This window comes from Clostridium sp. C2-6-12 (assembly GCF_009928485.1).
In the GTDB taxonomy this organism is placed as follows: Bacteria; Bacillota; Clostridia; order Clostridiales; family Clostridiaceae; genus Clostridium.
This window is the reverse complement of record NZ_JAABNP010000007.1, coordinates 115,344-173,014: the sequence shown is the minus strand read 5'-3', so window position 1 is coordinate 173,014 and position 57,671 is coordinate 115,344. Positions and strand designations below refer to the sequence as shown.

At 30.5% G+C, this 57,671-nt stretch carries 49 protein-coding genes (2 of these 49 cut by a window edge); 42 read left to right on the top strand and 7 right to left on the bottom strand.

Annotated elements, in window-relative coordinates:
* Together GXK56_RS08190 and GXK56_RS08185 are read left to right on the top strand one after the other, a co-directional pair.
* On the top strand, nt 1-1,672 hold the 3' portion of the coding sequence (locus GXK56_RS08190; RefSeq protein ID WP_160686975.1) for a hypothetical protein. It extends 2,759 nt beyond the left edge of the window; only the last 1,672 of its 4,431 coding nucleotides appear in the window; the start codon falls outside the window, past its left edge; the stop codon is at nt 1,670-1,672.
* A gap of 174 nt (nt 1,673-1,846) precedes the next feature.
* The gene (locus GXK56_RS08185; protein ID WP_160686974.1) at nt 1,847-2,791 is read left to right on the top strand and encodes a DUF1848 domain-containing protein; all 945 of its coding nucleotides are present in this window, start codon (nt 1,847-1,849) and stop codon (nt 2,789-2,791) included.
* 289 nt (nt 2,792-3,080) lie between these two features.
* On the opposite strand, the gene GXK56_RS08180 is transcribed toward GXK56_RS08185, so the two are convergent.
* The gene (locus GXK56_RS08180) at nt 3,081-3,641 is read right to left on the bottom strand and encodes a nitroreductase (RefSeq protein WP_160686973.1); all 561 of its coding nucleotides are present in this window, start codon (nt 3,639-3,641) and stop codon (nt 3,081-3,083) included.
* A gap of 277 nt (nt 3,642-3,918) precedes the next feature.
* Here GXK56_RS08180 and GXK56_RS08175 point away from each other — a divergent pair, with 277 nt between their 5' ends.
* The gene (locus GXK56_RS08175) at nt 3,919-4,818 is read left to right on the top strand and encodes a LysR family transcriptional regulator (RefSeq protein WP_160686972.1); all 900 of its coding nucleotides are present in this window, start codon (nt 3,919-3,921) and stop codon (nt 4,816-4,818) included.
* A 76-nt stretch (nt 4,819-4,894) separates the two neighbouring features.
* Here the strand turns inward: GXK56_RS08175 and GXK56_RS08170 are convergent, their stop codons facing one another.
* On the bottom strand, nt 4,895-5,563 hold the full coding sequence (locus GXK56_RS08170) for a CAP domain-containing protein (protein WP_160686971.1): 669 nt from the start codon (nt 5,561-5,563) through the stop codon (nt 4,895-4,897).
* A gap of 422 nt (nt 5,564-5,985) precedes the next feature.
* Here GXK56_RS08170 and GXK56_RS28105 point away from each other — a divergent pair, with 422 nt between their 5' ends.
* Genes GXK56_RS28105 through GXK56_RS08160 form a run of 3 tightly spaced genes read left to right on the top strand, consistent with a single transcriptional unit; the run spans nt 5,986 to nt 8,505 of the window.
* Nucleotides 5,986-6,429: a hypothetical protein gene (locus tag GXK56_RS28105; RefSeq protein WP_243156054.1), complete on the top strand. Its 444-nt coding sequence runs from the start codon at nt 5,986-5,988 to the stop codon at nt 6,427-6,429.
* Entirely contained in the window at nt 6,417-7,082 is a 666-nt protein-coding gene (locus tag GXK56_RS28100) for an N-acetylmuramoyl-L-alanine amidase (RefSeq protein WP_347707947.1), read from the top strand. The genes GXK56_RS28105 and GXK56_RS28100 overlap by 13 nt, the downstream gene beginning before the upstream one ends.
* 13 nt (nt 7,083-7,095) lie before the next feature.
* Complete coding sequence (locus GXK56_RS08160) at nt 7,096-8,505, top strand: DUF5050 domain-containing protein (protein ID WP_160686970.1); 1,410 nt, start codon at nt 7,096-7,098, stop codon at nt 8,503-8,505.
* A 182-nt stretch (nt 8,506-8,687) separates the two neighbouring features.
* Here the strand turns inward: GXK56_RS08160 and GXK56_RS08155 are convergent, their stop codons facing one another.
* Entirely contained in the window at nt 8,688-10,427 is a 1,740-nt protein-coding gene (locus GXK56_RS08155) for an ATP-binding cassette domain-containing protein (protein ID WP_160686969.1), read from the bottom strand.
* Between the two features lie 594 nt (nt 10,428-11,021).
* Between GXK56_RS08155 and GXK56_RS08150 the strand changes: the two genes are divergently transcribed.
* Entirely contained in the window at nt 11,022-12,497 is a 1,476-nt protein-coding gene (locus tag GXK56_RS08150) for a leucyl aminopeptidase (RefSeq protein ID WP_160686968.1), read from the top strand.
* 484 nt (nt 12,498-12,981) lie between these two features.
* A complete protein-coding gene (locus GXK56_RS08145; protein ID WP_160686967.1) occupies nt 12,982-13,731 on the top strand; it encodes a TerC family protein in 750 nt (249 codons plus the stop codon).
* 96 nt (nt 13,732-13,827) lie between these two features.
* Here GXK56_RS08145 and GXK56_RS08140 read toward each other — a convergent pair whose 3' ends face one another.
* On the bottom strand, nt 13,828-15,075 hold the full coding sequence (locus GXK56_RS08140) for a helix-turn-helix domain-containing protein (RefSeq protein ID WP_160686966.1): 1,248 nt from the start codon (nt 15,073-15,075) through the stop codon (nt 13,828-13,830).
* 259 nt (nt 15,076-15,334) lie between these two features.
* Between GXK56_RS08140 and GXK56_RS08135 the strand changes: the two genes are divergently transcribed.
* From GXK56_RS08135 to GXK56_RS08120, 4 genes are all read left to right on the top strand, one after another.
* Complete coding sequence (locus GXK56_RS08135) at nt 15,335-16,240, top strand: ROK family protein (protein WP_160686965.1); 906 nt, start codon at nt 15,335-15,337, stop codon at nt 16,238-16,240.
* A 159-nt stretch (nt 16,241-16,399) separates the two neighbouring features.
* Nucleotides 16,400-17,818, top strand: coding sequence for a glycoside hydrolase family 1 protein (locus tag GXK56_RS08130; protein WP_160686964.1), 1,419 nt, complete (start codon nt 16,400-16,402; stop codon nt 17,816-17,818).
* 239 nt (nt 17,819-18,057) lie between these two features.
* Complete coding sequence (locus GXK56_RS08125) at nt 18,058-19,218, top strand: MalY/PatB family protein (protein WP_160686963.1); 1,161 nt, start codon at nt 18,058-18,060, stop codon at nt 19,216-19,218.
* A gap of 47 nt (nt 19,219-19,265) precedes the next feature.
* Nucleotides 19,266-20,120: a DUF3737 family protein gene (locus GXK56_RS08120; RefSeq protein WP_160686962.1), complete on the top strand. Its 855-nt coding sequence runs from the start codon at nt 19,266-19,268 to the stop codon at nt 20,118-20,120.
* A 196-nt stretch (nt 20,121-20,316) separates the two neighbouring features.
* Here the strand turns inward: GXK56_RS08120 and GXK56_RS08115 are convergent, their stop codons facing one another.
* A complete protein-coding gene (locus GXK56_RS08115) occupies nt 20,317-21,255 on the bottom strand; it encodes an FAD:protein FMN transferase (protein ID WP_160686961.1) in 939 nt (312 codons plus the stop codon).
* Entirely contained in the window at nt 21,248-22,195 is a 948-nt protein-coding gene (locus GXK56_RS08110) for a LysR family transcriptional regulator (RefSeq protein ID WP_160686960.1), read from the bottom strand. Before GXK56_RS08110 ends, GXK56_RS08115 begins: the two co-directional genes overlap by 8 nt.
* Nucleotides 22,196-22,367: 172 nt before the next feature.
* On the opposite strand from GXK56_RS08110, the gene GXK56_RS08105 reads away from it, so the two are divergent.
* The 25 genes from GXK56_RS08105 to GXK56_RS07985 all read left to right on the top strand — a co-directional run bounded on the left by GXK56_RS08105 (nt 22,368) and on the right by GXK56_RS07985 (nt 52,919).
* Nucleotides 22,368-22,964: an NADPH-dependent FMN reductase gene (locus GXK56_RS08105; protein WP_160686959.1), complete on the top strand. Its 597-nt coding sequence runs from the start codon at nt 22,368-22,370 to the stop codon at nt 22,962-22,964.
* A gap of 14 nt (nt 22,965-22,978) precedes the next feature.
* Nucleotides 22,979-25,402 carry a flavocytochrome c gene (locus GXK56_RS08100; RefSeq protein WP_160686958.1) on the top strand — a complete coding sequence of 808 codons (2,424 nt, stop codon included), beginning with the start codon at nt 22,979-22,981 and terminating at the stop codon, nt 25,400-25,402.
* A gap of 387 nt (nt 25,403-25,789) precedes the next feature.
* Nucleotides 25,790-26,533 (top strand): MurR/RpiR family transcriptional regulator, encoded by a 744-nt coding sequence (locus GXK56_RS08095; RefSeq protein ID WP_160686957.1) that lies wholly within the window; start codon nt 25,790-25,792, stop codon nt 26,531-26,533.
* Between the two features lie 269 nt (nt 26,534-26,802).
* Complete coding sequence (gene ascF, locus GXK56_RS08090) at nt 26,803-28,230, top strand: PTS cellobiose/arbutin/salicin transporter subunit IIBC (protein ID WP_160686956.1); 1,428 nt, start codon at nt 26,803-26,805, stop codon at nt 28,228-28,230.
* On the top strand, nt 28,223-29,647 hold the full coding sequence (gene ascB / locus GXK56_RS08085; RefSeq protein ID WP_160686955.1) for a 6-phospho-beta-glucosidase: 1,425 nt from the start codon (nt 28,223-28,225) through the stop codon (nt 29,645-29,647). The genes ascF and ascB overlap by 8 nt, the downstream gene beginning before the upstream one ends.
* Nucleotides 29,648-29,667: 20 nt before the next feature.
* A complete protein-coding gene (gene ilvD / locus GXK56_RS08080; protein WP_160686954.1) occupies nt 29,668-31,383 on the top strand; it encodes a dihydroxy-acid dehydratase in 1,716 nt (571 codons plus the stop codon).
* 106 nt (nt 31,384-31,489) lie between these two features.
* On the top strand, nt 31,490-32,002 hold the full coding sequence (locus tag GXK56_RS08075; RefSeq protein WP_160686953.1) for a PTS glucose transporter subunit IIA: 513 nt from the start codon (nt 31,490-31,492) through the stop codon (nt 32,000-32,002).
* Between the two features lie 336 nt (nt 32,003-32,338).
* Nucleotides 32,339-33,169, top strand: a complete 831-nt coding sequence (locus tag GXK56_RS08070; protein WP_160686952.1) for a PRD domain-containing protein — start codon at nt 32,339-32,341, stop codon at nt 33,167-33,169.
* Between the two features lie 160 nt (nt 33,170-33,329).
* Complete coding sequence (locus GXK56_RS08065) at nt 33,330-35,180, top strand: beta-glucoside-specific PTS transporter subunit IIABC (RefSeq protein WP_160686951.1); 1,851 nt, start codon at nt 33,330-33,332, stop codon at nt 35,178-35,180.
* A 13-nt stretch (nt 35,181-35,193) separates the two neighbouring features.
* Nucleotides 35,194-36,645 (top strand): 6-phospho-beta-glucosidase, encoded by a 1,452-nt coding sequence (locus GXK56_RS08060; protein ID WP_160686950.1) that lies wholly within the window; start codon nt 35,194-35,196, stop codon nt 36,643-36,645.
* Nucleotides 36,646-36,849: 204 nt separating this feature from the next.
* Nucleotides 36,850-37,542, top strand: a complete 693-nt coding sequence (locus tag GXK56_RS08055; protein WP_160686949.1) for a FadR/GntR family transcriptional regulator — start codon at nt 36,850-36,852, stop codon at nt 37,540-37,542.
* Between the two features lie 470 nt (nt 37,543-38,012).
* Nucleotides 38,013-39,524 (top strand): L-lactate permease, encoded by a 1,512-nt coding sequence (locus GXK56_RS08050; RefSeq protein WP_160686948.1) that lies wholly within the window; start codon nt 38,013-38,015, stop codon nt 39,522-39,524.
* A gap of 32 nt (nt 39,525-39,556) precedes the next feature.
* A complete protein-coding gene (larA, locus tag GXK56_RS08045; protein ID WP_160686947.1) occupies nt 39,557-40,831 on the top strand; it encodes a nickel-dependent lactate racemase in 1,275 nt (424 codons plus the stop codon).
* A 35-nt stretch (nt 40,832-40,866) separates the two neighbouring features.
* Entirely contained in the window at nt 40,867-41,655 is a 789-nt protein-coding gene (locus GXK56_RS08040; protein ID WP_160686946.1) for an electron transfer flavoprotein subunit beta/FixA family protein, read from the top strand.
* 14 nt (nt 41,656-41,669) lie between these two features.
* Nucleotides 41,670-42,860 carry an FAD-binding protein gene (locus GXK56_RS08035; RefSeq protein ID WP_160686945.1) on the top strand — a complete coding sequence of 397 codons (1,191 nt, stop codon included), beginning with the start codon at nt 41,670-41,672 and terminating at the stop codon, nt 42,858-42,860.
* Between the two features lie 3 nt (nt 42,861-42,863).
* Nucleotides 42,864-44,264, top strand: coding sequence for an FAD-linked oxidase C-terminal domain-containing protein (locus GXK56_RS08030; RefSeq protein ID WP_160686944.1), 1,401 nt, complete (start codon nt 42,864-42,866; stop codon nt 44,262-44,264).
* A 310-nt stretch (nt 44,265-44,574) separates the two neighbouring features.
* A complete protein-coding gene (locus GXK56_RS08025) occupies nt 44,575-45,516 on the top strand; it encodes a MoxR family ATPase (protein ID WP_160686943.1) in 942 nt (313 codons plus the stop codon).
* Complete coding sequence (locus GXK56_RS08020) at nt 45,517-46,725, top strand: DUF58 domain-containing protein (protein ID WP_160686942.1); 1,209 nt, start codon at nt 45,517-45,519, stop codon at nt 46,723-46,725.
* 5 nt (nt 46,726-46,730) lie between these two features.
* Nucleotides 46,731-49,124 (top strand): transglutaminase domain-containing protein, encoded by a 2,394-nt coding sequence (locus tag GXK56_RS08015; protein WP_160686941.1) that lies wholly within the window; start codon nt 46,731-46,733, stop codon nt 49,122-49,124.
* A gap of 185 nt (nt 49,125-49,309) precedes the next feature.
* Entirely contained in the window at nt 49,310-49,585 is a 276-nt protein-coding gene (locus GXK56_RS08010) for a GNAT family N-acetyltransferase (RefSeq protein ID WP_160686940.1), read from the top strand.
* Between the two features lie 173 nt (nt 49,586-49,758).
* Nucleotides 49,759-50,052 (top strand): SoxR reducing system RseC family protein, encoded by a 294-nt coding sequence (locus tag GXK56_RS08005; RefSeq protein ID WP_160686939.1) that lies wholly within the window; start codon nt 49,759-49,761, stop codon nt 50,050-50,052.
* 77 nt (nt 50,053-50,129) lie between these two features.
* Complete coding sequence (locus GXK56_RS08000) at nt 50,130-50,531, top strand: hypothetical protein (RefSeq protein WP_160686938.1); 402 nt, start codon at nt 50,130-50,132, stop codon at nt 50,529-50,531.
* Between the two features lie 165 nt (nt 50,532-50,696).
* A complete protein-coding gene (locus GXK56_RS07995) occupies nt 50,697-51,065 on the top strand; it encodes an HsmA family protein (RefSeq protein WP_160686937.1) in 369 nt (122 codons plus the stop codon).
* 39 nt (nt 51,066-51,104) lie between these two features.
* Nucleotides 51,105-51,773 carry a response regulator transcription factor gene (locus GXK56_RS07990; RefSeq protein WP_160686936.1) on the top strand — a complete coding sequence of 223 codons (669 nt, stop codon included), beginning with the start codon at nt 51,105-51,107 and terminating at the stop codon, nt 51,771-51,773.
* Between the two features lie 69 nt (nt 51,774-51,842).
* Nucleotides 51,843-52,919, top strand: a complete 1,077-nt coding sequence (locus GXK56_RS07985) for a HAMP domain-containing sensor histidine kinase (protein ID WP_160686935.1) — start codon at nt 51,843-51,845, stop codon at nt 52,917-52,919.
* 131 nt (nt 52,920-53,050) lie between these two features.
* Here the strand turns inward: GXK56_RS07985 and GXK56_RS07980 are convergent, their stop codons facing one another.
* Nucleotides 53,051-53,458: a hypothetical protein gene (locus tag GXK56_RS07980; RefSeq protein WP_160686994.1), complete on the bottom strand. Its 408-nt coding sequence runs from the start codon at nt 53,456-53,458 to the stop codon at nt 53,051-53,053.
* A gap of 298 nt (nt 53,459-53,756) precedes the next feature.
* Here GXK56_RS07980 and GXK56_RS07975 point away from each other — a divergent pair, with 298 nt between their 5' ends.
* From GXK56_RS07975 to GXK56_RS07955, 5 genes are all read left to right on the top strand, one after another.
* Nucleotides 53,757-54,413 (top strand): cell wall-binding protein, encoded by a 657-nt coding sequence (locus tag GXK56_RS07975; protein ID WP_160686934.1) that lies wholly within the window; start codon nt 53,757-53,759, stop codon nt 54,411-54,413.
* Between the two features lie 279 nt (nt 54,414-54,692).
* The gene (locus GXK56_RS07970; protein ID WP_160686933.1) at nt 54,693-55,610 is read left to right on the top strand and encodes a DUF523 domain-containing protein; all 918 of its coding nucleotides are present in this window, start codon (nt 54,693-54,695) and stop codon (nt 55,608-55,610) included.
* Nucleotides 55,611-55,761: 151 nt separating this feature from the next.
* On the top strand, nt 55,762-56,334 hold the full coding sequence (locus tag GXK56_RS07965) for a methyltransferase domain-containing protein (RefSeq protein WP_160686932.1): 573 nt from the start codon (nt 55,762-55,764) through the stop codon (nt 56,332-56,334).
* Between the two features lie 126 nt (nt 56,335-56,460).
* Nucleotides 56,461-57,363: an NAD-dependent epimerase/dehydratase family protein gene (locus tag GXK56_RS07960; RefSeq protein WP_160686931.1), complete on the top strand. Its 903-nt coding sequence runs from the start codon at nt 56,461-56,463 to the stop codon at nt 57,361-57,363.
* Between the two features lie 68 nt (nt 57,364-57,431).
* On the top strand, nt 57,432-57,671 hold the beginning of the coding sequence (locus GXK56_RS07955; protein WP_160686930.1) for a GNAT family N-acetyltransferase. 285 nt of this gene lie beyond the right edge of the window; the window shows 240 of its 525 coding nt (coding positions 1-240); the start codon lies at nt 57,432-57,434; its stop codon lies beyond the right edge, outside the window.

The following is a 57,671-nucleotide window of genomic DNA, read 5'->3' as shown; positions in this document are numbered from 1 at the left end:
GCCTCAAAGTTCAAGTAAGACCATAGGAGCTTTAATTGATATTAGAAAAACTTTAAAGGATAAATTAGAAAATAAGCAGAAAAGCAGAAAGAGTTTAGAAGATGAGTTTAACGAAAGACAAAAAAGAGTAACATCATTATATAAGGATTTGGAAAACTTTAAAAAAGGTCTTGAAATTGAAATAGATGAAGAATTTATAGGCATAGTGAATAATGATGAAATAAGTAAGCTCTTGGACGAAATTAATGACTTAAAGAAACTCATAAGTTTAGAAAAACAAGAATATGAGCAGCTAAGTAAGAACTATGAAAAGAGTAGAACTATATATGAAACTAAAAAAGAGGATTATGAAAAAAATTATGAAAATCTAATAATATTTAATGAAGCCTTAGAAGAGGTGGAAGAACTTTTAAATAATGAAAAAAAAGTTTTGGAAGAAAAGAGTCAAAAGCTTCAGGTAGAAGAAAAAAGAGTAAATGAAGAAAAAATGGAATTAGATGAGGTTACAAAAAAATTAGAACTATGTAATGCAGGATATCCTTTTTTAAATGAAGCTATTAAAGAAATTGAATTAAAGGAAGAAGTAAAAAATAATTTCTCATATAAGAAAAAAGAGATAGTAGATAAAATTTCTAAGCACATAGCAAAAGTACAAAAACAGTTAGAGGTAAAATTTGAAGAAACTAAGGAGCAAAGGGAAAAGTTTTTAAATTTCTGTGAAAATAAAATATTAGATGTCAAATTAAAGAAAATGGCAGTTGATGGTGTGAATTATAGAAAAAGCTATAAAGATATTATTGAATGGCAGAATATAATGAGTGAACGTATAAATAGAACAATAGAATTGCTAGAAAATGATATGCGTGAACACGATGAAGAAATGAAGCAGTTTATAAATCACCTGCACTCATATTTAGTAATTATGGCTCAAGAACTAAAAACAATTCCTAAGAAAACTAAGATTAAAATTGAAGATAATTGGAAAGAAATTTATTTGTTTAATGTGCCCGATTGGAATGAGAAAGATGGAAAATTAGAGCTTTATAATCATATAAACTGGATTCTAAAAAAACTTGAAGGTGAAGAATACCGAGATGAGAATGGAGTTGAAAATCAAGAAAAAGTTAAGAAGTCTATTGAAAAATGGCTTCAATCAAAGCAGTTGCTTCCTATTGTAATGAATCATAAGAAGATTACTGTAAAGTGCAGAAAAGTAACTAATGATGGTAAAATGAGCAGTATGCCATTTTCATGGGAAGAATCTAATTCATGGTCTGGAGGAGAGAAATGGAGTAAAAACATGGCTTTATTCTTAGGAATACTTAACTATGTTGCTGAAAAAAGAAAACAAATAATTCCATTAAAGAGTCATTATAGAACAGTTATTGTTGATAATCCATTTGGTAAAGCCTCAAGTGATCATGTACTTGATCCAGTATTTTTCATTGCAGAGCAGTTGGGATTTCAAATTATAGCTTTAACAGCGCATGCAGAAGGAAAGTTTATAAGGACATATTTTCCTATTGTATATAGCTGTAAGCTTAGAAGTAGTGAAAATGGAAACAGTCAAATTCTAACAAATGAAAGAGAAATTAAAAAAGCTTTCCTAAAGGATGCAGATTCAGAAAAATTAGAAAGGCTTGGCCAAGTTAATCAAATGACCATGTTTTAATTAACAGGGGTCAGACCCCTGTTTAAATTTACCATGTACAAGTTAGGATAAATTGTTGTTATATGAAATATAGACTATAGTTTATGCGAAACTCACGTATTTAAATTTAAGGAGTATTTAAAAAGATACTCCTTAACCTTTAAATATAAATCATGTTTTAGAGGAGGTGAGCTTGTGATTTTAAGTGTAAGCAGAAGAACAGATATACCTGCATTCTATAGCAAATGGTTTTTTAATAGACTTGAAGAAGGTTTTTTCTTAGTGAAAAATCCTATGAATCCACATCAAATAAGCAGGGTAGATATAAATCCAAGTGTCATTGATTGCATTGTGTTTTGGACTAAAAATCCAAAACCTATGTTAAACCAATTAGAACTCTTAAAAGGCTATAATTATTACTTCCAATTTACCCTTACCCCTTATGATAAATCCTTAGAACCCAATGTTCCAAGGAAAAAACACATTATTGACACCTTCATTGAATTATCTGAAAGGATAGGTAAGGAAAAAGTAGTATGGAGGTATGATCCTATAATATTAACTGATATTTATACTAAAGAATATCATTATAAGTGGTTTGAATATCTTGCACAAAAATTATGTAATTGCACAGATAAATGTGTTATTAGTTTCCTGGATTTATATAAAAAGACTGAGCTGAATATGAAAGAAATAAAAGTAACATCATTACTTAAAAGTGATATGGAAGAAATGGCAGATAGACTTTCTAAAATAGCATTTAAATACAATTTGATTTTAGAGTCTTGTTCAGAGGAAATACCATTAGATAAATTCGGAATTAATCATGGTAAATGCATAGATGATAAATTAATCTCTAAGCTTTTAGGCTGTAATATTAATGCTCAGAAAGATCCAAATCAGAGAGAGGTTTGTGGTTGCGTAAAAAGCATAGATATGGGTGCATATAATAGCTGCAAGCACAACTGCTTATATTGCTATGCCAATTTTAGCAAAGAAACTGTTGAAAAACAAATTCTAGAACATGATGTTAACTCGTCTTTGCTTATTGGCAATTTAACTGGGAATGAAAAAATTACGGATAGAGAAATAAACTCCTTTATAGTAAAAGAAGAGCAAATCAAACTGGAAATGCCTTAGTTAAGGCAGATAAGCTACTAGAAGTAGCAAAGGAACAGTCAGATTTTGCAGAAAAGGTTATTAAAGTTAATGTAGAACTTTCAGATGCTTACGACTTGAAATTTGGAGATACACGTTGTAGTTGTGGTCTCTGCTATAACCATAATAACTTAATTCACAATTACACAGAAATAATATCTAGCTAAGAAATATCTTTATTACTTGAATGAGTTTTCATAGTCGCCATTGTGGTGGTATTCCACTTTTATGAGCTGAGGTTCTCTAAATTTAGAAAGCCTCAGCTTTAATTTTATTTTACAATATTAACAGTTCCTTCTTTTCTTGGAGCAGCCTTTGGAGCTTCTTTACTATTAAAGCCTAAAGTTGCTGTGCCAGATACTTCATAATCTTCAGGAATGCCTAATTCTGTAAGTATGCTTCTAACCTTAGGATCATCTCCTGTGATTGCTAGTATATGAATCCAGCATGAGCCAATATCAAGCGAATGGGCAGCTAAGAAAATATTTTCAAGTGCAGCTGCGCAATCTGATACTTTTGTAAGTGAGTTTTTGTCATAAGCTGTGATTATTATAGTTGGTGCATTATAGAAGGGATTGAAATTAATATTGCTTCCCATCTTTTTTAATTGCTCAACTGGAGAATTTTGTAGAGCTTCTTTTATAGCAGAAATCAGCTTTTCAATTTTTTCTTTATTTTGCACTGCTGTAAAATGCCAGTCTTGTTTTCCCATTCCACTTGGAGCAAATTTTGCAGCTTCAAGGATTGTGTTTAAATCTTCATCAGAAATTTGATCTTCCTTATAAGTTCTTACACTTCTTCTTGTTAAAATATTTTGGATTATTTCGTTCATAATTTTTCTCCCTTCAATTTAAAGAAATTTAATGTTGGCTAAGTATTTAACTGAAGCTATAGACAATATCTTTATTTTGACAAACATATAAATAAATTTTATAATTTGCTTATGAAATATTAAATATAATTCATAAATCAATATAATAATATCAATAAAATTCAATTGAGTCCAATTAAATTTTTTCATTTAATCCATAACTTTTAGTTATGAGTTTGTATATTGACTTATTGATTTTTATTAAATATTTACTGACAAAATATTAAGGGGGCATATAATGAACTGGCAGCAGTTGGAGTATTTTAAAACAATAGCGGAAACTGAGAATTTTACTGAGGCAGCTAAATTACTTTCGGTAACACAGCCAGCCCTAAGCAAGGCCATTTCTAGATTAGAAGAAGAGCTTGATGTGCCTTTATTTGAAAAAAATGGACGTAGTATAAGATTGACTAGATATGGCAGTATATTTCTCAAACGCGCAGAAACGGCTATAAAGGAAATTAATGAAGGGATTCAGGAACTGAAGGATATGGTAAATCCATCTACAGGGACAATTTCAATTTCATCACTTTATACTATAGGAACAAATTTTATACCAACGATTATAAGTGACTTTTTAAATAAATGTCCAAATGTAAAATTTGAATATTGCATGGAATCAACCATAAATATTTTAAATGGCTTAGTGAATGGAACGTTTGATTTAGGATTCTATGATGAATTGCAAGAAAGTGAAAAGTACAAAGAAATAGAATCAATTCCAATAAAAAAAGAGGAACTAGTTATAATTGTTCCTAAAAATCATCATCTTGCCCACAAATCAGAAATATTATTAATGGACTTAAAGAACGAAAATTTTGTGTTCTTTTCAGAAAGGATAAAAAGTAAAGTATGTTCTGTCTTTCAAAGTTTTGGTTTTACTCCAAAGGTGATAATGAAACCTAGTGAAAGTACAATGGTAGTTACAGGGTTTGTAAGTGCAGGGTTAGGTATTTCAGTTGTTCCCAATACTCCTAATTTAAAAACAGATGAAGTATCCATACTAAAAATAAAAGAACAGCAATGTTACAGGACGATCCATATGGGATGGAGAAAAAATGGAAATATGCCTTCTTCTACCCAAATGTTTAAAGACTTTGTGATTGAAGCCACCTCCAACTCTAGCTTAGAGCTTTAATTAAATTTCAAAAGTAAAGAGACTAGTTACAAAATTATAATTAAGTAACTAGTCGCTTCAAATTCATCAATAATTATTAATTAGAAAATGTTTGTGTTCCCATATACTTACCGTTTCCGTGGATTACTCCAATACCAACTTTAGTATAGGAAGTATTCATCATATTGGCTCTATGACCTGGTGAATTCCACCATTGATTGAATAATTCAACTGGGTCATAAGTATTATAAGCAATATTTTCTCCTGATGTAGTATATTTATATCCTATTGTTTGTAACCGGTTTGTCCACTTAGTTCCATCTGGATTTGTGTGACTAAAAAAGTTATTTTGTATCATATTATCACTCTTATATCTTGCTACTTGTACTAATGTATTATCCATAGTAAGTGGCTTAAGACCAGCTTCTGTTCTTTTTGCATTCATTAATTCAAGGATCTTTTGCTCGTCAGAGTCTTGTACATTTATTGAATAATTTGTTGGAAGTGTAGCTAACCCCTGTACATAAACTGAATTTTCACTTGTAGAAGTATTATTAGTAGCAGTGTTACTTTTTAAATTATCTGTGCTTGTAATATTATTTGGAATAACCAAACCTGTATTTAAGAAATTATTTGCAATTGTATTGTAATAATTATTTATATTTGAATCAAAAGTTGCTGCAGATACTCCTATTGATGAGAAACTACCAATTGTTGTAGCTACAATAGCTGCTGTTACCATTCTTCTTAAAGATTTCTTCATCATAAGTTTTTCTCCTTTTATATGTTTTATTTGCCTACTTGAATTTTATATGAATAATAAATATTTTTTTAAATGTTTGCTTTATTCAAGTGAGGTCATGTCTCTATATTAACATCTTTTCGACAACATTCAACACATAATTTTCTTGATTAAGTCTTTTAAATGAAATAGGCGCTAAATCTCTTGAGTATGTTCTTGTATAGTACTTTATGCACCATGATATTAGAAAACACCTTGCAGAGCAAGGGATAGTCCCCAATAATATTTTGAAATGATTAATAATAGTTAATGTTATTTATCAAACTTAGAGAACTTGAAATCATGAGCCTGTTTAAAGTTAAATGAATAGTTAAGAGCAATCTATGAAAAAATAGAATCAAAATCTATTTGCAATATAGAGAAAAATTTAGTGAGGATAAATATTTATGAAAAAATTTATATGTATGGTCCTTGGAATGTTATTAGTCTGTATTTTCATATTACCTATTTCTTGTTATAATGCAGAAACTATTAATACAAGAAAAGATAATAATTGTAAAGTGTATGATTTACAGCAGAATGCTTTTAAATATTATCAAGTTGAGCATAAAGGAGCTCTAGGAATTCCAATTTCATGTTCATGTTCAGAATCTGAGGCAGGAGATATTAGAAAATATATAGTAGAGCCTAAATACTTTGAATCAATTAATGGCAATAAGGTCGAAATAACTATTTCACAAGTTGATGTTACTGGTACAGCTGATAACTTTAATTCAATTTTGAAAGACAATAAGTATATAAAGGATATAAAGCTAGATAAACTTGATAATAATACAGTAAAAGTTCATATTGAGACAGCTAGAAAAATAGATATTAGATCGATCCAGTAAAAAGAAGATATTCTCAATTAGGAGATAATAAATATGAATTTACAACCTTTATAGATGTTATTTTTGAAGAAAAAGTTAAAGATAATTCTAAAATAATAATTATTGATCCCGGTCATGGAGGTTCAGAGCTTGGAACGACAGCTAATTTTACTTATGAGAAGCAGTTAAATTTAGATATATCTAAAAGAGTAAAAGAAAATCTTGAAAAAGCAGGATATCGTGTATATATAACCAGAGATGATGATGTTAATGTAGGATTATTGGAGAGAACAGATCCAGCAAATCTTTTAAATGCAGATTTATTTTTTTCAATACACAATAATTCACTTCCACTAGATGTTAGTATGCAATGTGTTCATATGTTTAGAGGAACTACGGTGCTATATAATTCAACTGCACCAAAACCAGGAAGAGAATTTGCTACTATACTTATGAGGGAAGTATCCAGCACTATAAAAACTAATACCTATCCACTTCAGGATAGACCAAATCTTGCAGTTTTATCGTCAGCATGGTGCCCAGCAGTGCTTATGGAAAGTACTGTTCAGAGTGATGATGGTGATACAAAGATGATGATGCACAGAATTAATAGTCAGAAAGTTGCAGATGCATCACTTAGAGCTGTAGATAAATATTTTAATAAAGAAACTTAAGGAGGGTGGATAAATGAGATCAACAAAGGTTATTAATAAAATTTTTTTAGTTACTACTATTGTAGCAGTAATTTTTATATCATGTGTCATTAGTACAAAAGCTGATACATCGGGAACAGATTTAGCACATACAGATTTTGGCACTGTTTCAGGATTATCAGTTGAAAAGCAAAACCCCTATGTTGAATATGCAGGAGTTGACCATTATCCAGTTATAAGTGGTGATACAGTTAAAATTAATACGATCTCAAGGTATGACGGAGCTTATTCAGATTATGGTAACTATGATCCAGTGCAATATAGAGTTTTTATAGCTAAGGAAGATGATAAAAGATACACAGAATTAACTAATGGATATTCAAATCCAATGCCTGCATACAAGGAGTTTATTATAGAAGATAGTCATCCACTAACAGAAGGTAATTACAAAGTTATGATTTTTGTAAAGAAAGCTTCATCTAATGGAATAGATCAAAACTCATATGGAGCTTATGACAAAATATATAATTTTAACTTTACCTGCTATAACAATTCAAATGTTCCTAAAAATAATGATACAAAGGTTTCTAATTCATCAGGTAATATTGTAAATAATGGAATTGCTGTTGAAGATGATGATTATATATATTATATAAACAGAGTTGGAGATGTTTACGGAGCAGCTCCTGATTATTTATATAAAATGAAGAAAAATGACTCTCCTAGGAAGGATTGGTGCGACTTAAGTTATAATACAAAAGTAATTCCCAATAGAGTATGGAATCTTAATCTTGTAGATGGCTGGATTTATTATAGCAATTGGAAAGATCCTTTTCACCATAGTATAAATAAAATTAAAAAAGATGGAACAGAAGACACATGTATAGCCAATGAGCCAACAGGTAATATGTTTGTAGAGGGAAATTGGATATATTATGTTAAAAGAACTAACTCATATTCAATTGATTTAAATAATATATATAAGCTATCATTAGATGGTTCTTGCAGAATAAAGCTTAATTCTACTGCTACAGAAGATATGACTGTAAGTAATGAATGGATTTATTACACCAATATATCTGATGGATATAAAATCTACAGAATGAAATTAGATGGTAGTGAGAATACGAAAATTTGTGAGGATGAAACTTTATTCATGACTGTACTGGAAGATACTGTATTCTATAGTAATAAGTCAGATAACCTTAAGTTATATAAAATAAATGGAGATGGGACTGGGAAAGCAAAATTATCTAATAACAAAGCTACATTTATAAATGCAAGTCATGATTATGTTTATTATGTAAATTATTCTGACAATGAAAAGCTTTATAAAATTCCAGTTAGTGGAGGCAAATCTAAAAAAATTACTAATGAGTATGGAACTAATATAACGATTCTAAAGGATAAAATATTTTTTAATGGCATGTTTTACAAAAGATGATATTATATTAGAAAATTTCTTACCATATAAAGATGTAATAGGAAGATAAAAGATTGAGTTCAAGGGATTTTCACTAACTATATGGTGGTTAATGATATCCTTGGGGGTTAAAGGACAAAAAGAAGAGTAGTTTTGATAATGTAAATAAAATTATCAAAGCTACTCATTTTTTATATATCAATTTAAAGTTGTTTAATAATCACTTCAAGCTCTTCAGATAATTCTCTTGCTCGTTCAAAATCAGTATTTCGAAGTGCAACTGCTATGTTCATTTCTACAGCTTTTTTCTTTTGTTCAATTTCTAAATAGTTTTTATCAAAGTATTTTGCATAAATCATCTTTTTGAATTTTTTAATATTCATTTTTCTAATTGTTTTATCTTCAATAAGTAAAACATAATCAACACAATTTATTATAGAATAGTAATCATGGGACACCATTAAAATTGCACCATTATATCTTTCTATAGCTTTTTCAAGAGCCATTTGTGAATAGGTGTCTAAATGGCTTGTTGGTTCATCTAAAAGCAGCATGTTTGCTCTGCTTGCAGAAATTTTAGCTAATTGAAGTATATTTTTTTCGCCACCAGATAAAGATCCAATCTTTTGGTCAACTAATTCTTCATCAAAATCATAGTTTGAAAGATATGATTTTGCATCATCATAAGTTTCAAAGCCTGCTTCTAAAAATTCTTCTAATATTGTATTAGAATCATTTAATATTTCTCCTTGAAGCTGAGATAAATAAGCTACTTCAATGTCAGGAGCTATTTCTATAGCTGGATGATTATTTTTGAAGATGTCTTTAAGTAAAGTTGTTTTACCAGTACCATTTAACCCTATGATAGCTACTTTGTCGTTAGAATTAATCTCAAAGTTAACATTTTCTAAAAGTACATCATCAAAACTAGCACTGTAATTACTCACTTTTAAAGCTATTTTTTCTTCCACCTTATTAGCAGTAGCTAAACGGATATAAGGTTGCTTAATTTCTACAAATGGCATTTTTATTCTACGAGCTTCTAATCTTTCTTGAAATTTCATTCTAGCTTTCAGATATCTTCCAGCAGCAGTTTCACCAGTAACTTCTGCTCTATCTCTTAGTCTTTTGATAATGCGTTCGTTTCTTTCAATTTCTTCATCATCAGCAATAGAAAGTTCTTGCAATTCAATTTTACTTTGAAGTAATGAGAAGTTATAATCGATATAACTTCCATCGAATTCTTGAAGCTCATAATTTTCCAAGTGTATAATTTTATTAAAACAATGATTTAATAAAAATCTGTTGTGAGTTATAACAAGCATTATTCCTTTGTAAGAATTAATTAGATTTCTAAGAGCATTAAGATTTTCAAAATCTAAAAATACATCAGGTTCATCCATAATCATTACGTTCGGTCTACTTAGCATTTCTTTAATCACTTGAATAAGCTTAAATTCTCCACCGCTAAGTTCAGATATTAGAGAATCTTTAAGGTTATTTAGATTTGCCAGATTTAATTTCTTATTAAGGTCACTTTCGAAATCATCTCCAAAGGTTGCATCAAGTGTATCTAAGGCTTCTTGATACTTTTCAAGTAAAGTTTCAATGTCAGAAGATGTTTCCATTTCAGCACAAAGACAAGTTATTTCATCTTGAAGCTTAGTATAATCTCCACATAGATACTCAAAAACTGTAGTTTCTTCTGCATTGTCTAGTTTAGAAAATTGACTTACATATCCAATCTTACAATTTGGTGCTATCTCTAGGTCGCCATCAAACATATAGTTATCAGGATTCATAATTATATCTATCAGTGTACTTTTTCCACTACCACTTGAACCTATAAAAGCACAATGTTGGTCTTCTTCTAAGGTAAAAGAAATATTATTATAGAGATTTTTTTGTGGAAAGGAGTAGGATAAGTTATTAATTTTTATCATATTATTAGTACCTCGCTTTATAATTCTTAGGTATTTCTTAAGTAACAATGACTGAACTTAATATTAATAAGTTCAGTCATTGTTATCCACTTACATGTGAAATTTTTATTGAGTTGATCTTCCACATTGCAATAACATTCTGCCTATAACTTTTTTGGGTTTAGCATTATTTCGTTTTTATTTCTTTTCATCTATTAACTTTTTGATCATCTCTATATTTTTATTATTCATATATTTCTCCAAATTTAAACTAACTACCTAAAAGTATTAAGTTATTACCTTAATGTGTTTATAGGATTAAGCTAAATATTATAATCATTTATATTGTATTTTTGCAATTTTACACTTGATTGTATCACAAATTCAGAAGTTAATAAACTTATTTTATAATAGAATAAGAAACATATTATTGTGTATCATAGATAATCCAAATTAAACTTACTTAAGCTAAATTTATTTTTTATTATGAGAATAATTCTCAAAAAATTGCAAATAATAAAGAAAAATATGGTATAATCTTGTTACAATGACAAAAGAAATAAATCAGGCTGGAATTATGCAGCTGGTTTTATTTTTAGAAGTGGAGGAAACTATATGGAATTTAAAATCAATAGTATAAAATATGATGAAGCTGATTTGGTTATGCTACCAATCTATAGTGAAGATGAATCTTTACAGGATGAGAAGCTTAATACAATATATAAGCACTTTAAAGGTAGTAATAAATTTAAAGGTAAAGCTGGAGAAATATGTTCAACCATAAACACAACTGAAAGCGGAGTTCAAGATATATTATTTATTGGACTTGGTGGAAAAGATGAATTAACTACAGAAATTATAAGAACTTCTTTTGGAAAGGCAATAAAAAAAGCTATTTCATTAAAGGATAAGAAGATAGCTTTAAAGATCATAGGTAGTGAAAAGCTATCAATTGAAGAAATTATAAAAGCTATAACAGAAGGAATTGGCTTTGGAGAATATAAATTTGATAAATATAAATCAGAAAATAATGAGAATTTGGAAATTGAGGTCAGCCTTTCCACAGAAGATAATGAAGATATAAATTTAATAAAAGAATTTATGGATGAAGCTGTTCTACTTGTTGAAACAACTAAATTAGCAAGGGATTTAGTAAATGAGCCTGCTAATGTATTATATCCAGAGACTCTTGCAGAGGCTGTTATAAATTCTGGCAGTAAATATGGCTTTGAAGTTGAAGTATTTGATGAAGCTAAAATTAATGAACTTGGAATGGAAGCTTTTTTATCAGTAGCTAAAGGTTCAGAACTTCCACCTAAATTTATTGTAATGAGATATTTTGGAGATAAATCTGGAAAAGACAGTATTTTAGGTCTTGTTGGAAAAGGACTTACTTATGATTCAGGCGGATATTCAATAAAGCCAACAAGTGGAATGGATACAATGAAATCTGATATGGGAGGAGCAGCAACAATTATTGGAGCAATAAGTGCTATTGCAAAGAAAAAGTTAAAGATAAATGTTATAGGTGTAATTGCTGCCTGTGAAAATTTAATATCTGGAAGAGCTTATAAACCTGGAGATATAATTGGTTCTATGGCTGGTAAATATATTGAAGTTTTAAATACAGATGCAGAAGGAAGACTTACTCTTATAGATGCAGTACATTATATAATTGAAAAGGAAAAAGTTAATAAGGTTATTGATGTAGCTACTTTAACAGGTGCTGCTTTAGTTGCACTTGGACTTACTACTACAGCAGTAGTAGGCAATGATGATGAGCTTTATGCTAAATTAGAAGATGCATCTTTCAAAGCAGATGAAAAAGTGTGGAGATTACCAACTTTTGATGAGTATAAAAAGCTTATTAAATCTGATATAGCAGATTTGAAAAATACTGGAGGAAGGTATGCTGGTACGATTACTGCTGGATTATTTATAGGTGAATTTGTTCAAAATAAACCTTGGCTGCATTTAGATATTGCAGGAACATCATGGACTGAAAAGGATGAAGGTTATTATTCTAAAGGTGGAACAGGAGTTGGTGTAAGGACTCTTTACTATTTGGCCAAAGCAGAGACTATAAAATAATAATAGGATTAATATAATATAAGTTTCAAATTAGAGACCTGAAAATAAGTAAAATCAAAAGTTATTTTCAGATCTCTAATTTTTATTTCACAATGTTAACAGTTCCTTCTTTATTTCATAGTTTTGGTTTTACTCCAAAGGCGATGATGAAACCTAGTGAAAATTCTATGGTAGTTTAAGGCTTTGTAATAGAAACAATCAATAATTCTAATATATAATTATGCTTAGAGCTTTATGGGAAGTTGAAAAATTCATATTCTATGATAAAGAATAAGAAGGTATTATTTATATTTATTTATATTATGGTAAAATAGATTAAGAAGAATATAAGATAAGTAAAGCTTTTTGACAATCTATTAAATTTTATATAATAATGAAGGTAATTAGGTTACAAAGGATTAACTAATAAAAACAACCTATGTAGAAGATTTTTTATCAACAAGTTTATATAAGAATTCAATAAGCTAAAGGAGTAAAAAGAAATATGTTACAAAGTATAATAGATAATTATAGCCAATTTTTTTCATTATCAAATTTTGAAGGGGCATTCACAGTATCTGGTATATCAACTATATTATTATTGCTATTATTAGAGGGGCTACTTTCAGCGGATAATGCTTTAGTTCTGGCAATGATGGTCAAGCATTTGCCTCCCAAAGAACAAAAGAAAGCACTTACCTATGGAATTTGGGGTGCATATATTTTTAGATTTTTAGTTATAGGAATTGGTACCTATTTAATTAAATTTGCATGGATAAAAGCTCTAGGAGCTATTTACTTAATATATATGGCTTATAAAGGTTTATTTAACAGCGGTGAAGAAAGTAATGGTAGTGTGTCTAAGGCAGCAAGTAAGGGATTATGGGCTACAGTTATAAGCGTAGAAGCAATGGATATAGTATTTAGCATAGATTCAGTTGCAGCAGCACTTGCATTAAGTGACAAAGTTTGGGTATTATTTTTAGGAGCAGTTTTTGGAATCCTAATGATGAGAGGTGTAGCACAAGTATTTGTTTCTTTAATACAAAGAGTACCAGAACTTGAGAAGACGGCTTATATATTAATAGCCTTAATAGGATTAAATTTAGGTGGTACTATATTTGGTATTGAAATACCAGAAGCATTGTTTTTTGGAGTATTAATTGTGGTATTTTTAGGAACATTTGTAGTTAGTAACTTTAATAAAAAGAAAGAAAAAACAGCTACATATATTGAAAGTGAGATAAATGAATAGACAACTATGTAAATATAAGTAAAAAAATCTATAACAATATTCTTAAAATATTGTTATAGATTTTTTTCTTAATTTTAAGATTAAAAATTGTGGTAATTAAAAATTACCATCTTTAAATTTTTTAGGAGTTACTCCAGTAAATTTCTTGAAAATTTTTGTGAAATGACTTTGATCATGAAAGCCAAGCCATTCAGAAATATCTAGTATAGAGTGATTTGTTGATAGAAATAAATGTTTTGCTTCTTCAATTTTTTTTGAATTAATATACTGCGTTAAAGTTAAACCAACTTCTTTATGAAATAGAGAAGAAAGATATTTACTATTTAAACCTACAAATTCAGCCAGTTCAGAGAGGGAAATATCTTGATATAAATGATTTGAAATATAATTTTGGCAGCTAACTATAGGTTTTGCGTATTTATTTTTTTTAGCTTTTAATACATTATCAGCAAAATCACAAAACATTTGGTTTTCTAAATTATTCAATGAATTCAATTCAGATAAATGTTCAACATTTTGTATATAGGAATCACTTAAGGAATAAGCAAATTCAGAATCTAAACCACCATCAATAGCAGCACGTGTAGCTATAGTAACTAAACAAATTAATAAATTTTTTTTATTTCTTAGTGGATTATCTGAAAGAACTCCGAATTCTCCATCTGGTGGCAAAGAAAGCTGTTCTAGTAACTTTTGTTTATTACCTTGACGTATAGAATCCACAATATTTTTCTCTCGTTTTTGACTGTGATGGAAAAAGAAATTCTGACGATTTTGAGAAAGAATGTTTCTACTATCATTTTCAATTTTAGAAATTACATTTTCTAAGGAGGTATTTTTTTCTTTTACTATTGATGGATCTAATTCTTTATTGTAAATTGAATAATAAAGAAGCAAACTAGCGCTTATTAAACGTGAATAATCTATTGATTGAATGGAGTTATAGTAATTTATTAAGTCTTTTTTTAAGTTAAGAGGAATGTTGTTTTCTAATATTATTTTATTAATAGTCTCAGCTGTAATAGGTGAACAAGTTGATGGCCCTATTACAAAACTTCCCAGAAAAACATCATCTTTTATTAAATTTACAGCAAAATAAATTTCATCATATTTAGTAGATTTTATTATAGGAAAATCATATGCACTACAGTCTTTAAATAAAGCAATAAAAAATTCTTTTTTATCTGGAAGTATAGGATTAATAGCATTTTCGTAAGATAAAGAATATATAATTTCATTGTTGTTATCTAAAAAGTATGTAGGAATTTTTAAGACTTCAAAAATAAGTTTACATATATATTTAATTTTATCGTTTATAGAATTAGTATCATTTTCAAATAACATAAAAACCTCGTTTTTCATTTTTTATATATTACAGTTAATAATATGTAGGAGTAGAGTATGCTAGTTAGTAAATCTTTGACCAGGTAATTATGGAATAACTACTTAAGAATTTTAAGGCTCCATATAAATATTAATTATTATATTTTATATGAAATTTGTCATAAAAAAAAGGATTATATACAAAAAACATATCGAAATATATGTTAAATTAAAATGAAAAAGTTATCAAAGGATTTATAGTAGAACGAGGAGTGTTTTTATGGAATTTTTAGTTTTTGATGTAGGTGGAACTGCTATAAAATATTCAATTATGAATGAAAGAGCAGAGATTATTGAAAAAAGTTCAACACCGACACCTATGGATAGTATAGAAAATTTTATAAAGGTTATAGGTGAAATTTTCGATAATTATAAGGATAGAATAACAGGAATGGCTATGAGTATGCCAGGGCGTATAGATAGTGACCGAGGATATTTATTTACTGGTGGAAGTTTAGAATATAATACTGATAAAGATATTGTTTCGATTCTTCAAAAACGTTGTCCAGTGCCAATAACAATAGAAAATGACGGGAAATGCGCTGCCTTAGCAGAGGCTTGGCTTGGTAGTCTTAAGGAATGTGATGATGGAATAGTTGTTATATTAGGTACTGGAGTCGGGGGAGGAATAATAAAAGATAAAAAACTGCATAAAGGTAAGAATTTTATTGCAGGTGAATTCAGCTTTATTTTCACTAACAACGCAGCTTTTGAAAGTGAATATTCTCATATATGGGCAGGCCAGGCTGGAGTAGCTGGATTATGCCTACCTGTTGCTAAAGCAAAGAACTTAGGAATAGAAGAGGTGAATGGATTAAAAGTTTTTGAATACGCAAACAATGGTGATGAAGAAGTGCTTAATATACTAGATGATTATTGCCATAGATTAGTATTGCAGCTTTTTAATTTACAATACATTTATGACCCAGAGAAGATAGCAATTGGTGGAGGTATTAGTAAACAAGAGCTTTTACTTAAATGTATTAGAGATAATGTTGAAAAACACTACAATAGTCTTAAACCACCATTTATGCCTATAAAACCAGAAGTAGTAACTTGCAAGTTTTATAATGATTCAAATTTAATTGGAGCATTATATAATTATTTAACAAAATATAAAATATAAGAATTAAAGAAAAAATATAGAGAATAATTTTTATGATAGGTGTATAAGTTTGCGAACTGGTCTAAGGAAAACCGATTCGCATTCGCTCACTGGGTACTCACAGAGTAAGCGACCATCATCAAATCATAGATTTGGGTTCTCTACTTAGGAGGTATGATTATGTCAATTAAGTTTCCAGAAGGATTTTTATGGGGAGGAGCAACAGCTGCTAACCAATTTGAAGGTGCATATAACGAAGATGGTAAAGGGTTATCTACACAAGATATAATGCCAAAAGGTATAATGGGGCCAATAACTGATGAACCAACAGAAGATAATATGAAGCTTATAGGTATTGATTTTTATCACAGATATAAAGAAGATATAAAATTATTTGCTGAAATGGGATTTAAGACTTTTAGATTATCTATTGCATGGTCAAGAATATTCCCAAATGGTGATGATAAAGAACCAAATGAAAAGGGCTTACAATTCTATGACAATGTTTTTGATGAATTAGCTAAGTATGGAATTGAACCTTTAGTTACAATTTCACACTATGAAACTCCACTTGCTCTTGCTAAAAATTATGATGGATGGGCTAATAGAAAGCTAGTTGGATTTTTTGAAAACTATGTGAGAACAATTTTTACAAGATATAAAGATAAGGTAAAATATTGGCTTACATTTAATGAAATTAACTCAGCACTTCATGCTCCTTATATGAGTGCTGGTATATGGACACCAAAAGAAAAATTAAGTAAACAGGATTTATATCAAGCAATGCATCATGAATTAGTTGCAAGTGCTTTAGCAGTTAAAATTGGACATGAAATAAATCCAGAATTTAAAATTGGATGTATGATTCTTGGAGTACCAAATTATCCATTAACTCCAATGCCAAGGGATGTGCTTAAGACAATGGAGAAGGATAGAGAAAATCTTTTCTTTGCTGACATTCATGCAAGAGGAGAATATCCTAGATACATGAACAGATTCTTTAAAGAAAATAACATAGAAATAAAAATGGAACCTGGTGATAAGGAAATATTAAAACATACAGTAGATTTTATTTCATTTAGTTATTATGTAAGTGCATGTGCAACAGCAGATCCAGAGAAGAATAAAACAGGAGCTGGAAATCTTATCTTTGGAGTACCAAATCCATATTTAAAAGCTTCAGAATGGGGATGGCAAATAGATCCAGAAGGTTTAAGATATATCCTTAACTTCTTATATGATAGATATCAAAAACCATTATTCATAGTTGAAAATGGACTAGGTGCAGTAGATGAGTTAATTACTGATGAAAATGGCAATAAAACTGTAAATGATGATTATAGAATTAGTTATTTAAATGATCATTTAGTTCAAGTTGCAGAAGCTATTGAAGATGGTGTTGAACTTATGGGTTACACTACATGGGGCTGCATAGATTTAGTAAGTGCATCAACTGCTGAACTTAAAAAGAGATATGGTTTCATATATGTAGATAGACATGATGATGGATCAGGAACTTTAGATAGATATAAGAAAAAGAGCTTTAACTGGTATAAAGAAGTCATTGCTACTAATGGAGCAAGTTTAAAAAATAATTAAATTAAAAAATTATAAAAAGTGCTACAGTTTTGTGGCACTTTTTTAATTTTGCATTTAGTATCAAGATATTAAAAAAATTAAAAAAAGTATTGACTTGAAGTTAACTCCAAGGTGTATAGTTGTGTTATTAAATGAGCTTAAGTTAAAAGTATTTAATCTTAAGAAATTAATAGAAAAAGAAATAGTTATATTTATAAAAATTAATTTAGATAGAATTGCTTATTAAGGAGGAAAATAATTTGAAGTATGATTTTGATACTGTTATTAATAGAAGAAATACAAATAGTGTTAAGTGGGACACTACGCAAGAAAATATTATTCCAATGTGGATAGCTGATATGGATTTTAAAACAGCTGAGCCAATAATTAAAGCTTTGGAAAAGAGAGTACAGCATGGAATTTTTGGGTATGCGTCAATTCCCAATGAGTATTATGAAGCAGAAGCTAAATGGTGGGAGAAAAGGTATGGTTTTAAAATAAAAAAAGAGTGGATTGAGGTTACTACAGGAGTTATACCATCACTTTCAGCTGTTGTCCAAGCTTTTACGGAAATTGGAGATAAAGTTTTAATTCAATCACCAGTATATAACTACTTTAATACATCTATAAAAAATAATAAATGTGAGGTAGTGTTAAATGAATTAAAGTACAACGAAAGTTATTATGAAATTGATTTTGAAGATTTCGAGAAAAAAGCCTCAGATGAAAAGGTGAAAATTTTTATTTTATGTAATCCTCACAATCCTGTTGGAAGAGTTTGGAGTAAAAATGAACTTGAAAGATTAGGTGAAATATGTTTAAAGCATAATGTATTAGTGTTAATTGATGAAATTCACAGAGATTTAGTATATAAGGGAAATAAGCATATTCCTTTTGCATCAATAAGTGAAAGTTTTTTAATGAACTCTATAACATGTACTGCGCCTAGTAAAACTTTTAATATTGCAGGTCTTAAAGCTTCAAATATAATTGTAGCAAATGAAGAGTATAGAAAAAAGGTAAATCGATCATTAAATATCAATGAAACAATTGAGCCTAATGTTTTTGGAATAGAAGCTTTGATTGCCGCTTACAATGAAGGCGAAGAATGGCTAGATCAATTGGTAGATTATCTAGAAGGAAACAGGGATTATTTAATTTCCTTTATAAATGAAAGAATTCCAAAATTAAATGTAATTAAACCTGAGGCTACATATTTAATTTGGATTGATTGCAAAAGTTTTGAAATAAGTTCAAGTGAGCTTTGTGAAAAAATTCTTGATAAAGGAAATCTAAGATTAAATGATGGAAGAAACTATGGTGAAGCTGGAGAAGGGTTCATCAGAATAAATATAGCATGTCCTAGAGAAGTATTAGTTGAGGGATTAGAAAGATTAGAGAAAGTTTTAATGGAAATTTAATTCCTCGTTTGACAGTGTAGATAATATAAAGAAGGAAGGAAAAATTAATGAAACTAATCAAACAACAATTATTAAAAGGTGAAAGAGCTTTATTTAATAGCAAAGATCTAGAAATCTCTTATTCTACATTTGCTGATGGAGAATCTCCTTTAAAGGAAAGTCAAAATATAAATATAGATCACACAATGTTTAAATGGAAATATCCATTATGGTACTGTAAAAACATTGTAGTAGAGGATAGCATACTTTTTGAAATGGCTCGCTCAGGAATTTGGTATACTAATAATATTTCCATAAGAAACACTATCATTGAAGCACCAAAAACATTTAGGCGTGCAAAGGGGATTACTTTAGAGAAGGTTAATATGCCAAATGCCGATGAAACTTTGTGGAATTGTAGTGATATTTCTATGAAAAATGTAACAGCTAAGGGCGATTATTTTGGTATGAACAGTAATGATATTAATATTGATGGATTTGAATTAGTAGGAAATTATTCTTTCGATGGAGGAAAAAATATTGAAATTCATAATGCAAAAATGCTTTCAAAAGATGCATTTTGGAATTGCGAAAATGTAACGGTATATGATTCGTTTATTTCTGGAGAATACCTAGGATGGAACTCAAAAAATTTAACTTTTGTAAATTGTACTATTGAGAGTTTACAAGGACTGTGCTATATAGATAATCTTGTAATGAAAAATTGTCAACTACTAAACACTACCCTTGCATTTGAATATTCAACAGTGGATGTACATATTAATGGTACTATTGATAGCGTCATGAATCCAGCTGGTGGGATAATTAGAGTAGATGGAATTGATGAATTAATCATGGATAAAACTAAAATTGATACTGAGAAAACAAAAATCATACTTGAAGAAGAGAAATGTGCTATATAACTTTTATTATTAGGGAACTCGAAAGGGTGAATTTAAAGATTATATTTTAGGAAATTCCATTAGTGATGTAAGAGGAGAGGATATTGGTTAGGTATGTTTCGCATCCTTCATATATATCCACGACAGCCTGTAGGTGGCTTAAATAGCTATTTACAGGCTGTCGTGTTGTTTAAAGGGTAAGTGTAGCTTTGGAATATTACATTGTTAATGGAGATATTCTTCCTATAAGATTATTTGTATAGGCTAGTCTTCCATCAACAGTTATGACAACAGCACCCATACCCTCAATTCTATTAACTCTATGAATAATTGAAGCAGCATCTAATCCAAACAATTTTGTAGTATATATATCGCAGTCTAGGGATTTATCAGCAATAATAGTTAAAGAAGCTATATTACTTTCTATTGGATACCCTGTTTTGCTGTCAAATATATGGTGGTATTTAGTACCATCCTTTTCAAAAGCTCTCTCATATATTCCTGAGGTTACAACGGATTGATCTTTTATTTTGACGAGTGCTACCGCATTTCCTCTTGGTAGAAAAGGATTTTGTATTCCCACATTCCAGTCACCGCCTTCAGATGGTGATTCTCCAAAAACCAGAACATTACCTCCCAGATCTACCATAGCTGAAACAGCACCATTTTCCTTAAAGAATTCCATAACTTTATCAGCAAAATAACCCTTAGCTATGGCGCCAAGGTCTATCTCAATACCTCTTTTCAAGAAGTATACAGTCTTTTTTTCATCATCTAGTTGTATATTCTCAGGATTTAAAAGTTCAAGTACCGGTGCTATAGCTTCTTTTTCTGGTACACGAGCCTCCTTAAAACCTATTCTCCATAATTTTATTAATGGCCCTATTGCAATATTTAAATATGTATTTTCACATAGACTATGTTTTTTTCCTATTTTTATGAGTTCATACAGCTCTTCATCCACTTCTTGCGGAGCTAATGAAGCTGTTTTTTTTAGCATCCCAAGCTGTGAGCTATCACTATTGGCACTAAAGACTTCTTCATAATGAATCAGCATAGCCTCAGCCTTTTCTGCAAGCTTTTCAACAGCTTCTCCCTTTATATAGAGAGAGATTTTTGTTCCCATAAGATATATTATTTTTCTATACTCACTCATTTTGCTCTCCTATATTGAAATTATTTTGCCCATGAATTAAAAATGCATCTATAAGGTCTTTATCAATACTAGTTAGTTTTCTTTCATTATGATATGCTATAAAATAATCTAAATTCAGCTCATCAATTGGAATTTGATATATATTGTATTCAGATGGACACTCCTTTACATCGATGCTTTCTGGTATAAAGGTTAGTCCTATATTATTCATTGCAAGTTTATGTACAGTATTGATTTCGTTGCTTTCAATTATGATTTTTGGCTCCACCTTATAAAGGCTTAATAATTGATCTATCTGTTTTCTTATAGCAGAACCCTTTGAAGTCAATACAAGCTTTTGACACAATAGTTTATTTATGTCGATAGTTCCTTCTGGAATAATGGAAACGTCCTTCTGATATAGATCAGAGCAGCGAGGAATTATAGCAAGGTATCTGTGCCTTCCCCAATTAATCGCGTTTAAGTTTGGAGAAATATTTCTTGAATTTTGTCCAATCCAAAAATCCAATTCACCATTTTGAGTGAGCTTCTCATTTTTTTCTGGTAAAGTCTCTGAAAGCTCTATTCTACAGCTTGGATGCATATCCAAAAACTTTGGTAAAAAAAGAGGTAAAAGATAGGTTCCAAGGCTAGGAAGCACTCCTATCTTTATAACCTTGTTATCTATATCTGATACAGCTGATATTTCTCTAAGGAGCCTCGCATAATTATTTTCTATTGAAGTTAAATATTGATAATATATCTTTCCTTGCTCGGTTAATCGATATGGTAGCTTGCTTCGACTTATAAGCTCGCAGTTTAACTGACTTTCTATCCTTTTAATAACCTGTGTCAAGTAAGGTTGAGAAATATAAAGTGATTTAGCAGCCTTGCCATAATTACTGTACTTTAAAATGGCATCAATATAATACAAGATATCTTGAGAGTTGTATTTTGACATTTGATTCATCCTTTTGTTAAATATTTAACCTTATTTATTCTTGTGTCGATTATAACAAATATGTTATTAAACTTCAATAAATAACTATTAGATATAATATATCGAATATGTTAAAATTATATCATATAATTACTAAAATTATGAAATTTTCAAATACAGAAAGGGGATTACTATGAAATATTTAGCAATTGTAGGCACTAACTCAGACGTGTCAACTAATCGTATGCTGCTTCAATTTATGCAAAAGCATTTTGCGAGTGAAGCAGAGATAGAACTTTATGAAATTAAGGATTTACCTGCCTTTAATGAACCAGAGGATTCTGATATTCCTGAAAAGGTAGCAGAATTATCTGACAAAATTCTTAAAGCAGATGGAGTAATAATAGCAACTCCAGAGTATGATCATGCTATACCTGCAGTTTTGAAGAGTGCTCTTGAATGGATTAGTTACACTAGCCAGGCACTTACTGACAAGCCTGTTTTAATAGTTGGGGCTTCTCTTGGTATACTTGGTTCTTCTCGTGCGCAGGCACATCTTAGACAAATACTTGATTCGCCTGAGCTTGCTGCTAGAATCATGCCAAGTAGTGAATTCCTTTTAGGAAAATCACAAGGTGCGTTTGATAATGCAGGAAATCTTATCTATTCAGATAAGCTATCAGAGCTTGAGGAAATTTTTAGAGAGTTTCTTTTATTTACAGATATTACACTAAAACTTTTAGCAGAAAAAGTTTTAAAAAAAGATAAAAAATTCACTTGGCAAGAATAGGAGGATTAATAACAATGAAATTTATAGCAATTACTGGAACTAATGCAAAGAGTTCATATAATCGTAAACTACTTCAGTTTATGAAAAAATACTTTGAGTCAAAGGCAGAAATAGAAATACTTGAGATTAAAGATGTTCCTATGTTTAATCAATCTGATAATCAGTCTTCAAGTGAAGTAATACAAATGTTCAATGATAAGATTACAGAAAGTGATGGTGTTATTATAGCTACTCCAGAGTATAATCACTCAATTCCATCGAGTCTTAAAAGCTTAATTGAATGGCTAAGCTTTGATCTTCATCCACTTGCTGGTAAACCAGTGATGATCCTTGGAGCTTCTCTTGATGTTCAAGGTTCCTCTCGTGCACAGCTACATCTTCGTCAAATCTTAGATGCGCCAGGTGTTGATGCAAATGTAATGCCAGGATATGAGTTTTTACTTGGAAGCGCAAATAAAGCATTTGATGAGGAAGGTAATCTAAAAGATGAAAGAACTATAGACTTCCTAGAAATATGCTTCCTACGCTTTATGCGTTTTGCAAAGATTTCAAATCAGCTAAACGAAGAAGAAGAGTTTAGCTTTACACCAGGAGAATATGAAGTAAGTGCAATAGGTCATAGCGGAAGTCTTCCGATGAAAGTATCCTTTAGTGAAAAGAGAATAGAAAGTATAGATATCACTACAGATGGCGAGACAGAAGGACTTGCAGATGTTGCTTTTATAAGAATACCAGATAAAATAATTGAAGGACAAACATTAAATGTTGATGCTCTTTCTGGTGCTTCTGAAACTAGTAATGCTGTATTAGATGGTGTGGCTAAAGCAATTAAGCTTGCAGGAGTTAATCCTGACATACTTAAGAGACGTCCAAAGCCTGCTAGCAGCCTAATCAAAGTAGATGAAGAATATACTTGTGATGTAGTAGTTGTAGGCGGAGGCGGCGCAGGATTAAGTGCAGCTGCAACAGCGCTACAAAATGGTAAAAGTGCTATTGTTCTTGAGAAATACCCAGCAGTAGGTGGAAATACAATACGTTCAGGTGGTCCTGTCAATGCTGCGGATCCGGAGTGGCAAAGCCAGTTTGATGAAAATCCAGGAGAAAGACATACTATTGAAGAACTACTAGCTACAGATGAGAGTTTAATTCATTCAGAATATATAGATGATTTCCGTGCACTTAGAGAAGAGTTTTCTGCTTATAAGGAAAAGTTTGGTACACAAAAGGGACATCTATTTGACTCTCCATTACTTCACAGAATGCAAACATATTTTGGTGGTAAAAGAACTGACCTTAATGGAAACTCTATATACGGACAATATGACCTAGTAAAGATACTTACAGATAGAGCCTTAGAAAGTGTTAAATGGCTAGAGGAAATAGGTGTTGAGTATGATAAGAGTATAGTATTTGCTCCTGTTGGTGCACTATGGCGTCGTGGTCATAAGCCTACTAAAAGCTATGGCTCAGCATTTATACTTGCACTATCAAAATATGTGCAAGATAACTCAGGAAAAATCATTACTGATAGCCCTGTAAAAGAATTTATCATAGAAGATGGTGAAATAAAGGGAGTTATAGCAACTGGTGTAAATGGACAAAAAATAACTGTTCATGCAAAAGCAGTGGTGCTTGCAAGTGGTGGTTTTGGTGCAAACACAAAGATGCTAAAAGAATATAACACTTACTGGGCTGAAATTGATGATAATATAAGAACTACCAATTCATACGCTATGACTGGTGATGGAATATTGCTTGGTAAATCTGTAGGAGCAGCACTTACAGGAATGGGCTTTACTCAAATGATGCCTGTAGCTGATCCAGAAACTGGTGAATTATTCAGTGGAGTTCAAGTACCTCCTGAAAACTTTGTAATGGTAAATAAAGAAGGAAAAAGATTTATTAATGAATTCTCTGGTAGAGATGTATTAACAAAAGCTGCTATTGACCAAGGTGGTTTATTCTACCTTATAGCTGATGATGAAATTAAGAAAACTGCAGCTAATACAAGTCAAGAAAAGCTAGACCGTCAGGTAGAAGCTGGTACTTTATTTAGAGCAGATACCCTAGAAGAACTAGCAGTAAAAATTGGTATGGATCCTGCAGTTCTTATAGACACTATTAATAAATATAATTCATATGTTGATGCAGGCTTTGATCCTGAATTCCACAAGGATACATTCAGCTTAAAAGTGGAGAAAGCACCGTTTTATGCTACTCCTAGAAAGCCAGCAGTTCATCATACAATGGGTGGACTTAAGATAGATACTAAAACCCACGTATTAGATGAAAATGATAAACCAATTAAAAATCTTTATGCAGCTGGAGAAGTTGCTGGAGGTATCCATGCAGGTAACCGTCTTGGCGGTAATGCATTAACTGATATATTTACATTCGGAAGAATTGCTGGTAAAACTGCAGTTGATGAAATGAAATAAGTATAATGTTTAGATAATTAAAGTAATAATTTAACTTCCTAATTCTGGCCTAAGCAACTGAATATATAAACTGTCAAGTAGCCAGATACAAGGATGAAGAGCCGATAACACGCATAAGTAAAATGCAGTTATAGGCTCTTTCTCTTATACTTCAATAGATATTGTACATTTGATGTGATACGGTTCGCATCCACCAGGAAACCTAGGAAATCTGGATTTTGTATGTTTCTTTATTTCATAAAGATTTAGAATTAGTAATAATAAAAAGCTGAAGTATAGTAAAACAAGTAAAATTATTGCCAACTTTTACTTGAATACATTGATTGAAAAAAACGTTATCAATTGATATAATCTTATAATGAATAGTCCAATGGAAGGAAGTATTATATGTTCAGTTATAGTCAGATTAAAAGCCTTAATGATTTAGAACTTTCAGTTTACAATTATATCATGGATAATAAAGATAAAGTACGATATATGAAAATAAGGGAATTGGCGGCTGAATCTCATGTATCAACTACAACTATATTAAATTTCTGCAAAAAAATAGATTGTAGCGGTTATTCAGAGTTTAAACTAAAATTTAAATTATTTATAGAAGAAAAAGAAATCAAAAAAGTAAGTGAAGATAATACAGAGATAATTGATTTTTTTAAGAAAACAAATACTGAAGAATATGATCAAAAGATAGAGGAAATAGTAAAAGCTATATTAAAAGCAAAGAGAACAATTTTTATAGGAAGCAGTATGTCAGGAATTGTAGCAAGATATGGAGCACGATATTTATCAAGTGTGGGACAATTTAGTTTATGCATTGATGATCCATATTACCCAACTACAGGTAAATTTTATGAAAATTCAGTTGTGATAGTATGTTCTGTGTCTGGAGAATCAAAAGATATTATTGGCCATATAAATAGATTTAAAAAAGAAAGTTGCTGTATTGTTAGTATTACTAACACTGAAAAATGCACTATAGCGAAAATGTCTGATTATAATATTCCATATTATGTACCATATGTTAAGGTAGGAATATATGATATTACCACTCAAATTCCAATAATCAGTATAATAGAGAGAATTGGAAGAAAGCTACAGAATCGTCAAGAGGAATCTATCAAACCTGAGTAAATAGTTATAAATGAAAAAAGTATTGTACATAAAGCTTTATCAATTTGAAGTTTTTAACTCAAATTGATAAAGCTTATTTTAATATATGAAATGTCAGGAATACATTGGGTTTGCAAAAAAACAAAATGTTTTTTGGCAATAACAAATTATAAAAAAACAGACATGTTTTTTATAATTGTATATATAGTGACAAAATTCGTTTTTTCAATTAACATTAATTTAAATTCAAATAGCTATTCGAAAATAATAAATACAAGAGAGGTAACAAAATGGCTAAAGATTATGCATTAATTGCGAAAACGATTACGGAAAATTTAGGAACAATATCGAATATTGAAAGTGTAACTCATTGTATGACTCGTTTAAGAGTTTCTTTAAAGGATGACTCAAAAGTAAACGTAGATGAGATTAAAAAAATTAATGGAGTAATCGGATATGTAAACCAAGGCGGACAACATCAAGTTATTATTGGGAATAATGTATCTTATGTTTATAAGGAAGTTTTAAAATTAGGTAACTTTGGAGATCAAAGTGACATCGCAAAAGGTATAAAAAAAGAAAAACTAACTATCAAAAAAGTTGGAAGTAATATATTGGATGCATTAGTAAGTACAATGTCACCATTAATACCAGCAATTATTGGTGGTTCAATGGTAAAGTTAGTAGTAATGATTTTATCTATGTTAAAAATACTACCATCAGATAGTACTACATATATCTTACTAAATGCTATTGGAGATGCAGCGTTTTATTTCCTTCCAATTATGGTGGCAGTATCAGCATCTAAGAAATTTAACACTAATACTTATTTAGCTGTTGCAATAGCAGGACTTATGGTGCATCCAGATTTCATGAAACTAATGGTAAGCGCATCAGAAGGAAAGAGTGTAACTTTAGCATTTATACCTATTGCATCCGTTAAATATACATATACAGTAATACCAGCACTTTGTATGACTTGGATATTATCATATATTGAAAGATTTGTTGATAAGATAACACCAGAAGTAACTAAAAATTTCTTAAAACCAATGATTATAGTATTGATTGCAGCGCCAATAGCAATTGGACTTATAGGACCTTTAGGTATATGGATTGGTACAGCAATATCAGGTTTAGTTTATTTTGTTCACAGCAAATTAGGATGGGTATCAGTAGCAATAATGGGAGCTTTATGGCCACTACTAGTTATGACTGGTATGCATAGAGTATTTACTCCAACCATATTAACAACTATAGCAGAAACAGGAATGGAAGGAATGGTAATGCCTTCAGAAATAGGTGCAAACCTTTCATTAGGAGGAGCAGCCTTAGCTGTTGCTTACAAAACTAAAAATAAAGAGTTAAGACAAACTGCAATTGCAGCTGCTTCTTCTGCAATCATTGCGGGAATTACAGAACCATCTCTATATGGGGTGGCATTAAGATTTAAAAGACCTATGATAGCATCATTAATTTCAGGTGGTGTATGTGGTTCTGTAGCTGGTATAGGAGGATTAGCAAGTAGATCTATGGCTGCACCAGGCTTGTTCACAAGTGTTCAGTTTTTTGATCCACAAAATCCATCGAGTATTATTTGGATAATTGGAATAATGATACTAGCAGTGGTATTATCTTTTGTATTAACTCTAATATTTGGATTTGAAGATGTTCCAGCAGAAGATAACACTGAAATAATGAGGGCAGATAATGAGTAAATACAGTTTTCCAGAAGAATTTCTATGGGGAGGAGCTATTGCAGCAAATCAGACGGAAGGTGCTTATAGAGAAGATGGAAAAGGTTTAAGCACTGTAGATGTTATCCCTTATGGAAAAAACAGAATGAAAGTAAAATTAGGGTTAGAAGAAGATTTGACTTTGAAAGATAATGAATTTTATCCAAGTCATGAGGCAATTGATTTCTATCATCATTATAAAGAAGATATTGCTCTCATGGCTGAAATGGGATTTAAAGTTTTTAGAATGTCAATTGCATGGACAAGAATTTTCCCTAATGGAGATGATAGTACACCTAATGAAGCAGGAATTAAATTTTACAGAGATTTATTTTTAGAGTGTAAAAAATATAATATAGAACCATTAGTAACCTTATGCCACTTCGATGTTCCAATGGAACTGGTTAATAAATATGGATCATGGAAGAGCAGAGAAATGATAGCGCTTTTTGAAAGGTATGCAAGATGTTGTTTTAAAGAATTTGATGGTTTAGTTAAATACTGGCTGACATTTAATGAAATAAATATATTGATACACAGTCCTTTTTCGGGAGCAGGTATATATTTCAAGGAAGGTGAAAATAAAGAGCAGGTTAAGTATCAGGCAGCACATCATATGTTAGTAGCAAGTGCCTTAGTAACTAAAATAGCTCATGAACAAAATCCAGAAAATAAAGTTGGATGTATGTTGGCAGGTGGAGATTTTTATCCTTATTCATGCGATCCAAGAGATGTATGGATGGCTCATACAAAGGATAGAGAAAATTTATTTTTCATAGACGTACAGGCTAGAGGGAAGTATCCAGCATATTCAAAAAGGGTATTTGCGGAAAAAGAAGTAAGTATTATAATGGAAGAAGAGGATTTGGATATATTAAAAAATACAGTAGATTTTATATCTTTTAGTTATTATTCATCTAGATGTGCATCTAAGAATATGGAAAATCAAACTGAAGCTAATGTTGTTAAATCCATAAAAAATCCTTATTTAGAAGTTAGTGAATGGGGATGGGCCATTGACCCGTTAGGACTTAGAATAACTATGAATACCCTATATGATAGATATGAAAAGCCTTTATTTATAGTAGAAAATGGACTAGGTGCCAAAGACACAATTGAAGAGGATGGCTCAATAAATGATGATTATAGAATTGAGTATCTTAGGCAGCATATCATGGAAATGAAAGAAGCAATGGAAGATGGAGTTGAACTATTAGGATATACATCTTGGGGATGTATAGATTTAGTTTCAGCATCAACTGGAGAGATGAGTAAAAGATATGGATTTATATATGTAGATAAACAAGATGATGGAACTGGAACTTTAGAGAGAAAAAGAAAAAAATCATTTTATTGGTATAAAAAAGTAATAGAATCAAACGGTGAACGTTTAATATAAAAAAGTAAGGATTGTTGAGTATGATTAGTCAAGAAATTAGAAAAATAGCACCTGAAATGGATCCATTAAGAAGAGGTATGGGATGGAGCACAGATGATTTATCTAAAACACAGATAATAATTGAAAGTACTTTTGGAGACAGCCATCCAGGCAGTGCACATCTGGATAAGTTTGTAAACAAGGCTATGGATGGGATCAGTGAAGCAGGGGGGAAAGGCTCTCGATTTTATGCAACTGATATATGTGATGGACAGGCACAAGGTCATGATGGTATAAATTATTCCTTAGTATCAAGGGATATATTAGCATCGTTGATTGAAATTCATGCAAAGGCAACACCTTTTGATGGAGGAGTATTTATATCCAGCTGTGATAAGGGAGTTCCGTCTCATTTAATGGCAATAGGTAGAGTAAATATTCCAGCTGTAATTGTAACCGGAGGAGTTATGGAAGCAGGTTCTGATCTGCTTACACTAGAGCAAATCGGAATGTACAGTGCCATGTATCAAAGAGGAGAAATAACAAAAGATAAGCTTACGTATTATAAGAATAATGCATGTCCATCTTGCGGTGCATGTTCATTCATGGGAACGGCATCAACAATGCAGGTTATGGCAGAAGCATTAGGGTTAATGCTTCCAGGGACAGCTTTAATGCCTGCAACATGCAGTGATTTAGAAGAGGCAGCTAAGGAAGCAGGACATTATGCTGTTAAGCTGGCTGAATTAGAGTTAAAACCTAGAGATATAGTAACTTATAAATCTTTTGAAAATGCAATTATGGTTCATGCAGCAATTTCAGGTTCGACTAATTCATTACTACATATACCAGCAATTGCACGTGAATTTGGAATATGCCTTGATGCTAGTGAGTTTGATAGAATACACAGAAATATACCATACTTGCTAGATATAAGACCAACAGGAAAATGGCCAGCACAGTATTTTTACTATGCTGGAGGAGTTCCTGCAATAATGGAGGAAATAAAAGATTATTTACATCTTGATGTTTTAACAGTTACAGGGAAAACATTAGGTGAAAACTTAGAAGATTTAAAAGGAAATGGCTTTTATGAAAAGTGCAATGCGTATTTAGAAAATGTCGGATTAAAAAGAGAAGACATAATACGTAAACATACAAATCCAATAGGAAGTAATGGAGCAATAGCTATACTAGAAGGAAATCTAGCACCGAAGGGAGCAGTAGTTAAACATTCTGCAGTTCCCAAAGAAATGCATAAGGCTATATTGAAAGCTAGACCATTTGACAGTGAAGAAGAAGCTATAAATGCAATATTAACAAAAACTATTAAGCCAGGGGACGCAGTAATAATAAGATATGAAGGACCCAAAGGAAGCGGTATGCCTGAAATGTTCTATACAACAGAAGCAATATCATCTGATGAAAAATTATCAGCAAGTATTGCATTGTTAACAGATGGAAGGTTTTCGGGAGCATCCAAAGGGCCAGCAATAGGTCATATATCACCAGAAGCAGCAGTAGGAGGTCCAATAGCTTTAGTTCATGAAAATGATTTGATAGAAATCAATATAGAGTCTAGAAAACTTCAGGTTGTAGGGATAAATGGAGAAAAATGTAGCCTAGAAGAAGTTGAAAAAGAGTTTGAAGCACGTAGAAAAAACTGGGTTCCAAAAGAAGAAAAATATAAATCGGGAATTCTAAGCATATATTCTAAAAATGCAGTTGATCCAATGCTAGGTGGGTATATGAAATAATTAAGCTATATATTATGTAAGTATTTATTATAAAGGGGAATCTGAAAATTAATATATAATTTTAGATTTCCTTTTTAGATAAGAGTAAAATATCAGGAGTGATAAAATGAATATATTTCAAAAATTTATTAATAAAAAGCAAGAAGAAACAATTATAGAAAAAACGGAAAATGGCTTTATTTATGCCCCAATGGAAGGCGAAGTAATTCCTTTGAAAGAAATTAATGATGGTGTATTTTCAGAAGAAATGCTTGGAAAGGGATGTGGAATTAAGCCCACTCATGGAAAATTATATGCACCTTTTGATGGAGAAATTGTTTTGATTATAGAAACAAAACATGCAATTGCATTAAAAAGCTGCGATGGAATTGAACTACTAATTCATGTGGGAATGGATACAGTTAAAATGAATGGAAAAGGCTTTAATCCATTAGTGAAAGTTGGAGATAAAATAAAATGTGGGCAATCACTGATGACATTTTCTATATCTGATATTGAAAAGGCAGGATATGTGACTACTACAGCAATAGTTGTAACAAACTCTGATCAATATAGAGATATAGAAGTACTTACACAAGGTAATACAAAAAAATCAGAAAAGCTTATCAAAATTTTATAAGTAAAGTTGCCAATATGTATAATATTGAGGATTAAAAAGAGATAAAATTTATTAGTGGATTTTAAGGCAATGCTTCGCCTCCACCATAAAATCCATGACCATTTGTATGTGGCTTAAATAGCTATTTATATGTGACCGTGGATTTTTAAATTATGTATTGACAAATATCATTGATAATGATATCATAAGCACATAAATTAATGATAGATTTAATTAGGATTGTTACTGGCAGGCAGGCAAGACCTTCATTTTATGTAAATACTATGTATTTGCATAATTAGTGGTCTTTTTTTTATGCTCAAAAATATAAATCATATGTTTTGGAAGGAGGATAAAATGAAAATTACGCGAATCATCAATAATAATGTAATTTGCGCAGTGAATGTTAGGCGACAGGAACTAATACTTTTAGGTAGCGGTATAGGTTTTCAAAAGAAAAAAGGAGACGAAGTAGATGATGATAAAATTGAAAAGGAATTTTTCTTAAAATCTAAAAATATGGCTGGGAAGTTATATGCACTGCTTGCACAAATTCCTATAGAATATATGAGAGTATCTGATAGTATTATTAAATATGCAAAAGAGACTTTGGGAAAAGAACTTAATGAAAATATCTATATTACATTAACTGATCATATTAATTTTGCAGTAGCAAGATATTTAAATGGCTTAAGTTTCAAAAATGCATTGTTATGGGAGATAAAGAAATTTTATGCACCAGAATTTAGTATTGCATTAAAAGGTGTAGATATAATTAATAAAGAATTCAATGTGGAATTGACTGAAGATGAAGCAGGATCAATTGCCTTACATATTGTCAATGCAGAATTAGGTTCAGAAATGGAAGAAACTATGAAAATAACTCAGTTGATCCAGAAAGTTTTGAATTTAGTTAGGTATCAATATAAAATTAATTTTAACGAAAATTCATTGAATTATATGAGGTTTGTTACTCATTTGAAATTTTTTGCTTATCGCTTATTTAGCAATAATACTATAGAAAGCAATGATGAAGAATTTCAGGATATTATCAAAGCAAAATATAAAAATGAATATCAATGCAGTTTGAAGATTAGAGAATTAATCAAGCAGGATTATCAAAAAGAATTGACAGAAGAAGAATTGGTATATCTAACTGTTCATATTAAAAGAGTTATAGTGGAATAAAAGTGATAAGATAAAAGAAGAATGAATATAACTAGGATTGTTACTGATTAAGCAGGCAAGACCTAGAGTTTAGCAAATGTATAGCATATGCAGCTATATATCTGCTAGGCTCTAGGTCTTTTTTTATAAAAAAATAAAGTGATTTTTAGGAGGAAATAATATGAATTATCAAAAGATGGCAGCCGACATCTTAAAGTTTGTTGGTGGAGAAAAAAATGTTGAATATGTAACCCATTGTGCAACTAGATTACGTTTTAATCTAAAAGATGATACAAAGGCAGATAATGAAGCTATTAAAAAAGTTACAGGTGTTATGGGGGTTGCAAATAGCGGAGGACAATATCAGGTTATTATCGGAAATAATGTGAATAACGTTCACAAGGAATTGATGGAGTTAGGGGATTTTAAAAGTGCCACTGCTGCAATGAGTTCTACAAAAAAAGGAAGAGTTTCCACTGTGTTAGACACTCTTTCTGGAATCTTTACTCCTATTTTACCAGCAATGATTGGTTGTGCAATGATCAAGGCTGTACTTGTCATATTAAAATCAGCTGCATTGCTTCCAAGTGATAGTCAGCTGTATACCATTTTGACATTTATCAGTGATTCAGCGTACTATTTTTTACCTATGTTACTTGCATGGAGTTCAGCTACTAAGTTTAAATGTAATGTTGGTTTAGCAATGGCTTTAGCAGGTGTATTACTGCATCCAAGTTTTTCAGCATTAATGAGTGATGGAAAATATGTTACATTTTTGGGACTTCCAATTACGAAAACAACTTATTCATCATCTGTAATTCCTATTATTTTAGCAGTATGGGTAATGTCATATGTTGAAAAATTTGCAGAAAAAATTTCACCCAATGTAGTAAAATCTATTTTAAAACCGTTAATTATTATAATTGTGATGGCGCCTCTTACATTAGTTGCCATTGGACCTTTAGGCGCTATTATTGGTATCTATGTTGCTAGTGCTGTAACATTTATTAATACACATGCAGGGTGGTTAGTTTCAGGAATTGTTGGTGGAACATTCCCATTCCTTATTATGACAGGAATGCACTATAGCCTAGGTCCAATTGCTATTACAGCTTATACTACTACAGGAGTAGAAGGTATTATTGGACCAGGAATGTTAATTCATAGTTTTACTCAAGGTGGAGCAGCTTTAGCAGTTGCGTTAAAAACAAAAAATAAAGACTTTAGACAGGTTGCTGCTTCTACAAGTATGACAGCTGTGCTTGGTGTTACAGAACCAGCTATGTTTGGTGTTAACTTAAGATTAAGAAAACCATTAATTGCGGTTGTGACTGGTGGTATTATAGGCGGAATATATGTTGGAGCATTTGGAGTAGTAAGATCAGCTATGGGCGTTACTGGTTTAGCAACGCTACCTGCATTTATTACTGCAAATCCTTCTAACCTAATAAATGCAGTTATTGGCTGTGTGATTGGTTTTGTGGTTTCATTTGCTTTGACATTGATTTTAGGATTTGATGATGTAGTAGATGAGGGAGAAACTAAAAAGACAAAAGGAACAATAAGTAATGATTTGAATAATAATAACATGATTACATCTCCTTTAAAAGGTGAAGTTGTTGAACTATCTACAATCAAAGATGAAACATTTGCAAGTGGTATTATGGGAAAAGGAGTTGCCATTAATCCAGTTCAAGGAAAGTTAGTATCTCCTGTAAATGGGAAAGTTACAGCAATATTTCCTACGTTACATGCTGTTGGAATTACCTCAGAGGATGGCGTTGAAATTTTAATTCACATTGGTATGGATACTGTTAAATTAGAAGGTGAGTATTTTAAAGCTTATGTGAAAAATGGAGATAATGTAAATGCTGGAGATTTATTAATTGAGTTTGATATTAATGAAATTAAGGCAGCTGGCTATGAGTTAATGACACCAATCATTATTACTAATTCCAATGAATATACAGACATATTAGTGACAGAAAAACAAAAAATTGATATTGGAGAAAGATTAATAACTATTATTTAAGAGGAGAATAGTGATGAACAAGAAAAATGTAATGCCAAAAAACTTTTTATGGGGTGGAGCAACTGCAGCTAACCAATATGAAGGTGCATGGAATGTAGACGGGAAAAAAGCAAGTACGGCTGATATGATGACTAGCGGAACACATACAATCCCAAGGCGTATTACAAAACAATTAGAAGAAGGAACACATTATCCTTCTCATGAAGCGGTAGATTTTTATCACCATTATGCAGAAGATATTAAATTATTTGCTGAAATGGGATTTAAATGCTTTAGGATGTCTATTGCATGGTCAAGAATATTTCCTAATGCTAATGATGAGACTCCAAATGAGGAAGGACTTAGGTTTTACGACAAAGTATTTGCAGAGTTAAAGAAATATAATATTGAACCAATAGTTACAATTTCTCATTATGAAGCTCCCTTTGCATTAACTGAAAAGTTCAATGGATGGGAATCTAGAGAAGCAATTGATTGTTATATTAGCTACTGTGAAGCTATTTTTACACGTTATAAAAATGTAGTGAAATATTGGATTACATTTAATGAGATTAATAGTTTACTAGTTCCAGCAGGAGCGTATTTAGCAGGAGCTTTGCTTGTTGATGATAGTGGAATCTTCAATAATACAGCAGTTGATAGTACTCAAATGAGATTTCAAGCATTACATCATCAATTTGTAGCCAGTGCTAAGGCGGTACATTTAGCTCACCAAATAAATCCGGATTTTAAGATTGGATGCATGATTAATTATAGTTGTGGTTATGCAAGTACATGTAAACCTGAAGATATTGTTATGGCTCAAAAACAGGATCAGGTAAACAATATGTTGTGTAGTGACGTGCAAGTGCGAGGAGAATATCCAACTTTTGCAAAACGCTATTTTGAAGAGAAAAATATTACGATTCATATGGCTGAAGATGATGAAGAGATTTTAAAAAAGGGTTGTGTTGATTTTTATACCTTTAGCTATTATAAGTCTCATGTGGTTGGTACGCGTCCAGAAGGAGATGAAACTCAAGGAAATGTTTTTGGTGGCTTTAGAAATCCATATTTAAAGGCAAATGATTGGGGCTGGCAGATTGATCCGGTTGGGTTAAGGTATGTATTAAACCATATTTACGATCGTTACAGAATCCCAATTATGATTGTTGAAAATGGGCTGGGTGCAGTTGATGTGGTTGAAGAAGATGGAAGTGTTAATGATATTTACAGAATTAAATTTCTTAAGGAACATATTGAACAAATGAAAGAAGCTGTTTATGATGGAGTAAATTTAATTGGATATACGGCCTGGGGATGCATTGATTTAGTTAGTGCTACTACAGGTGAAATGAAAAAACGCTATGGGTTTATCTATGTGGATAAAGATAATGACGGAAATGGTACTCTAAAGCGAAGTAAGAAGAAGAGTTTCTATTGGTATAAGAAGGTAATTGAGTCAAATGGAAATGACTTGAATTAAATATACCACATAAATTAGTGGGTGTAATGGCACAGAATAATTAATTTGTACTGTTTATGTAGGCGTTAAGTATAATTGTAAAATAGTGGTTTAACATTTTAGTAACAATAGTGTATAATTAGTAGGATTAGATTGGTATAAATCTGAATAGATGGAAATAACATTGTACGAATAACACAGGGATATTTGGAGGATAAAACTAGAATGTTTGAACCAATTAAAAATACAAAGGTTTATGAACAAGTTGTTGAGCAGATAAAAAAAATGATACTAGATGGTACCTTGAAAAAAGGAGACAAATTGCCTACAGAACGAGATTTAGCAGAGCAGCTTCAAGTTAGCAGAGCTTCAGTACGAGAGGCTTTAAGGGCACTTGATATTATTGGGCTTGTGGAGAGCAGACAGGGTGCTGGAAATTACATCAAAGAGAATTTTGAAAGTAATCTTTTTGAACCTATGTCTATGATGTTTATGCTTGGAAATGGTACACCTTCTGAAATACTTGAATTTAGAAAAGTATTGGAAAGTCAGGCTATAATTCTTGCAACTGAGAGAATTACTGATGAAGAAATTAGTTATCTTGAAAAATTATTGCATCAATTGAAAGAATGCAATAATGAGAAAGAAAGTGTTATTCTTGATAAGGAATTTCATTTTACCATAGCAAAAGCATCTAAAAATCTTCTTATTATAAATATATTACAAGTAATATCTCAGTTGCTTGATGAATTTATAAAAGATTCTAGAGAAAAGATATTAGCTTTTGAGGATAATAGAGGAAAATTAAATGAACAACATGAAATGATATATAATGCTATTAAAAATAGAGATATTAATTTAACTCACAAAGCTATGAGTGAACATTTAAAATTCATAGAAGATTATATTTATGAATAATAAAAATGTAATAACAAATATATATTATTAAGGGTAAATTAGGTGTAAACACTTAGTTTGCCCGTTTTTATTTTTTGTGGGTAACTTATTAGTTTATATATAAATTCTAATTAAATTAGAACTTGTCTTTAAGTAAAAAGATAGGTAATGACTAAACTATTTTCGATTAATTCTTTATTCTTGCAGGCTTATATTTATAGGTTTAATGAAAAATATGTATTGGATTTTATATATGTTAATAAATTATCAGCATTATTATGCTTTTCTAAGCTTTTTCTAAAATAGTAATTATAATTTTAGAAAAAAACATAAATTTATCCATGATTTAATTATAATATATAAATAAATACTTTTTAATTGTTAACATAATAACTATTGTAGCAATATTCAGATTATTGTGTTAATATTATTTCAACAAGATATTGGTCAGACCACCTTACCAAAGAATAGAAAGGAGAGAAAAAACAAATATGTATTTACTGTTTTTCATTGCGCTAATACCTATAGTTGGACTTATGATTTCATTAGGAGTATTGAAAATTCCAGCCCATAAAGCAGTACCCTCAACGTTAGCTGTTACAATTTTACTAGCAATTTTAGTTTGGAAAATGCCTATAGTATCAGCAGTTACTGCTACAGTTGAAGGTGCAGCTATGGCTATATGGCCCATCATAGTTGTAATAATAGCAGCTGTTTTTACTTACAACTTATCAGTATATACAAATAGCATGGATGTAATAAAAAGAATGATGACGAGCGTTACTACAGACAATCGAATTCTAGTACTTATATTGGCATGGGGGTTTGGTGGATTTCTTGAAGCAATAGCAGGCTTTGGAACAGCTGTTGCAATTCCTGCAAGTATATTAGCAGCGCTTGGTTTTGAACCTGTATTTGCTGCAATAATATGCCTTATTGCTAATACAACGCCTACAGCCTTTGGAGCAGTAGGAATTCCAGTCACGACACTAGCAAAGGTAACTGGCATTGATGTTGGAAGACTTAGTTATGATGTTACACTGCAATTATTAATTTTAATCGTAGTAGTTCCAGTAGTACTTGTAATGTTAACAGGAAAAAGTGTAAAAGCGATAAAAGGAGTGTTAGGAATAACATTAGCATCAGGATTATCCTTTGCAATTCCACAATTGATTGCAGCAAAATATCTTGGAGCAGAACTTCCTGCAATACTTGGTTCTATTGAATGTATGGGAGTAACAATATTAATAGCAAAATTATTTTATAAGAAACCAGAGGGAGAAGGTGCAGAAAAGGTTGAATTAAAAGAAGGAATTATGGCTTGGGTACCATTTATATTAGTATTTGCATTAATTATGCTATCAAGCTCATTATTCCCTGGTATAAATAAAATATTATCATCAGTTCAAACTACAGTAGATATTTACAGAGGAGAAGGAGCAGCTCCATATACTTTTACATGGCTTGCATCTCCAGGAACATTAATTATAATTGCAACAATTCTTGGTGGTTTAATCCAAGGAGTTAGCTTAAGTGAAATAGTTAAGGTATTCTTGAAAACGTGTAAACAAATGACTAAATCAGCAATAACTATTCTTGCTATTGTTGCACTTGCGAAGGTAATGAGTCATGCAGGAATGATTAAAGCTATAGCTGTAGTATTAGTAAAAGTTACAGGTGGTTTTTATCCACTTATTGCACCACTCATTGGAGCACTTGGAACCTTTGTAACAGGTAGTGATACATCTGCAAATGTATTATTTGGAGGTCTTCAGGTTGAGGTAGCAAAGTCTTTAAACATGAGCCCTTACTGGCTTGCAGCAGCTAATACTTGTGGAGCCACAGCAGGAAAAATGATCTCACCTCAAAGTATTGCAGTTGCAACAGCAGCTACAGGACTTGTTGGAGCAGAAGGAAAGATACTAAATCAGACAATAAAATTCTGTTTGGTTTATGTAATCGTTTTAGGAGCGATAGTTTATTTTGGAAGTATGTTTATATAGAATAATTTAAATGTTAAAAAGGGGAAGATATTATGGCAACAATAAAAATACCTTATAATAAAAGATTTTTAGAGGCTAATATTTCTGATAAAAATCTTGAGGCAGTGCTTGAATCTAAGGCTCATGATTATAAGCCAGGGCTTACTCAGGAAGAAATTGTTGAAAAAGCATTGGACAACCCTATTGAAAGTGAGAGTTTAGAAGAATTAGTAAAAGGTAAAAAGAACATGGTTATTATAACAAGTGATCATACAAGACCTGTTCCAAGTAAAATAACTCTTCCAATAGTGCTTAGAAGAATTAGAAAGGTGAACCCAGATATAGACATAAAGATTCTTATAGCAACAGGTTTTCATAGGCCGACTACTAGAGAAGAAATGCTTGATAAATTTGGTGAAGAAATTGTAAATAATGAAACCTTAATTAATCATTTATCAGAAAAAGAAGAGGATCAGACTTTCTTAGGAATTCTTCCATCTGGCGGTGAATTATGGATAAATAAACTGGCTGCACAAGCAGAACTTTTAATATCTGAAGGTTTTATTGAACCACATTTTTTTGCAGGATTTTCAGGAGGAAGGAAAAGTGTTCTTCCAGGAGTTGCAAGTGCTCGTACTATAATGTGGAATCATAATTCAGAATTTATAGGAAGTGGCAATGCAAGAACAGGAAGACTTAGTAAGAATCCTATACATGAGGATATGCTTTTTGCAGCTGAAAAAGCTAATTTAGCATTTATATTAAATGTTGTTATAGATAAAGATAAAAAGATTATTCATGCCGTAAGTGGTCATAGTAAATTTGCCCATGAAGAAGGCTGCAAATTTGTTACAGAACTTTCAAGTATTGATAGCGTTAAGGGAGATATAGTAATCAGTTCTAATGGGGGATATCCTCTTGATCAAAATATTTATCAATCAGTTAAAGGAATGACAGCAGCTGAAGCCTGTTGCAAAGAAGGTTCAGTAATAATAATGGTATCAGCTTGCAATGATGGACATGGAGGAAAATCTTTCTATAGAAATATGGCAGAAGCTAAAAGTCCAATTGAGGTATTGAATAAAGTACTTCAAGTTTCAAAGGATAAAACGCAGCCAGACCAATGGGAATTTCAAATTTTAGCAAGAATATTAAGCAAAAATAAAGTAATCATGGTAACAGATATGTGTGATCCTAAAATAATTAATAATATGCATATGGAATGTGAATTTACTTTAGAAGAAGCATTAAAGAAAGCCTATGAAATAAAGGGTGAAGCTGCAAAAGTTGTAGTTATACCTGATGGAGTTTCTGTAGTAGTTAAATAATTAAGTAATTAATATAAATTCAGGAGGGAAATTATATGGACATATTGATATGTATTAAACAAGTACCAGGAACAAATAAGGTAGAAGTTGATCCAGTAACAGGAGTATTAAAAAGAGACGGAGTAGATTCAAAAATGAATCCCTATGATTTATATGCTCTTGAAACTGCTGTGAAGATTAATGAACAGTTTGGAGGGGCTATAAAAGTAATAAGTATGGGACCTCCACAAGCTAAGGAAGTTATTAAAGAAGCCTTTACAATGGGAGCACATGAAGGAATGCTTCTTTCAGATAGAAAATTTGCAGGTGCAGATGTTTTGGCAACTTCTTATACAATTTCTCAAGGTGTGAGAAGAATGGGGAATACAGATTTAATTATTTGTGGAAAGCAGACAACAGATGGTGATACAGCTCAGGTTGGTCCAGAAATGGCTGAATATCTTGGAATTCCTCATATAGCTAATGTAATAAAAATAGTTGAAGTTAAAGATAAATCCATAGTAGTAGAAATGGACATGCCTGACACAATTGAAATCGTAGAAGTTAAATTTCCATGTTTAATAACAGTAGAAAAGGATATCTTTCAACCAAGACTGCCATCTTATAGAAAAAAACTTGAGACACAGGATAAGGAAATTGGAATGATAAGCTTAAAGGATTTTGAAGATCAAAATGAAAAAAGATATGGGCTTAATGGATCTCCAACTCAAGTTGAGAGAATATTCCCACCAGAAGTAAATACAGATAGAGAAATGTGGAATGGAAGTCCATCTGAATTAACTGTAAAAATAGCTGACAAGCTTAATAATCTAAAGTTCATATAAGGGGAGGAATTGTCATGGGTAAGCTTATAGTAAATCAAGATAAAATAACTAATATTGATGAATTAATTAAAATATGTCCCTTTGGCGCTATGGAAAATATTGGAGGGAAAGTTGAAATAAATGCTGCATGTAAGATGTGCAAACTTTGTGTTAGAAAAGGGCCAGCAGGTGCAGTCGAATTTATAGAAGAAGAAATAATAGAAATAGATAAGAGCTTGTGGAAGGGGATAGCTGTATATGTTGACCATGTGGAAGGTGAAATTCACCCAGTTACCCTTGAGCTTATTGGAAAAGCAAAAGAACTTGCTTCAAAGATAAATCATCCAGTTTATTGTGTATTTATGGGAGAAAATATAAAAGATAAAGGCCAAGAACTTCTTCATTATGGAGTAGATGAAGTATTTATATATGATAATCCAGAATTAAAGGATTTTAGAATAGAACCATATACTGCAGTTTTCGAAGATTTTATTAACAAAGTTAAGCCAACTGCAATACTTGTTGGAGCAACTACTATAGGAAGATCTCTTGCACCAAGGGTTGCTGCAAGGTTTAGAACTGGACTTACTGCAGATTGTACAATACTTGATATAAAAGAAAATACTGATTTAGTTCAAATAAGGCCAGCCTTTGGCGGTAATATTATGGCACAAATCGTTACTCCAAATAATAGACCACAGCTTGCAACCGTAAGATATAAGGTTATGTCTGCGCCAAAAAGAAATCCTGAAGCAACAGGCAAGATAACTGTTTGCGACATAAGTAAAGACAAACTAATTTCAAATATTAGAGTACTTAATGTTATTCCTAAAGAAAAAGAAATAGGTATTTCGGATGCAGAAGTGATTGTAGCTGTAGGTAGAGCGTTAAAATCTGAGAAGGATATGGCTATGATAAAGGAGCTTGCAGAACTACTTAATGGTGAACTTGCAGTTACAAGACCTTTAATTGAAGCAGGCTGGGCAGATGCAAAAAGACAGGTAGGCTTGAGTGGAAGAACTGTAAGACCAAAACTTATAATAGCTTGTGGAATATCTGGTGCTGTTCAGTTTACAGCAGGTATGAATAATTCAGATTATATATTTGCTATTAATATGGATGAAAAGGCACCTATATTTAAAGTGGCCCACTATGGAATTGTTGGTGATATATATGAAATTATTCCACAGCTTATAGAACAAATAAAGTTATCAAAGGAGGCATAAACAATGAACTATAAAAAAGTTGATATAAATGATATTGAAAATATATTATCTATGATAGGAGATGGAGAAAGGGTCTTTCATGGTGAAAATATCAATGAAGATTATAGCCATGATGAGCTTGGAACAGTAAAGCAAATGCCTGATATTGTAGTACAGGTTACAAGTGCAGAAGAAGTTTCTTCAATTATGAAATATGCTTATGAAAATAATATTCCTGTAACACCTAGAGGTTCAGGTACTGGCCTTGTTGGAGCAGCAGTTCCAATCCATGGAGGGATAATAATTGATTTAAGTAAAATGAATAAAATACTTGAATTAGATGAAGAAAATCTTACACTTACTGTAGAGCCGGGAGTGCTTCTAATGGAAATAGCGTCTTTTGTTGAGGAACATGATTTGTTTTATCCGCCAGATCCAGGTGAAAAGACTGCTACAATAGCAGGAAACATTAATACAAATGCAGGCGGAATGAGAGCTGTTAAATATGGAGTTACTAGAGATTTTGTAAGAGGGTTAGAGTTAGTTCTTCCAAATGGAGAAATAATGGAAGTAGGAGGAAAAGTAGTAAAGAACAGTTCTGGTTATAGTTTAAAAGATTTAATTGTTGGTTCAGAAGGAACTTTAGCAATTGTAACAAAAGCAATATTAAGATTATTACCATTACCTAAAAAAGCTATTAGTTTGTTGATTCCATTTCCTAATCTTGAAACAGCAATAGAAACTGTTCCAAAGATAATAAAATCAAAATCTGTACCAACTGCAATTGAGTTTATGCAAAGAGCTGCTATAGTAGCAGCAGAAGAATTCCTTGGAAAGAAGTTCCCAGATAACTCGTCAGATGCTTATCTTCTTCTTACTTTTGATGGAAATAGTAAGGAAGAAGTAGAGAGAAATTATGAAAATGTAGCTAATATATGTCTAGAAGAAGGAGCCCTAGATGTATTTATTTCAGATACTGAAGAAAGGCAAGAATCAATATGGAGTGCAAGAAAGGCTTTCCTTGAAGCTATAAAGGCATCAACTACTGAAATGGATGAAGTTGATGTAGTTGTTCCAAGAAATAAGGTTGCTGAATTTGTTAAATTTATACATGAACTTGAAAATAAATTTGAAATAAGAATAAAGAGCTTTGGACATGCTGGAGATGGAAATCTTCATATATATATATTGAGAGATCAGCTTGAAGAAGAAATCTGGAATAAAAAATTAAATGACGTTATGAAATGCATGTATGATAAATCTAAGGAACTAAACGGACAAGTGTCAGGCGAACATGGAATAGGTTTTGCTAAAAAACCATATTTAAATAGTTCATTGTCAGAAGAAATACTTGGAATAATGAAAGGAATAAAGCTTGCCTTTGATTATAAAAATATACTTAATCCAGGTAAGGTATGCCAATAAGTTTATACAATTTAGTGAAAATGAATTAAATAAATTCTGAAATATGTAGTGTGTTCCCCCAAAACTAGGTTTTGGGGGAACACTTTTCTAATTAGATAATGGCAAGTGATATTTATGAGTAAAAAAGTCCTATAAAGGACTTTTTTATGTTGCAATATAAAAAAATTAATGAAGCGGTATTGACATTTAGCCTGGTTAAGGTATTTAATTAATTATTAATAAGTTAAAATTTGAAATTTTAGTTTTTAGTTGGAAATTTAATGCTAAAATAGTTAAATATACCGAGAAAAAACTTAATTTGAGGTGGAAAATGAAAAATAATTCGGATATTTTAAATAAGATAATTGATAACATTGAAAGGGTAATAGTAGGAAAAAGGGAAACAGTTGAGTTAGTGGTAATCTCATTGGTTTGTAATGGACATGTGCTTATTGAGGATATACCTGGTGTTGGTAAAACTAGTCTTGTTTCAGCATTAGCAAAATCTATAAGTGCCAGCTTTAAGAGAATACAGTTTACTCCAGATATTCTCCCTTCGGATATTACAGGCTTTACAATATATAATCAAAAATCAGGAGAGTTTGAATTTCGTCCTGGTTCAATAATGAGCCAAATAATACTTGCAGATGAAATAAACAGAACCTCTCCTAAAACTCAAGCAAGTCTACTTGAGGTAATGGAAGAAAATCAGATTTCAGTTGATGGAAAAACCTATAAAGTGCCTCAACCATTTATGGTTTTAGCAACTCAAAATCCAGTTGAATATCTAGGAACTTATCCACTGCCAGAAGCTCAGCTCGATAGATTTTTTATGAAAGTATCCATAGGATATCCATTACCAGAAGAAGAAAGTATAATTTTATCAAAGCTTCAGTTTAATAATCAGCTAGAGGTTATTGACCCAGTAGTTGATAGTGACGAAATAATTTCTGTGCAAAAGGAAATAAAAGAAATTCATGTGGACAAAAATTTAAGAGATTATATAGTTAAAATTACAGGAGAAACTCGTATAAATTCTGATATATTGATGGGGGCAAGTGTAAGAGGATCTATAGCTCTGTTTAGAGCAGCACAGGCATGGGCCTATTATAATAATAGGAATTATGTTATTCCCGATGATATTATTAAAATGATAATACCAGTGCTTTCTCACAGAATAATTTTAAAGCAGGAAGCCAAACTTAAGAAACTGTCAGTAGAAGCTGTACTGAATTCAGTAATTAAGAGTTTGGGTGTACCATTGGTGAAGTAAATGAAGTTAAATAGAATTATGTACGCAGTTATGTTTATAATAGCTTTAATTTTTGTATATTCTTATGGTGGAAAAGTTCCTTATATGTTGTTCTATACGGTTTTACTTCTACCGGTTGTTTCATTTGTTCATTTGGTAACATGTTGCTTTTTAGGTAAGTATGAACAAAACTTAAATAGTGATTCTGTTATAAAAGGTGATAGAGTAGATTTTTCACTTCGTATAATAAATAGAAGTTTTTTTATGCTTCCATATATAAGTATAAGATTTTGGGAAAATGGAGCAGCTGTTAATAAGCAGTCTGATATGAAAAGCATAGCGCTTCAGCCTTTTGGTAAAAGAGATTTTAACTTTGAATATATATATAAATATAAAGGTTGTTTTAAGATTGGAATAAGTGAAATTGAATTTCAAGATTTTCTTGGAATTTTTAAACTTGTTCGCAGAAATAAAAGACCCTTGCTTATAAATGTATATCCAAGAAATCTTCATATTGATAGCTTTGCCTTAAATATAAATTATTCCTTTGGTGATATATCAAATTTTATAGGAATACAGGAAGATACGTCAATAATTAAAGAAATAGATAAATATAGCTATGGGGATAGTTTGAAAAAAGTGCATTGGAAACTTACAGCCAAGAGTAATGAGTTAATGGTTAAAAAATATGAAAATTATGCTTCTGTCAGTGCTGTATATATAATAGATTTAAAAAATAATGGCTTTTCAGAAGAAGATAATGCTATTGTTGAAGATAAGCATATTGAAACAGCAATTGCTGTATTAAAACGTCTAATACATGATGATGTAGATGTGAAGCTTGTGTATGCTGATGAAAAAATCACTAGTATTCAGTGCAGAAGTTCTTTAGATTTTGAAAAAGTCTATGAAATTTTGGCAAAGGTAAAGTTTGATCAAAATATAAAACTTACGGATATTATCTATAGTCAAACTAATGAAAATATAAGTAATTCCAATATTATAATTTCTACATCAAATCTAGATTTTGAACTTTATGAGACAGTGAATAAGATGAAGCTTTTAGGATATGATATAAGTTTAATACATATATCTACAAAAGAAATTTTAGGAAAAAAAGAAACAGATAGTAATCACATATTGTCCTTATTATTAGAGTTAGGAATAAAGGTATATAACATTAATATAAGTGATAATATAAAGGCTGTATTTGGACAGGTGGTGAGGTAAGACAGATGAGGATAATAAGTAATAAAAGCAGTTTAATAAATTATAGTGTAGACTTTATAATAGCTGCAGCAATGAGCTTTAGTTTTGTGTATGCATTTACTTCAACTTTGGAGATAGACTATTCAGCAAAAAATGTGTTTTTCCTTGTCTGTTTTGTATTAGCTATATATTCCATCTTATTTATAAATAAGATGGCTATAAAAATTTCTGTTGCGTTAATAGCTTTCGCAGCAGTAGATAGTATTTTTTATTATTATATAAATCCTCAAGAGTTTAAAGGGCTTTACGGCAAGATAGTATTGGTATTTTCATGGCTTAGGAAATTTAATCCTGGAGGAGCTTTGCTTGGAAGAGAATATCAAAAATATATATTAATAGTCTTAACACTCATTATTTCATTAGCAATATATATTTTTGTAATAAAAAAATTTAACTTCTATATTTTATTAATTGGAGGAGTAAGTATATTTGCAGCTCAATGGATAATTGGGTATTTTGTGATTTATTTCTCTTTTTATGTGTTTTTAGGCTTTATCATAATATGTTATTTTAAACATATTTATGTAAAAAATGCTAGGAAAAGTCATGTTTTACAGGCATCAACTGCAATATTTTTGCTATTTTCCGTTCCTATCTGTGCAATTGTATTCTTCTCAGCTTACTATATGCCAGTTAGTGAAAAACCTATGAAATGGAGCTGGTTGGATTCCAAAATAGAACTTGTAGACAGATATATTAAATCAAATTTTAATGTAGGAAATTCTGAGTATTTTTCAATAAATTCTACGGGGTTTGGAAAAGACAGCACAAAGCTTGGGGGGAATATATCTTTAAGCGATACAATTGTAATGAAGGTAGATTCTTCAGAAGGTGATATATATTTAAAAGGAGCGGTTAGGGATAGATATACTGGAGCTTCATGGGAAAATGCCATGGGAGAGCAGACTACCTTGCATGAAAGAAGTCAACTGAATGGTTTTAATGAAGATCTAATTGAACTTTCAGAGGGCATGAAAGTTATATCAGGCAGATTAAATGTATTAGATGATATATCTAATAAAACATCTATAGATATAACATATGAAAATTTAAAAACAAAGACAATATTTATACCATCAAAAGTCGATAATTTAACCTTTGAAAAAGAAAATTTTAATCTAGTTGTTGATGCATATGGTATGATTTCAAATGAAAAATTTTTAGGCAAAAATTTTAAATATACTGCAGAATTATATAATATTAATAAAAAGGATCAAGGTATTGAGGCTTTCTTAAGAAACAGCAGAAGAGGTTTATATAGTAGATATGAAGAGTTGATTTTTAAAAATTCAAACAAATATAAAAGTGGTTCTTTATCAAGAAGTGAAATAGAAAAGTTAATAGGAATGTCTGACAATACTTATGCAAGGTATCTTCAGCTGCCAAAAGAACTCCCAGAAAGAGTGAGCAAGCTTGCTGGTGAAATAACTTCATCAGCAGATAATGACTATGACCGTGCAAAAGCAATAGAAGCTTATCTTTCAAAAAACTATGTATATACGCTAGAACCAGGTGATGTACCAGAAAATCGTGATTTTGTAGATTATTTTTTATTTGATTCTAAGCAAGGATATTGTACATATTATGCATCAGCAATGACTATACTTGTTCGTTCTTTAGGAATTCCTGCAAGATATGTGGAAGGTTACATTTTGCCTTCAAAACCAGTATCAGGAAGTAGCTATGAAGTTACAAATAAGGAAGCACATGCTTGGGTGGAAGTGTATTTTGAAGGTTTTGGATGGATTCCTTTTGAGCCAACAGCTCCATATGCACAAAGTATTAATAATGTACCTAGAGAAACCTCCAATAAAGAAGAGGCTGTAACAAAACAAACACAGGTTGAAGAAAACAATCAGGTTAAGCCAGATCAAAAGAATAATAATTCCTCAGAAGATTTACCAACAGAAACTATAGATAATGGTGCTAAGGTACAAAAGGTTCCAGTTACTAATGCTGCTATAATAATATTTGCTATTCTGTTACTTTGGATTTTATGTTTTTCAACTATAAAGCGGAGAATATTTTTCTATAGGCTGGAAAAGCTTTCATCACAGGAAAGTGTAATGAAAATGTATAAATATTATTTAAAGGCTTTATCAGTGCAAGGACTAAAAATGAAATCTGGTGAAACACCGTTAAAGTATGCAAAGAGGATAGATGAGGCTCTAGAATTTAAGAAAGTAAGTTTTGAAACTATTACAGATATTTTTAACAAGGCCTGTTATAGTAATAGTCCTATTGATAAAGAAGAAATGCAGCTTATAATTAATTTTTATAGTATATTTCAGGCTCAATGCAAAGAAAAAATAGGCTGGTTTAGGTATTTTATATACAATAAAATATTTGGGATAATTTAAAGCTAAGATAATAATAAATTCACAGAATAAAAATCCAGTAGATAAGCTTATATATTGTTTTCTACTGGATTTTATGTATCAAAAATTATTTATAAATATATTTATAGGTTTATATTTAAAATTATAAGTATGAAAATATAAAAAAATGTACATAGTTAAATACTTATATAGGAAAATATGTTAAGGTGTTTCTTAAAGAGGTTGAAATTGGTGGTTATAAAACTTTATATTTTAAAGACTTAAGCTTAGCTTTTTTAAAAACCATATGGATAAATCATAATTACGCTGGTCAAGGAATTGGGACAAAAGTTATGAAAAGGATTTTTAAAACTTTATATGATAATGGTTATTTAAGATTAGATTTAGATACTGCTAGTAATAATATAATTGGACAAAAATATTATGATAAAAATAGATTTACCAATAAGGGATTTACAAGAAGTTATATTAGAAAAAATTAATATAATTTATTTTTAAAGAGAAAATTGACCAATAGATAAATATTTAGACTCTTACTTATTGGGAAATAAGTAGGAGTTTTTGTATTTGAAAATAAGTAGTTTTGAGGTATAATTTTATCAAAGATAAGAGGAAAATTAACTTAAACAAAAATCTTGTTAAAGGTAGTGATACTATGAATACAAATGATCAAAAAGAAGTTACACAAAATAATAGTGAAGTGGAAGGTAAAAAAAGTCCAAACATCTTATTAGGTGCTTTTATGATGTTTATTTTTCCTTTAATAGCAATATTTTTAGGTGTATTTTTAGGGGCTGTTATAGGTGAATCAGTTAATGGTTCTATTATGACTTTTCAAATAGCTGGAGGAATAGTGGGATTAATATTAGCTGGAATTGTGATAAAGGTATTTGATAAATCTTCTAAAATGCATGGGAAGACTGAAAAAATATATTGGGATGATTTATAAGAAACATTTAGAGTTACGATTATAAGATGGAGATAGGAATTTTCGTATATATTTTCTTTGAGAGGGGAGAGAGGATTATGGCAAAATTGTTAAAGGATGAATATTCAATGGTGACATTTAAAACTTATAAAGTCGGGAAAAGAGAGCAAACAAATACTATTATAAGTGTTCTATTAAACTTTATATTTAGAGGAATTGCTGGAAGTGGCACTAAAGAATTTGAATTTACTCTTACAAATAATAATCTTTATATAGATAATATAGGGTATGATATGACAGGACAATTAGAAGTTTTTGTTACAGAAAAAATTAATAGAAAAGATATAAAAGCTTTTGAAGTAAAAAAAGAAGGAAGTAAAGAAATAATTAAGTTATCGAAAAGTAAGGGAAAAGCTATAACTTATATAAGAGATAATGAAAATTTAGCAAATTTAGCAACTGAAATGGCAAAATTAATAGCTTTAGGTGCGGGAAATTAATAAATTATAGTTAAGGGGAGTTGAAAAAACTTCCCTTAATTATTTGTAAGCTGAAAATTACTTCATAAAAAGTTGTGATTTAAAAAGGTCATATTGAGGTCATAAATAAATAGTACACTAACGTTAAATAATAAATTTATTTGTTAAATAAAAGGAGGAATTTTTATGTTAGTGTATGCAATAGTAGCTATTACTTTAGCATTGATTTTTTATACAATTGGAGTGTGGAGTGAAAAAATACAAGGTCAGCTTAAAAAATGGCATTTAGCTATTTTTTGGTTAGGTTTAATTTTTGATACAATTGGCACAACTCTAATGGGTAAAATAGCAGGAAATGGATTCGAGCTTAACTTTCATGGAGTAACAGGAGGATTAGCAATTTTATTAATGGCTTTCCATGCAGTATGGGCTACAGTTGTAATAGTAAAGAATAATGAAGAAGCAAAAGTTAATTTTCATAAATTTAGTATATTAGTTTGGATTATTTGGCTAATACCTTACTTATCAGGTGCAATTTTTGGTGCAAGAATGTAAAATGTAATTAGATATAGAAATAAGAAAGCAGGGATACAAATGTTTTCAGTATTGGTGGTTGAAGATGAAGAAACCATAAATAAAATGATGTGTGCAAAGTTGAAGCAGGAGAATTTTAAAACCTTTCAGGCTTTTGACGGAGAAGAAGCCCTAGAAATAATGGATAGGGAACATATAGATTTGATTATATGTGATATTATGATGCCTAATATGGATGGCTATGAGCTTACCAATGAACTTAGAAGCGTTCATAATACAATTCCTATTCTTATGGTAACAGCTAAAAGTCAATTAGAGGATATGGAAAAAGGATTTAAAGCTGGAACAGATGACTATATGATTAAACCCATTAATATGAAGGAAATGATACTTAGAGTAAATGCCCTGCTTCGCCGTGCACAAATTGCAAATGAGAAAAAATTAGTTATTGGAGAAGCTATTCTTGATTATGATGATTTGTCAGTAAAAATAGGAAAGGATGTTTTTGATATTCCACCAAAGGAGTTTTATTTACTGTTCAAACTTCTAAGTAATCCCAATAAGATATTCACCAGACTTGAATTAATGGATGAAATTTGGGGAATGGATTCAGAAGTTGATGAGAGAACAATAGATTCACATATAAAAAAGTTAAGAAGAAAATTTGAAAATTATTCTGATTTTAAGATTGTAACAGTAAGAGGTTTAGGCTATAAAGGAACCTATTAGAAGATTAGCAGGGCTGGTTTAGAAAGAGAGAAGTATAATTAATTTAGAAGCAGGAAGGGTAGAGTTTGTATGAAAAAAAAGAAAATTAAGAATCGAAAATTCAGGACCTCTCTTAGAATTTATTTTTCAGGAGTATTTATTACTACCTTGTGTACTGCTTGTATAATTTCTTATAGCATTGTTTTCACTATGATGAAGTTATTTTATCATGGGGAAATTACAATGCCTATACTTCTTGTTATATCCTTACTTGTATGTATTCTTACAATGTTCTTTGGTGGAGTTATGTTTTGGTTTGGTTCTCTGCACCTTACAAAGCCTCTTTCAGAAATTAGTGATGCAGCTAAAAAAGTGGCTGATGGAGATTTTGGCGTTAATATTATAAGAAACGAAAAAAGGCGTGGAGAATATGAATTTACTAATGAAATTGATGAACTTGCTGTAAATTTTAATAAAATGACTCAGGAGCTTAAAGGGATGGAGTATATAAGAAAGGATTTTATAAGTAATGTATCTCATGAATTACAAACTCCAGTTGCTGCAATAACTGGATTTACAGAAATATTACTTGAGGAAGGTCTTGAAAGAGAAGAGCAGCAGGAGTATCTTTTGCTTGTTAATAAAGAATCCATCAGGTTATCGCGTTTGTGTGAAAATATGCTTAGAATGTCAAGGCTGGATAATCAGCAGATAGTTGTAAAAAAGGATAAAGTGCGTGTGGATGAGCAGCTTCGTAAGTGCATAATCATGTTATCTGAAAAGTGGTCAGATAAAACAAGAGAATATGAATTGGATTTTCAGGAGCTAGTTATACAAAGTGATTCAGATCTTTTAATGCAGATATGGTCTAATCTTATTGACAATGCAATTAAATATTCTCTAGAAAATAGTACTATTTGGATTAGTGGAAAAATAGATGGAGAATTTTTGACTGTAACTGTTAAAGATGAAGGAAAAGGAATCAGTTTAGATAAGCAGAAAAAGATTTTTGATAAATTTTATCAGTGCGAAGAATCTCATAAAAAGCAGGGAAATGGACTTGGGCTTTCCATTGTAAAAAGAATAGTCGAACTTCTTGGCGGTACTATTAACTGTAGGAGTGATGCTTTAAAAGGAACTATTATGGAGGTTAAGATACCCGTATAGATCATAAAGGAAAAAGGTGCAGACATTTTGAATAAATTATAATTTACAGTTATAGACAGGAGAGAGTATTATCCTGTCTATATTTTTAAATGTTTTGTAGTAAATCCTCTCCCAATACCATAAATAAAAGTTTAAGACATTTTTTTATATTTTTTCTTTTTATAATTTATCCATTGATTATATAAATCTGGCCTATTATTCTTTAAAAAATAAAAAAAATCTTCTTTATATCCAATATCTTCTAGACCACTAATAAGTAAGCTGGGAATGTTTGTCTTCTTTTTCATTGCTTTTGCAGTATCTATAAGTTTGAGTTCGCAAGATGGAGTTATAAGTATATGAAATATTGCTGTATCTTTTCTTAAATAACCAACTTTTACTATAGAATCATATAGTCCTATAAGTTTAGCGGAGATTTCAGAGGTTAAGCTTTCTTTTATTAAATATTTGTTTAATTCAATGCCGTTAACATATTCTCTAATAATAAAGTTAATTCCAAATTCGTATAATTTAGGAAAATGAGAATCTCCTTGGCCCATTAATAATGTTTTTGCCTCATTATTGCAATCTTTTTTGTTTTTGAAAACTTTAATGCATTTTTGGGAATCTAGAAGATATACCTTGCCTTGAGTACCTCTGCCTATAAGTTTTAGGTATTTTAAATTTATACCATTTAGCTTAATGTTAATCACCTGCTTCGAATATAACTTTAATCATAATATATGATTTTTGCCAAATAAAATTGTTTATTTATTTAATTCTCTAAAATATTTTGGTAATAATTTACATATCCGTTGCATATATATATTATGTTTAGTATTTATGGAGGTGGATAAAATGAAGAAGTTAATTGGGAGCTTATTAATAGCAGTTTCGGCATTAACATTAAATCCAACAGGAGCAAATGCAGAGTGGAAACAAGATAACTATGGATGGTGGTATTCAGAAGGAAATTCATATGCTATAGGGTTAAGAGAGATTAATGGAAATACTTATTATTTTGATTCCTATGGATATATGAAAACTGGTTGGGTGGAAGATAATTATTATGGTACTTGGCGCTATTTTTATCCAAATGGAGTCATGGCATATAACGCTGTAATTAATGGTTATGAATTAGATCAAGATGGAACTTGGATAAAACCATCTAAAGAAGCAGAAGAAGCAAGAAATTCCATATTAAAAGAGGATAGTGAGTTCATTTCTAAGCAATCAGCTAATAATATTAAATTGACAAGAAGCTATATTGAAGGAAATATGAATAAATTTATAGCTAATGAAAAGTGGAAATTGCCTGAAGAAGAGGTATATGTATTTGGTTTAGTGGATTCGAATAATTTAGAATATTGTGCTTATATGGTTGGAAAAACTAGCAAAAATATATATTGTGTACCCCATCAAGGAGGGCTTTCAGTATATGAAATAAAAAATAATCAAATAACCAAAACTTATAAATGGATTGGGAATGATGGAGATTCTAAGGAGTGGCGTTAATGTAAGTGGCATGAAAGAATATTTAATGCGTTGATTGATAGAAGTGGAGTTCTTCAGTCAACGCATTATGTTTTTATATTAAGGAATAAGGTAAGAGGCAAAGAAAGTGCAAAGTATTTGCTTGGTTTAATTTGGCTTTTAAAAGAGAAAATAGTATAATTTTAATTAAGTAATATAAACCCATATTGAACAGAACATAATAAAAATACCAGTACATGGTTATATGAAAAAAGATTATGAAAGTATTTTACCTAAAAATATTTAAAGAGGTGTTTATGTATGGATAATGTACTCGCAAAAAAGCTGAAAGTTGGAGTTAGTGAATGTTGTTTTGGTTCAAAAGTAAGATATAACGGTAAAGGATTTGACTATATTAATTATTTCGGTAGAGAAAAAGAGCAGTTTACATTTTATCCGTTATGCCCGGAATGTCTTACTGGATTAGGTGTTCCAAGAAAACCTATAAGCATTAAAGGAGGCAGTGGAGATGACGTTCTGCAAGGATTAGCAAAGATAAAAAGTAAATCAGGAGAGGATGTCACAGAAAAACTTATAAAAGCCTGTAATTATTCATTAGACTTGCTAAAGAGTGAAGGTATATACATATATATGTATAAAGAAGGCAGTCCTAGTTGTGGGGTATATAGAACAACGCTTAAAGATAAGAGGCTTGGCAATCCACCAGGAGTATTTGGAGCTATGTTACTTAGGGAAGGCTTTTTCTTAGTCTGCGGAGATGATTTGGAAAGTCCAATTAAAAGATGGGATATAAGGAGAAGATTAAATGCATTTGTTTGGGTAAAAGAAGCTGAAATAGAAAATAAAAATCAGCTTTATAGTGTATGGCATGCTGTTAAATTTTTATGCCAAGAATTAGATGAAAAAACAGCTAGAAATTTAGGACATGAGTTATCTTCTTTGAATGATGTTGGAAAGGATGAATTTGAAAAATATAGAAGGGCAATAATTGAAATTATTAGAAAGCCATCAACTTTAAAAAAGATAAAAGCATGGTTATGGAAAAATTATAGCTATTATAGAAAGCATAAAGGTATAAAACTTGATATTGTAAAAGAGCCTACAGATTTAAGGTCTAATACTATTTTAGCTGAAGAATTAATTAAAATAGAAAATAAATTATATTTGGAAGGTTATTCATTTGGTTCTAGTCCGATTCTTTTTAGAGGAAGAAATTGATTATTAGCATAAAAAGCATAGGAAATACATGAAAAAATTAAATGGAAATTTTTTATATACTGTAATTGGAGCAGTTCCTTTGAGAGTGTATTTAATGAAAAATGCATAGAGAAAAATAAATAGTCCATAGATATATGAAGGAGAAAATAAAATGGAGTATATGGGAAATAAAGAATACTGGGAGGATAAGTTTGCTAGCAGAAGTAATAATCCTCTTAGTCCTGAAAAATCTCTAATTGAAAATTTTACGTATCTAAAAAAGGGTTCTGTCCTTGATTTAGCATGCGGTGATGGAAGGAATACTTTATTTTTGCTTGAGAAACACTTCCAAGTAACAGGTGTAGACTTTAGCAGTAAAGCTCTTGAACGTTTGAGTGAATTTGCTAAAAGAAATAATTATATTGTAAACACAGAACAAATTGATTTAAGCATACCCAATTCCTTAAATCATATGGGAATATTCGATAACATTTTAGTTAATCATTATAGATTAAATAGAAATCAACTTAAAGATATGGAAAATCACATAATTGATAGTGGAATTTTATTTGTTTGTGGCTTTGGAAATAAACATAAGGTTGATCTTAAAATTAGAAAAGAGGACTTGATTCAACCAACAGATTTTGAAGATATAAAAAAATCTTTTCAATTGATTGAGTATATTGAAAACCAAGATGATAGAGGATTTTTCGTTACTTATATTTTTCAAAAGATAAAAAAATAAGGTCTAATATTCTAAAGATATATGAAGTTATAGAGTGAATGGAAAGTAAAACGTGAAATGTTAAGATTTTGACAATTAAATTTTAAATTAGTGGTGAAATATAGATAGCAATTTTAGGAGGCATTTATGAAACGTATATTAATTACTGGTGGAACTGTATTTGTTAGTAAATACGTAGCAAAATATTTTGAATCAAAAAATTATGAGGTTTATGTTTTAAATAGAGGTACTAAAAAGCAAATTGAAAATGTTAATTTAATATGTACAGATAGAAATAATTTAAAGGGCTCCTTAGAAAAATACTCATTTGATGCCATAATTGATGTATGTGCATATAATCAAAAAGATATTAGGAATTTATTAGATGGAGTGGGAGAATTTAAAGATTATATATTCATAAGTTCGTCTGCTGTTTATCCAGAAACAAATGAGCAGCCATTTTTAGAAAATCAAAAGATTGGTTTTAATTCAATCTGGGGCAAATATGGAACTGATAAGGCTGAAGCTGAAGAATATTTGCTTTCAAGAGTGCCAAATGCATATATTTTAAGACCTCCTTATTTATATGGACCAATGCAAAATGTATATAGAGAGCCCTTTGTTTTTGAATGTGCTTTAAAAAATAGAAAATTTTATATCCCTAATGATGGAAAGATGAGATTGCAATTTTTTCATGTAGATGATCTTTGTAAAGTTATTGAAGGAATTTTAGAAAAACACCCTAAAGAGCATGTTTTAAATGTTGGAAATACAGAAGTAGTAGATATAAATAAATTTGTTGAACTATGTTATAAAGTTGTAGGAACTCCTCTTGAAAAAGTATATGTATCAAACCATTATAATCAAAGAGACTATTTTAGTTTTTATAATTATGAATATGTTTTAGATGTTTCAAAACAAAATGAATTACTTCCAGAGCAAAAGGATTTATTTGAGGGATTGAAGGAATCTTATGAATGGTTTAAGGATAATTCCAGCGAAGTTATAAAAAAGGATTATTTTAATTTTATTCAGCAAAATTTTGAGTAATTAATTATATTCTAAAGGAATAGTGAATTTTTGATTAGGGTAGTTATACTCATCTAGAAAGGAGAACAATGGTTATTAATACAGAAAGATTGGTTATAAATCCAATAAAGGAAAATGATTATGAAGATATTTGTGAATATGGTTGTGATGAAGAAGTAGGACAATATATGATTTATTGGCCAAAGACAAAACAAGAAATACGAGAGTTCATAAGCACTTGCACATTTTCTATGAGTTCAGAAAATCCAATGTGGTATGAATTTGCAATGAGATTAAAAGAAAATTCTAAAGTCATTGGAAATATTGGC

Excerpts from the sequence above, each read along its gene's own strand:
- GXK56_RS08180 (WP_160686973.1), bottom strand. The coding sequence starts at position 3,641 with ATGAACGAAATAATCCAAAATATTTTAACAAGAAGAAGTGTAAGAACT.
- GXK56_RS08175 (WP_160686972.1), top strand. The coding sequence starts at position 3,919 with ATGAACTGGCAGCAGTTGGAGTATTTTAAAACAATAGCGGAAACTGAG.
- GXK56_RS08170 (WP_160686971.1), bottom strand. The coding sequence starts at position 5,563 with ATGATGAAGAAATCTTTAAGAAGAATGGTAACAGCAGCTATTGTAGCT.
- GXK56_RS28105 (WP_243156054.1), top strand. The coding sequence starts at position 5,986 with ATGAAAAAATTTATATGTATGGTCCTTGGAATGTTATTAGTCTGTATT.
- GXK56_RS08160 (WP_160686970.1), top strand. The coding sequence starts at position 7,096 with ATGAGATCAACAAAGGTTATTAATAAAATTTTTTTAGTTACTACTATT.
- GXK56_RS08155 (WP_160686969.1), bottom strand. The coding sequence starts at position 10,427 with ATGATAAAAATTAATAACTTATCCTACTCCTTTCCACAAAAAAATCTC.
- GXK56_RS08150 (WP_160686968.1), top strand. The coding sequence starts at position 11,022 with ATGGAATTTAAAATCAATAGTATAAAATATGATGAAGCTGATTTGGTT.
- GXK56_RS08145 (WP_160686967.1), top strand. The coding sequence starts at position 12,982 with ATGTTACAAAGTATAATAGATAATTATAGCCAATTTTTTTCATTATCA.
- GXK56_RS08140 (WP_160686966.1), bottom strand. The coding sequence starts at position 15,075 with ATGTTATTTGAAAATGATACTAATTCTATAAACGATAAAATTAAATAT.
- GXK56_RS08135 (WP_160686965.1), top strand. The coding sequence starts at position 15,335 with ATGGAATTTTTAGTTTTTGATGTAGGTGGAACTGCTATAAAATATTCA.
- GXK56_RS08130 (WP_160686964.1), top strand. The coding sequence starts at position 16,400 with ATGTCAATTAAGTTTCCAGAAGGATTTTTATGGGGAGGAGCAACAGCT.
- GXK56_RS08120 (WP_160686962.1), top strand. The coding sequence starts at position 19,266 with ATGAAACTAATCAAACAACAATTATTAAAAGGTGAAAGAGCTTTATTT.
- GXK56_RS08115 (WP_160686961.1), bottom strand. The coding sequence starts at position 21,255 with ATGAGTGAGTATAGAAAAATAATATATCTTATGGGAACAAAAATCTCT.
- GXK56_RS08110 (WP_160686960.1), bottom strand. The coding sequence starts at position 22,195 with ATGTCAAAATACAACTCTCAAGATATCTTGTATTATATTGATGCCATT.
- GXK56_RS08105 (WP_160686959.1), top strand. The coding sequence starts at position 22,368 with ATGAAATATTTAGCAATTGTAGGCACTAACTCAGACGTGTCAACTAAT.
- GXK56_RS08100 (WP_160686958.1), top strand. The coding sequence starts at position 22,979 with ATGAAATTTATAGCAATTACTGGAACTAATGCAAAGAGTTCATATAAT.
- GXK56_RS08095 (WP_160686957.1), top strand. The coding sequence starts at position 25,790 with ATGTTCAGTTATAGTCAGATTAAAAGCCTTAATGATTTAGAACTTTCA.
- ascF (WP_160686956.1), top strand. The coding sequence starts at position 26,803 with ATGGCTAAAGATTATGCATTAATTGCGAAAACGATTACGGAAAATTTA.
- ascB (WP_160686955.1), top strand. The coding sequence starts at position 28,223 with ATGAGTAAATACAGTTTTCCAGAAGAATTTCTATGGGGAGGAGCTATT.
- ilvD (WP_160686954.1), top strand. The coding sequence starts at position 29,668 with ATGATTAGTCAAGAAATTAGAAAAATAGCACCTGAAATGGATCCATTA.
- GXK56_RS08075 (WP_160686953.1), top strand. The coding sequence starts at position 31,490 with ATGAATATATTTCAAAAATTTATTAATAAAAAGCAAGAAGAAACAATT.
- GXK56_RS08070 (WP_160686952.1), top strand. The coding sequence starts at position 32,339 with ATGAAAATTACGCGAATCATCAATAATAATGTAATTTGCGCAGTGAAT.
- GXK56_RS08065 (WP_160686951.1), top strand. The coding sequence starts at position 33,330 with ATGAATTATCAAAAGATGGCAGCCGACATCTTAAAGTTTGTTGGTGGA.
- GXK56_RS08060 (WP_160686950.1), top strand. The coding sequence starts at position 35,194 with ATGAACAAGAAAAATGTAATGCCAAAAAACTTTTTATGGGGTGGAGCA.
- GXK56_RS08055 (WP_160686949.1), top strand. The coding sequence starts at position 36,850 with ATGTTTGAACCAATTAAAAATACAAAGGTTTATGAACAAGTTGTTGAG.
- GXK56_RS08050 (WP_160686948.1), top strand. The coding sequence starts at position 38,013 with ATGTATTTACTGTTTTTCATTGCGCTAATACCTATAGTTGGACTTATG.
- larA (WP_160686947.1), top strand. The coding sequence starts at position 39,557 with ATGGCAACAATAAAAATACCTTATAATAAAAGATTTTTAGAGGCTAAT.
- GXK56_RS08040 (WP_160686946.1), top strand. The coding sequence starts at position 40,867 with ATGGACATATTGATATGTATTAAACAAGTACCAGGAACAAATAAGGTA.
- GXK56_RS08035 (WP_160686945.1), top strand. The coding sequence starts at position 41,670 with ATGGGTAAGCTTATAGTAAATCAAGATAAAATAACTAATATTGATGAA.
- GXK56_RS08030 (WP_160686944.1), top strand. The coding sequence starts at position 42,864 with ATGAACTATAAAAAAGTTGATATAAATGATATTGAAAATATATTATCT.
- GXK56_RS08025 (WP_160686943.1), top strand. The coding sequence starts at position 44,575 with ATGAAAAATAATTCGGATATTTTAAATAAGATAATTGATAACATTGAA.
- GXK56_RS08020 (WP_160686942.1), top strand. The coding sequence starts at position 45,517 with ATGAAGTTAAATAGAATTATGTACGCAGTTATGTTTATAATAGCTTTA.
- GXK56_RS08015 (WP_160686941.1), top strand. The coding sequence starts at position 46,731 with ATGAGGATAATAAGTAATAAAAGCAGTTTAATAAATTATAGTGTAGAC.
- GXK56_RS08005 (WP_160686939.1), top strand. The coding sequence starts at position 49,759 with ATGAATACAAATGATCAAAAAGAAGTTACACAAAATAATAGTGAAGTG.
- GXK56_RS08000 (WP_160686938.1), top strand. The coding sequence starts at position 50,130 with ATGGCAAAATTGTTAAAGGATGAATATTCAATGGTGACATTTAAAACT.
- GXK56_RS07995 (WP_160686937.1), top strand. The coding sequence starts at position 50,697 with ATGTTAGTGTATGCAATAGTAGCTATTACTTTAGCATTGATTTTTTAT.
- GXK56_RS07990 (WP_160686936.1), top strand. The coding sequence starts at position 51,105 with ATGTTTTCAGTATTGGTGGTTGAAGATGAAGAAACCATAAATAAAATG.
- GXK56_RS07985 (WP_160686935.1), top strand. The coding sequence starts at position 51,843 with ATGAAAAAAAAGAAAATTAAGAATCGAAAATTCAGGACCTCTCTTAGA.
- GXK56_RS07980 (WP_160686994.1), bottom strand. The coding sequence starts at position 53,458 with ATGGGCCAAGGAGATTCTCATTTTCCTAAATTATACGAATTTGGAATT.
- GXK56_RS07975 (WP_160686934.1), top strand. The coding sequence starts at position 53,757 with ATGAAGAAGTTAATTGGGAGCTTATTAATAGCAGTTTCGGCATTAACA.
- GXK56_RS07970 (WP_160686933.1), top strand. The coding sequence starts at position 54,693 with ATGGATAATGTACTCGCAAAAAAGCTGAAAGTTGGAGTTAGTGAATGT.
- GXK56_RS07965 (WP_160686932.1), top strand. The coding sequence starts at position 55,762 with ATGGAGTATATGGGAAATAAAGAATACTGGGAGGATAAGTTTGCTAGC.
- GXK56_RS07960 (WP_160686931.1), top strand. The coding sequence starts at position 56,461 with ATGAAACGTATATTAATTACTGGTGGAACTGTATTTGTTAGTAAATAC.